57 protein-coding genes (2 of these 57 only partly in view) are annotated in these 54,849 nt (G+C 69.5%); 26 read left to right on the top strand and 31 right to left on the bottom strand.

All coding sequences use genetic code 11. The features are described from left to right. The 5 genes from sctD to ABFO07_RS19150 all read right to left on the bottom strand — a co-directional run. Positions 1–298 carry the 5' portion of a type III secretion system inner membrane ring subunit SctD gene (gene sctD, locus ABFO07_RS19170; protein ID WP_347469405.1) on the bottom strand. 1,043 nt of this gene lie to the left of the window's left edge, so only the first 298 of its 1,341 coding nucleotides appear in the window; the start codon lies at positions 296–298; its stop codon lies off the left edge, out of view. After that, on the bottom strand, positions 279–2,327 hold the full coding sequence (gene sctC, locus ABFO07_RS19165; RefSeq protein ID WP_347469404.1) for a type III secretion system outer membrane ring subunit SctC: 2,049 nt from the start codon (positions 2,325–2,327) through the stop codon (positions 279–281). Before sctC ends, sctD begins: the two co-directional genes overlap by 20 nt. Further along, on the bottom strand, positions 2,327–2,605 hold the full coding sequence (sctS, locus tag ABFO07_RS19160) for a type III secretion system export apparatus subunit SctS (protein WP_059563045.1): 279 nt from the start codon (positions 2,603–2,605) through the stop codon (positions 2,327–2,329). The genes sctC and sctS overlap by 1 nt, the downstream gene beginning before the upstream one ends. Then, on the bottom strand, positions 2,602–4,797 hold the full coding sequence (gene sctV, locus ABFO07_RS19155; protein WP_124481743.1) for a type III secretion system export apparatus subunit SctV: 2,196 nt from the start codon (positions 4,795–4,797) through the stop codon (positions 2,602–2,604). The genes sctS and sctV overlap by 4 nt, the downstream gene beginning before the upstream one ends. 210 nt (positions 4,798–5,007) lie before the next feature. Then, positions 5,008–5,841, bottom strand: coding sequence for an autoinducer binding domain-containing protein (locus ABFO07_RS19150; protein WP_059563047.1), 834 nt, complete (start codon positions 5,839–5,841; stop codon positions 5,008–5,010). Between the two features lie 286 nt (positions 5,842–6,127). Between ABFO07_RS19150 and ABFO07_RS19145 the strand changes: the two genes are divergently transcribed. Further along, positions 6,128–7,033: a helix-turn-helix transcriptional regulator gene (locus tag ABFO07_RS19145; RefSeq protein WP_060288756.1), complete on the top strand. Its 906-nt coding sequence runs from the start codon at positions 6,128–6,130 to the stop codon at positions 7,031–7,033. Positions 7,034–7,197: 164 nt separating this feature from the next. Here the strand turns inward: ABFO07_RS19145 and ABFO07_RS19140 are convergent, their stop codons facing one another. The 4 genes from ABFO07_RS19140 to ABFO07_RS19125 form a co-directional block, all read right to left on the bottom strand. Then, entirely contained in the window at positions 7,198–8,844 is a 1,647-nt protein-coding gene (locus tag ABFO07_RS19140) for an NRAMP family divalent metal transporter (RefSeq protein WP_059891920.1), read from the bottom strand. Positions 8,845–8,953: 109 nt separating this feature from the next. Further along, positions 8,954–9,091, bottom strand: a complete 138-nt coding sequence (locus ABFO07_RS19135) for a hypothetical protein (RefSeq protein ID WP_167361412.1) — start codon at positions 9,089–9,091, stop codon at positions 8,954–8,956. 707 nt (positions 9,092–9,798) lie between these two features. Next, positions 9,799–11,505 (bottom strand): alpha,alpha-trehalase TreA, encoded by a 1,707-nt coding sequence (gene treA / locus ABFO07_RS19130; protein ID WP_347469403.1) that lies wholly within the window; start codon positions 11,503–11,505, stop codon positions 9,799–9,801. A gap of 135 nt (positions 11,506–11,640) precedes the next feature. Further along, positions 11,641–12,270, bottom strand: coding sequence for a TetR/AcrR family transcriptional regulator (locus tag ABFO07_RS19125; protein ID WP_059891918.1), 630 nt, complete (start codon positions 12,268–12,270; stop codon positions 11,641–11,643). 251 nt (positions 12,271–12,521) lie between these two features. On the opposite strand from ABFO07_RS19125, the gene ABFO07_RS19120 reads away from it, so the two are divergent. After that, the gene (locus ABFO07_RS19120) at positions 12,522–13,910 is read left to right on the top strand and encodes an MFS transporter (protein ID WP_347469402.1); all 1,389 of its coding nucleotides are present in this window, start codon (positions 12,522–12,524) and stop codon (positions 13,908–13,910) included. A 351-nt stretch (positions 13,911–14,261) separates the two neighbouring features. Further along, positions 14,262–15,473 carry a winged helix-turn-helix domain-containing protein gene (locus ABFO07_RS19115; protein WP_347469401.1) on the top strand — a complete coding sequence of 404 codons (1,212 nt, stop codon included), beginning with the start codon at positions 14,262–14,264 and terminating at the stop codon, positions 15,471–15,473. Positions 15,474–15,521: 48 nt separating this feature from the next. Here the strand turns inward: ABFO07_RS19115 and ABFO07_RS19110 are convergent, their stop codons facing one another. Then, positions 15,522–16,730, bottom strand: a complete 1,209-nt coding sequence (locus ABFO07_RS19110; protein ID WP_059891917.1) for an acetate/propionate family kinase — start codon at positions 16,728–16,730, stop codon at positions 15,522–15,524. A gap of 13 nt (positions 16,731–16,743) precedes the next feature. Then, positions 16,744–17,733, bottom strand: coding sequence for a phosphate acetyltransferase (locus tag ABFO07_RS19105; protein WP_059923236.1), 990 nt, complete (start codon positions 17,731–17,733; stop codon positions 16,744–16,746). 198 nt (positions 17,734–17,931) lie between these two features. Here ABFO07_RS19105 and atpG point away from each other — a divergent pair, with 198 nt between their 5' ends. Together atpG and atpC are read left to right on the top strand one after the other, a co-directional pair. Continuing rightward, entirely contained in the window at positions 17,932–18,801 is an 870-nt protein-coding gene (gene atpG, locus ABFO07_RS19100; RefSeq protein WP_059805030.1) for an ATP synthase F1 subunit gamma, read from the top strand. A gap of 11 nt (positions 18,802–18,812) precedes the next feature. Further along, positions 18,813–19,274, top strand: a complete 462-nt coding sequence (gene atpC, locus ABFO07_RS19095; RefSeq protein WP_059804480.1) for an ATP synthase F1 subunit epsilon — start codon at positions 18,813–18,815, stop codon at positions 19,272–19,274. Positions 19,275–19,289: 15 nt separating this feature from the next. Here the strand turns inward: atpC and ABFO07_RS19090 are convergent, their stop codons facing one another. The 3 genes from ABFO07_RS19090 to ABFO07_RS19080 are packed head-to-tail and all read right to left on the bottom strand — an operon-like array spanning position 19,290 to position 20,801. Continuing rightward, the gene (locus ABFO07_RS19090; RefSeq protein ID WP_017328831.1) at positions 19,290–19,508 is read right to left on the bottom strand and encodes a DUF1653 domain-containing protein; all 219 of its coding nucleotides are present in this window, start codon (positions 19,506–19,508) and stop codon (positions 19,290–19,292) included. A gap of 58 nt (positions 19,509–19,566) precedes the next feature. Next, positions 19,567–20,010: a GNAT family N-acetyltransferase gene (locus ABFO07_RS19085; RefSeq protein WP_059906530.1), complete on the bottom strand. Its 444-nt coding sequence runs from the start codon at positions 20,008–20,010 to the stop codon at positions 19,567–19,569. Next, complete coding sequence (locus ABFO07_RS19080; RefSeq protein WP_124491148.1) at positions 19,983–20,801, bottom strand: Fic family protein; 819 nt, start codon at positions 20,799–20,801, stop codon at positions 19,983–19,985. The genes ABFO07_RS19085 and ABFO07_RS19080 overlap by 28 nt, the downstream gene beginning before the upstream one ends. Positions 20,802–21,018: 217 nt before the next feature. Here ABFO07_RS19080 and ABFO07_RS19075 point away from each other — a divergent pair, with 217 nt between their 5' ends. Together ABFO07_RS19075 and ABFO07_RS19070 are read left to right on the top strand one after the other, a co-directional pair. Next, on the top strand, positions 21,019–22,308 hold the full coding sequence (locus ABFO07_RS19075) for an MFS transporter (protein WP_059880108.1): 1,290 nt from the start codon (positions 21,019–21,021) through the stop codon (positions 22,306–22,308). A gap of 64 nt (positions 22,309–22,372) precedes the next feature. Beyond that, positions 22,373–23,161, top strand: a complete 789-nt coding sequence (locus ABFO07_RS19070) for a substrate-binding domain-containing protein (protein ID WP_059880111.1) — start codon at positions 22,373–22,375, stop codon at positions 23,159–23,161. 28 nt (positions 23,162–23,189) lie between these two features. Here ABFO07_RS19070 and ABFO07_RS19065 read toward each other — a convergent pair whose 3' ends face one another. After that, positions 23,190–23,933 (bottom strand): hypothetical protein, encoded by a 744-nt coding sequence (locus ABFO07_RS19065; RefSeq protein WP_347469400.1) that lies wholly within the window; start codon positions 23,931–23,933, stop codon positions 23,190–23,192. A gap of 288 nt (positions 23,934–24,221) precedes the next feature. Between ABFO07_RS19065 and ABFO07_RS19060 the strand changes: the two genes are divergently transcribed. After that, positions 24,222–24,350 (top strand): hypothetical protein, encoded by a 129-nt coding sequence (locus ABFO07_RS19060; protein ID WP_257785962.1) that lies wholly within the window; start codon positions 24,222–24,224, stop codon positions 24,348–24,350. 87 nt (positions 24,351–24,437) lie between these two features. Here ABFO07_RS19060 and dctA read toward each other — a convergent pair whose 3' ends face one another. The 3 genes from dctA to ABFO07_RS19045 form a co-directional block, all read right to left on the bottom strand. Continuing rightward, a complete protein-coding gene (gene dctA, locus ABFO07_RS19055; protein ID WP_059563063.1) occupies positions 24,438–25,718 on the bottom strand; it encodes a C4-dicarboxylate transporter DctA in 1,281 nt (426 codons plus the stop codon). After that, positions 25,715–26,647 (bottom strand): LysR family transcriptional regulator, encoded by a 933-nt coding sequence (locus ABFO07_RS19050; protein WP_059563064.1) that lies wholly within the window; start codon positions 26,645–26,647, stop codon positions 25,715–25,717. The genes dctA and ABFO07_RS19050 overlap by 4 nt, the downstream gene beginning before the upstream one ends. Positions 26,648–26,814: 167 nt before the next feature. Then, complete coding sequence (locus ABFO07_RS19045) at positions 26,815–27,762, bottom strand: aldo/keto reductase (RefSeq protein WP_060148370.1); 948 nt, start codon at positions 27,760–27,762, stop codon at positions 26,815–26,817. Positions 27,763–27,950: 188 nt separating this feature from the next. Between ABFO07_RS19045 and ABFO07_RS19040 the strand changes: the two genes are divergently transcribed. Together ABFO07_RS19040 and ABFO07_RS19035 are read left to right on the top strand one after the other, a co-directional pair. Further along, positions 27,951–28,574 carry an HAD hydrolase-like protein gene (locus ABFO07_RS19040; protein ID WP_059804444.1) on the top strand — a complete coding sequence of 208 codons (624 nt, stop codon included), beginning with the start codon at positions 27,951–27,953 and terminating at the stop codon, positions 28,572–28,574. Between the two features lie 220 nt (positions 28,575–28,794). Beyond that, on the top strand, positions 28,795–29,391 hold the full coding sequence (locus ABFO07_RS19035; protein ID WP_059563067.1) for a DUF4142 domain-containing protein: 597 nt from the start codon (positions 28,795–28,797) through the stop codon (positions 29,389–29,391). Positions 29,392–29,484: 93 nt separating this feature from the next. On the opposite strand, the gene ABFO07_RS19030 is transcribed toward ABFO07_RS19035, so the two are convergent. Together ABFO07_RS19030 and ABFO07_RS19025 are read right to left on the bottom strand one after the other, a co-directional pair. Beyond that, positions 29,485–30,084: a GNAT family N-acetyltransferase gene (locus tag ABFO07_RS19030; RefSeq protein ID WP_347469399.1), complete on the bottom strand. Its 600-nt coding sequence runs from the start codon at positions 30,082–30,084 to the stop codon at positions 29,485–29,487. Positions 30,085–30,146: 62 nt separating this feature from the next. Beyond that, positions 30,147–31,067, bottom strand: coding sequence for a LysR family transcriptional regulator (locus ABFO07_RS19025; RefSeq protein ID WP_347469398.1), 921 nt, complete (start codon positions 31,065–31,067; stop codon positions 30,147–30,149). Between the two features lie 103 nt (positions 31,068–31,170). Here ABFO07_RS19025 and lysA point away from each other — a divergent pair, with 103 nt between their 5' ends. Next, the gene (lysA, locus tag ABFO07_RS19020) at positions 31,171–32,409 is read left to right on the top strand and encodes a diaminopimelate decarboxylase (RefSeq protein WP_059563121.1); all 1,239 of its coding nucleotides are present in this window, start codon (positions 31,171–31,173) and stop codon (positions 32,407–32,409) included. Between the two features lie 52 nt (positions 32,410–32,461). Here lysA and ABFO07_RS19015 read toward each other — a convergent pair whose 3' ends face one another. After that, on the bottom strand, positions 32,462–32,908 hold the full coding sequence (locus ABFO07_RS19015) for a hypothetical protein (protein ID WP_059804432.1): 447 nt from the start codon (positions 32,906–32,908) through the stop codon (positions 32,462–32,464). A gap of 421 nt (positions 32,909–33,329) precedes the next feature. On the opposite strand from ABFO07_RS19015, the gene ABFO07_RS19010 reads away from it, so the two are divergent. The 3 genes from ABFO07_RS19010 to ABFO07_RS19000 are packed head-to-tail and all read left to right on the top strand — an operon-like array spanning position 33,330 to position 36,370. Continuing rightward, positions 33,330–34,436, top strand: a complete 1,107-nt coding sequence (locus tag ABFO07_RS19010; RefSeq protein WP_347469397.1) for a hypothetical protein — start codon at positions 33,330–33,332, stop codon at positions 34,434–34,436. A gap of 1 nt (position 34,437) precedes the next feature. Beyond that, a complete protein-coding gene (locus tag ABFO07_RS19005; RefSeq protein WP_059804426.1) occupies positions 34,438–35,493 on the top strand; it encodes a hypothetical protein in 1,056 nt (351 codons plus the stop codon). A gap of 4 nt (positions 35,494–35,497) precedes the next feature. Further along, entirely contained in the window at positions 35,498–36,370 is an 873-nt protein-coding gene (locus ABFO07_RS19000) for a DUF4239 domain-containing protein (protein ID WP_059804422.1), read from the top strand. Here the strand turns inward: ABFO07_RS19000 and ABFO07_RS18995 are convergent. Further along, positions 36,342–37,025 (bottom strand): response regulator transcription factor, encoded by a 684-nt coding sequence (locus ABFO07_RS18995; RefSeq protein ID WP_060015475.1) that lies wholly within the window; start codon positions 37,023–37,025, stop codon positions 36,342–36,344. The genes ABFO07_RS19000 and ABFO07_RS18995 overlap by 29 nt on opposite strands. Before the next feature lie 275 nt (positions 37,026–37,300). On the opposite strand from ABFO07_RS18995, the gene ABFO07_RS18990 reads away from it, so the two are divergent. The 8 genes from ABFO07_RS18990 to ABFO07_RS18955 all read left to right on the top strand — a co-directional run bounded on the left by ABFO07_RS18990 (position 37,301) and on the right by ABFO07_RS18955 (position 43,231). Further along, on the top strand, positions 37,301–37,990 hold the full coding sequence (locus ABFO07_RS18990; RefSeq protein WP_059563075.1) for a DUF2589 domain-containing protein: 690 nt from the start codon (positions 37,301–37,303) through the stop codon (positions 37,988–37,990). 16 nt (positions 37,991–38,006) lie between these two features. Next, the gene (locus tag ABFO07_RS18985) at positions 38,007–38,885 is read left to right on the top strand and encodes a DUF2589 domain-containing protein (RefSeq protein WP_230942261.1); all 879 of its coding nucleotides are present in this window, start codon (positions 38,007–38,009) and stop codon (positions 38,883–38,885) included. Beyond that, positions 38,869–39,315 (top strand): lysozyme, encoded by a 447-nt coding sequence (locus tag ABFO07_RS18980; RefSeq protein WP_059563078.1) that lies wholly within the window; start codon positions 38,869–38,871, stop codon positions 39,313–39,315. Before ABFO07_RS18985 ends, ABFO07_RS18980 begins: the two co-directional genes overlap by 17 nt. 151 nt (positions 39,316–39,466) lie before the next feature. Continuing rightward, positions 39,467–40,597 (top strand): extracellular catalytic domain type 2 short-chain-length polyhydroxyalkanoate depolymerase, encoded by a 1,131-nt coding sequence (locus ABFO07_RS18975; protein WP_060148364.1) that lies wholly within the window; start codon positions 39,467–39,469, stop codon positions 40,595–40,597. Between the two features lie 46 nt (positions 40,598–40,643). Then, the gene (locus tag ABFO07_RS18970; protein WP_059804411.1) at positions 40,644–41,186 is read left to right on the top strand and encodes a hypothetical protein; all 543 of its coding nucleotides are present in this window, start codon (positions 40,644–40,646) and stop codon (positions 41,184–41,186) included. Then, on the top strand, positions 41,183–41,803 hold the full coding sequence (locus tag ABFO07_RS18965) for a hypothetical protein (protein WP_060148362.1): 621 nt from the start codon (positions 41,183–41,185) through the stop codon (positions 41,801–41,803). Before ABFO07_RS18970 ends, ABFO07_RS18965 begins: the two co-directional genes overlap by 4 nt. Before the next feature lie 126 nt (positions 41,804–41,929). Continuing rightward, positions 41,930–42,547: a hypothetical protein gene (locus ABFO07_RS18960; protein WP_059563082.1), complete on the top strand. Its 618-nt coding sequence runs from the start codon at positions 41,930–41,932 to the stop codon at positions 42,545–42,547. Between the two features lie 66 nt (positions 42,548–42,613). Further along, positions 42,614–43,231 carry a hypothetical protein gene (locus ABFO07_RS18955; protein ID WP_059563083.1) on the top strand — a complete coding sequence of 206 codons (618 nt, stop codon included), beginning with the start codon at positions 42,614–42,616 and terminating at the stop codon, positions 43,229–43,231. 45 nt (positions 43,232–43,276) lie between these two features. Here the strand turns inward: ABFO07_RS18955 and ABFO07_RS18950 are convergent, their stop codons facing one another. Next, positions 43,277–44,164: a DMT family transporter gene (locus ABFO07_RS18950; RefSeq protein ID WP_059563084.1), complete on the bottom strand. Its 888-nt coding sequence runs from the start codon at positions 44,162–44,164 to the stop codon at positions 43,277–43,279. Between the two features lie 125 nt (positions 44,165–44,289). Between ABFO07_RS18950 and ABFO07_RS18945 the strand changes: the two genes are divergently transcribed. Beyond that, positions 44,290–45,762: a PLP-dependent aminotransferase family protein gene (locus tag ABFO07_RS18945; RefSeq protein ID WP_059804404.1), complete on the top strand. Its 1,473-nt coding sequence runs from the start codon at positions 44,290–44,292 to the stop codon at positions 45,760–45,762. Here the strand turns inward: ABFO07_RS18945 and ABFO07_RS18940 are convergent. The 3 genes from ABFO07_RS18940 to ABFO07_RS18930 form a co-directional block, all read right to left on the bottom strand. After that, positions 45,759–46,118, bottom strand: a complete 360-nt coding sequence (locus tag ABFO07_RS18940; protein ID WP_059804401.1) for a glyoxalase superfamily protein — start codon at positions 46,116–46,118, stop codon at positions 45,759–45,761. The two genes, ABFO07_RS18945 and ABFO07_RS18940, sit on opposite strands and share 4 nt — an antisense overlap. 83 nt (positions 46,119–46,201) lie before the next feature. Further along, positions 46,202–47,635, bottom strand: a complete 1,434-nt coding sequence (locus ABFO07_RS18935; RefSeq protein WP_347469396.1) for a nicotinate phosphoribosyltransferase — start codon at positions 47,633–47,635, stop codon at positions 46,202–46,204. A 72-nt stretch (positions 47,636–47,707) separates the two neighbouring features. Further along, positions 47,708–48,748 (bottom strand): bifunctional nicotinamide-nucleotide adenylyltransferase/Nudix hydroxylase, encoded by a 1,041-nt coding sequence (locus tag ABFO07_RS18930; RefSeq protein WP_347469395.1) that lies wholly within the window; start codon positions 48,746–48,748, stop codon positions 47,708–47,710. Between the two features lie 180 nt (positions 48,749–48,928). Between ABFO07_RS18930 and ABFO07_RS18925 the strand changes: the two genes are divergently transcribed. Continuing rightward, positions 48,929–49,381: a type II toxin-antitoxin system RatA family toxin gene (locus tag ABFO07_RS18925; RefSeq protein ID WP_059804393.1), complete on the top strand. Its 453-nt coding sequence runs from the start codon at positions 48,929–48,931 to the stop codon at positions 49,379–49,381. A gap of 8 nt (positions 49,382–49,389) precedes the next feature. On the opposite strand, the gene speD is transcribed toward ABFO07_RS18925, so the two are convergent. From speD to ABFO07_RS18900, 5 genes are read right to left on the bottom strand one after another with little or no spacing between them, the layout of a single operon-like run. Further along, positions 49,390–49,767: an adenosylmethionine decarboxylase gene (gene speD, locus ABFO07_RS18920; protein ID WP_059891902.1), complete on the bottom strand. Its 378-nt coding sequence runs from the start codon at positions 49,765–49,767 to the stop codon at positions 49,390–49,392. Next, a complete protein-coding gene (locus ABFO07_RS18915) occupies positions 49,764–49,907 on the bottom strand; it encodes a hypothetical protein (protein ID WP_167361413.1) in 144 nt (47 codons plus the stop codon). The genes speD and ABFO07_RS18915 overlap by 4 nt, the downstream gene beginning before the upstream one ends. Beyond that, positions 49,904–51,415, bottom strand: a complete 1,512-nt coding sequence (locus ABFO07_RS18910; protein WP_059906543.1) for a DUF4178 domain-containing protein — start codon at positions 51,413–51,415, stop codon at positions 49,904–49,906. Before ABFO07_RS18910 ends, ABFO07_RS18915 begins: the two co-directional genes overlap by 4 nt. Before the next feature lie 9 nt (positions 51,416–51,424). Next, complete coding sequence (locus ABFO07_RS18905) at positions 51,425–52,459, bottom strand: SPFH domain-containing protein (RefSeq protein ID WP_059563122.1); 1,035 nt, start codon at positions 52,457–52,459, stop codon at positions 51,425–51,427. 26 nt (positions 52,460–52,485) lie between these two features. Next, the gene (locus ABFO07_RS18900) at positions 52,486–52,872 is read right to left on the bottom strand and encodes a DUF350 domain-containing protein (protein ID WP_059804383.1); all 387 of its coding nucleotides are present in this window, start codon (positions 52,870–52,872) and stop codon (positions 52,486–52,488) included. Between the two features lie 106 nt (positions 52,873–52,978). On the opposite strand from ABFO07_RS18900, the gene ABFO07_RS18895 reads away from it, so the two are divergent. Both ABFO07_RS18895 and ABFO07_RS18890 read left to right on the top strand, forming a co-directional pair. Beyond that, positions 52,979–54,493: a polyamine aminopropyltransferase gene (locus tag ABFO07_RS18895; RefSeq protein ID WP_059804380.1), complete on the top strand. Its 1,515-nt coding sequence runs from the start codon at positions 52,979–52,981 to the stop codon at positions 54,491–54,493. Further along, positions 54,493–54,849: the 5' end (the start) of an FAD-dependent oxidoreductase gene (locus ABFO07_RS18890; protein WP_347469394.1), read on the top strand. 1,260 nt of this gene lie beyond the right edge of the window; the window shows 357 of its 1,617 coding nt (coding positions 1–357); it begins with the start codon at positions 54,493–54,495; the stop codon falls past the right edge of the window. Before ABFO07_RS18895 ends, ABFO07_RS18890 begins: the two co-directional genes overlap by 1 nt.

Below are 54,849 nucleotides of genomic sequence, written 5' to 3'. Positions count from 1 at the left end.
TGAACAGCACCGGCGCGCCGGCGTCGCCGCCGTGGTCCTGCACCGTCACCGCGAGCGCGCCGACCTGCAGGCACACCTGCTTCGCGCCGATCTCGCGATCGGGCAGGATCACCTCGCAATCGGCCGACGTGCCGATCCAGTTCGCGCCGCGCGCGAGCGACATCGTGCGGCCGTACATCGGCCCGCTCAGGAAGCACAGGTTCCACGGCGAGACGAGCGCGGGCGCGGCCGCGCCGCTGCCCGCGCCGCCGGGCGCCATGCCGTCGCCGCCGTGCGGTTCAGTGATGCTCGTCGACATGGGTGGATGCTCCTGCGGTCGTCGCCGTCGCGGGCTGCGCGGCCGCGTCCTTCGGCGGCGGCAGCGCGGGCGGGCCGAACTTCGTGCCGGGCAGCGGCTTCGGCGTCAGCGGCACCGCGACGTCGTTGTCGGGCGGCCGGTACATCGACAGCCCTTCGGGGCCCGCCGCCGCGCCGGCGCCCGGGTTCACCGGCGCGCCGTCCGGCGCGTACATCGACGCGGCCGTCACCACGCGCGGCGTCAGCAGGTAGAAGCGCTCCATGTGGTTGCCCGACTTGTCGGTGTACTTGAACAGGTTGCCGATCAGCGGAATATCCGACAGCCACGGCACGCCGCTCTTGTTCAGCCGCACCTCGTCGTCGTTGAAGCCCGCGATCAGCAGACTCTTGCCTTCGTCGATCATCGTCTTCGTGACGATGTTGCGCTGCTGGATCACCGGCACGTTCGACACCGACGCCCCCGGCACGATGTTGCCGTCCTGGATGTCGATCGACATCATCACGCTCTGCGGGTTGCCGGCCGCCGCGGCGGCGGCCCGCGCGGCCTCGTCGACGATCATCGGCGTGACCTTGATGCTGGTGCCCGTCGTCACGCTGTACAGCGACGAATCCTGGTAGCCCTGCACCTGCACGTAGAACTGCGTGAGGTTCTCGAGGATGGCCTCGGTGTTGTCGAGCGCGAGCACCTTCGGCTTCGAATGCAGCTGCGCCTGCCCCTTCTGCGCGAGCGCGTTCACGCGCGTCAGCAGGTAGTTGCGCAGCGAGCCGCCGATCGACGCCGTGAGCGCGATGCCGGTCGGCATGAACGCGCCGGTCTGGCCGGTCTCGCTCGTGCCGACGCCGAACGTGAGCGGCGGGTTGCCCGCGCCGTTGAACTGCGAGTTGCCCTTCAGCGGGCTCGCGCCGTTGCCGATCTGCACGTCGCCGTGCTTCGTGTGCAGCCGCCAGTCGATGCCGAGGCTGTCGAGCGAATCCTCGTTGATGTCGATGATCGTCACGTTGATCTCGACGATGCGCGGGCGCTCGTCGAGCTGGCTGATCAGCGACTGGTAGCGGTACATGTTCTCAGGCAGGTCGCGCACGATCACCGCGTTGATCGCGGGGTCGGCGACGATCTGCGGCAGCGTGTCGCCGCCGCCCGCGCTCGAGAACGGCGAGAACGCGCCCGCCGCGTCGCTGCTGCCGCCGCCGTACGCGCCCGAGCGCGGGCCGCCGGAGATGTCCGGGAAATCGAGGCGCGGCACCGCGATCGTCAGCCCCGAGCCGAGCTTCACCTGGCGCGCGGCCTGCCCGAGCGGCGCGCCCGCGGGCGTCAATCCCGCGCCGCCGCCGCCCTTGCCGAACAAGCGGTTCAGGATCGTCGCGACGCCCGGCACCGTGACTTCCTTGCCCGAGCGGTTGATCGTGAAGTCCGACGCCCAGCCGTACTTGAGGCGGAACGCGCGGATGTCCGCATGCTGGCCGTTCGCGGCCGGATCGCCGACGGTGCCGATCGCCTGCCGCACGAGCTCGACATAGCGGCGCGGCCCCGACACGTACACGCTGTTCGCGCGGTCGTTGATCACGAGCGTGAAGCGCTTGTCGGCGATCTGCATCGCCTGCAGCGCGCGGCCGACCTCGCCCGCCGCGTTCGGCGGGATCGGGATCATCTGCGTCTGCGACTGGTCGGCCGGATCGACGTACAGGAACGAGCCGTCGTAATACCAGGTGAGCCCGTAGGTCGAGCAGATCGTGTCGAGCGTCTGCTGCGGCGTGCCCGAGAAGCGGCCGCTGATCACGCCGTCGACCTTCGGGTCGACGACCGCCGTCACGTCCTGCGACGCGGCCAGCTCGCGGATGAAATCGGCGATCTTCTTGCCGTTCGCGACGATCGTGAACGGCTTGTTGCGCCAGCGCAGATCCGCGGCGCGCGCGGGCTGCGCGAGCGTCATGCCCAGCGACGCCGACAGCAGCGCCGTCGCGCACAGCGCAAGCGCGGCCCGTTGCAGGCTGCGGGGTTGGAACCAGACCGAGGCAACGCGTCGGCGCATCAAAGGACTCCTGTGGAAGAAACGAACATGCGTTCGAGCGCCTGCTGCGCGAAGCGCAGCACTTCGCCGCCGAGCCAGCCGGACAGCAGCACGAGCGCGACCATCACGGCGATCAGCCGCACCGCGATGCCGATGTTGGCGTCCTGCACCTGCGTGACCGCCTGCAGGATCGCGACGACGAGGCCCGTGACCGTCGCGATCGCGACGATCGGCAGCGACAGCAGCAGCACCAGCATCAGCGCCTGGCGGGTGAGATCGAGAATCGTCGAGGGGCTCATCGCGCGCCCCCCGGTGCACGCACGTCGGCGCCCGCGCCGAGCGTGCCGTCGTCCGGCGGGTTCTTGACCCAGCCGACCGTGTGCAGCTGCACGTCTTCCTCGATTTCCTGGTACGACAGCACCGCGAGATCGGGCAGCACCGGCTGCAGGATCGTCTTCACGTAGCGGCGCGCGCCGAGCGCGACCATCACCGCGAGCTGCGCCGCGCCGTGCGGGCCGCCGGCGCCGGCCGCCTGCGCCGCTTGCACGACCGCGCGCACCTGCTCGCCGATGTCCTGCTTCACCGCGCTCGACAGCGCGAGGAAATTGCCCTGCTTGGTGCGCATCACCGCGCTTTCGATGCGCTCCTGCAGGTTCTGCTCGAACAGCACGACGCGCAGCTGGCGCGTCTCGCCCGCGTGGCGATCGGTGATCATCCGGCGCAGGTCGACGCGCACGAGCTCGACCAGCGCGATCACGTCGTCGGGCTCGTTCGGCGCCCACGTGATGAGGCTCTCGAAGATCACGCGCAGGTTGCGGATCGGCACCTGCTCGGCGAGCAGCCGGCGCAGCACCTCGGTCACGCGCTGCAGCGGCACGAGCCGCGTCAGCTCGCCGACGAGCTCGGGGTGGTCGCGCCGCACCAGATGCACGAGCGCCTGGGTTTCCTGGATGCCGAGCAATTCGTCCGCATGCCGGCGCACGACCTGCTCGACGTGCGCGGCGAGCGCGGCTTCGCTCGCGAGCCACTTGCCGTCCGGCGCCGCGCCGTCGGGCTTGATCCACAGCGCGGTCGCGAACGGCCCGAACGCCTCGGCCGGCTGGCGCTCCGCGCGCTCCGGCAGCGGCGACGCGCCGTCCCACAGCAGCCAGCCCGGCTTCAGCGCGCCGTGCGCGGCGAGCACGTCCTGCAAATAGATCCGGTAGGTGCCGGCCGCCGCGCCTTCGTCGTCGTTCAGCGTGATGCGCGGGAACACCGTGCCGATGTCGGCATCGACGCGCGCCTTCGCGCTCGACAGCGCCGACTGCAGCTGCGCGAGGTTCAGGCTCGTGCGCAGGTCGTCGGCGAGCGACACCGCGATCAGCGACGTGACGCCCGCCGCGTGCGCCGCCTTCGCGGGCTGCCCGTCGTCGGCCGCGCCGATGCGCCCCGCGAGGTGGATCAGGTTGAAGCTCGGCGCGATCGTCTTGCGCTTGAGCTGCGTGAACGCGAACGCGCCGAGGCCGCCCGCGATCAGCGCGAACGACCACTTCGGGAAACCGGGCACCACCAGGAAACCGGCCAGCACGAGCGCGGCGATCAGCAGCGCGCGCGGGTGCGCGCCGAGCTGCTCGCCCAGCTGCTCGCCCAGCTGGCGCTGGCGCGCATCGCGCGTCGCAACCCGCGTCGTCACGATGCCCGCGGCGATCGACACGAGCAGCGACGGAATCTGCGAAGCCATCCCGTCGCCGACCGTCAGGATCGCGTAGCGTTGCAGCGCGTCGCCGATGCCCATCCCGTGCATCAGCGTGCCGACCGCGATCCCCGCGACGATGTTGATGAACGCGATCACGAGCCCCGCGATCGCGTCGCCCTTCACGAACTTCATCGCGCCGTCCATCGCGCCGTGCATCTGCGATTCCTGCTCGAGCTTCTCGCGGCGCTCGCGCGCGTCGTCGGCGCTGATGATGCCCGCGCGCAGGTCGGCGTCGATGCTCATCTGCTTGCCGGGCATCGCGTCGAGCGAGAAGCGCGCGCCGACTTCGGCCACCCGCTCCGATCCTTTTGCAATCACGATGAACTGCACGACCGCGATCACCAGGAACACCACGCCGCCCACCACCACGTTGTTGCCCACCACGAGGCGGCCGAACGCGTCGATCACGTGGCCCGCGTTCGCATGCAGCAGGATCAGCTTGCACGACGCGATGTTCAGCGCGAGCCGGAACAGCGTGGTGAACAGCAGCAGCGCGGGAAACGACGAGAAGCTGACCGCCGACGGCACGTAGGTCGACACCGTCAGCAGCACGACGCTCGCCGCGAGGTTCAGCGAGATCATCCCGTCGAGCGCGACCTGCGGCAGCGGCAGGATGAACAGCGCGACCACCGCGACGATGAACGCGGCGAGGAACAGATCGGCGCGCGGCGACGCGCCGAGGCGGCGCGCGGACACGCCGCGGCCGGCGGAAAACATCCGCTGCCAGTCGCGGGGAAGCGCCTTCGGTTCTGCCATCGTGTCGTCGCCCTCTCGGAATCGCGAACGGGCATGGGCGACCGCGCCCCCGCCGCGCGCGGTGCTTTTGAATGCGACGAGTGTAGCGACGGGATACGGGGGAAAAAGGCACCCGCCTCGTAGCACGGCGGGCGGTTTGTCAGGGGCGGACGAATCGGACTACGAAACCCCGGCGGCAGGCCGCACGACGCGCCGCCGGAACCGTTCCCGTCATGCGCGCAGGCGCCGCCCGGCGAGATACGCGAGCTGCGCGCGGTTCTGCACGTTGAAGAGTTTTTCGAGCGAGCGGATGTGATGGCCGACCTTGTGCAGCGACGTGCGCAGCGCGCTCGCGATCTCCTGGTCGGACAGCCCGTGCACGAGACGATCGAGCACCGCCTGCTGCTCCTGGCCGAGCGCGAAGCCGCGCGTGCGCGCGATGCGCGCCTCGAGGAACGGCAGCGCGACGCGGTGCACCGCGAGGCTGACCGACAGCGCGCCGCCGATCACGCGATCGTCGATCCAGTCGGTGTCGTGCGCCTCGGCGGTCAGGTTCACCGCCACCCGCAGGTCGAGCCGCGGCGCTGACAGGCTGAAGATCACGCCGCTGTTCATCGCATGCGCGCGCAGGTGGCCCGCGAGCGCGAGCACCTTGCGGTCGCCGCCGCGCTGCGCGGCCGCCTCGATCTCGTCGAGCCGCCATGCAACCGGAAAGCCGCTTTGCCGCACCTGCGCGAAACGCGGATCGGTTTCGTAGAGCATCTGCTCGATATACGGCTGCATGAACGTCGGCGGCGCGAGATCGCGCAACAGGTGCGCGCAGAGAATGCGCCGCCCGATCATTTCATATGCGCCATAACCGAGCGTGCTGAAACCGATTTGACGCAGACGTGCATGGCATTGCGCAAAGTCGAATGCGCCCGGGTCGGATTTACCGGATGCATATTGAATGGCGGTAAGAACCTCCCGGTTCGCCGCCTGGAAACTGCTCGAATACGCGGCGGCGACCGCCAGGTCGGCCTGCGAGAACCACTCGACGAGTGGCGTACCGTCAGCATGTGTCATGAGGAGCCCGCCCCTTTTCCCAATTAGGTCTATCCAGCAGCCCCGACACGACTTGGTCTTTTTTTTGTGATCTGGTTACGATCCGATTCACGCCTCTGCATGAAACTTTCAGCGCGATTAGTATTACGGCATATTACGCGCACACAGGCATTTTTGTACAATGCCCCCGCACTTCGTCAGGATGACGATCGGCGTACATAACACACGATGTTTCGATCGCTGCGCTGCGGGCCGCCGTTGACGAAACGGCGTCGCGGCGTTGCGCGTCGGTTCCGAGGGATGTCTCATGTCCGAAATTGCATTGCACGAAGAAGCAGTCGCCCCAGGCTTTCAATTTCCTTCCTGCGATCCGGCGTGCCGCGCCGACGCGCTGCGCGCGCGCCCGGTTCAGGTCGTCTGGTGCGATGACGTGAACCGCGGCGAGCCCGCGCAGCCGCACGCGCCGCGGCTCGGCGTCGCGGACACGCTCGGGCAGGCGCAGAGCACTGCCGAGCGCAATCGGATCGTCACGAGCCTGCTGCACCTCACCGGCTTCTCGACGTTCGCATACTTCGCGCTCGAATTCGCGCACGACCGCGTCGAGAGCCTCTATCTGCACGAAGCGTTCACGCCCGCGACCTACCGTGGCGACTACGTGCGGCACAACCATCACGACGTCGATCCGCGCACGCTCGGCGCGCGCGTGTGCAACATGCCGATCGTGTGGGACCTTCAGCAGTTGCGCCGGCAGCACCAGCAGCGCGACGACGGCGCGAGCGTGCCGGCCGCCGCGCTCGACGGTTTCCTGCAGACGATGCAGGACGACGGGATGTGCAGCGGGGTCATGTATTCGATGGCCGTGCCCGGCACGCGGCTGCATGCGTTCATGAGCTTCACCGCGCCGCGCCGCACGCGCGAATGGATCACGCCGGCCACCGTCGAGCAGGCGCTGTCGATCGGGCTGTCGGTGCACAAGTTCGCGTCGCCGCAACTGATCTCGACGTCGCGCGAGCGCTCGGTGAACGGCCTCACGCCGTTCGAGCAGGAACTGCTGCGCGGCATCGCCGAAGGCGCGTCGGACAAGGAAATCGGGCGGCGCCTCGACACCAGCGCGCACAACGTCGACTATCACCTGCGCAAGCTGCGCAAACGCTTCGGCGTCGCGAACCGGATCCAGCTCACCTACCTGACGTCGAAGCTCGAGCTGATCTGAACGGCCGGTGTGCCGGGCGCGCGCCGATGGTTGCGCCCGCATCCTTCCGGCATTGCGCAAGCGGAAATCGGTCGACGCCAAAAACAAGCGCGCATGCCAACCTCGACGGGCCGGCATGCGCGCACGAAAGCGGCGCCGTCAGCGGCGCCGCGCTGAGGAACCGTCTACCTGACCAGCATCATCTGCACGACCTTCACGATCACGAGGCCGACCGCGATCACGAGGTAGCCGCGCATCACGCCCATCCAGATCCGCGTCGCGAGCGTCATCTTCTGCGGTTCGAGCGTGTCGAGCGACGGCATGCGCCACGTGTCGCGCAGCGCGCGGTCGATGCCGGGGTCGATCACTTTCCCGTTGCGCCGCAACAGCACGGTGGCGAGATAGCCCGCGATCGCGAACACGGTGCCGCCGACCAGCACGTCGACGATCGCCGTGCCGCTGATGTCCGGATACAGCACCGACGCGGTCAGGATGATCGACAGCAGCACCAGCACCCAGATCACCGCGCCCGTAAAGATGTTGAGCTTCGTCGAGTTGACCCACGGCCCGAGCACCTGCCGGTCGTTGCAGAGCAGCAGCAGGAACACGGTCGCGCTCGGCAGCAGCACGCCCGCGAGCGTCTGCACCGCTTCCGTCAGCAGGCCGAGCGGGCTGCCCGGAATCAGCACGATCGCGGCGGCGGCGGCCACGATGCCGAAGTAGACGAGATAGAAGCCCTTCGCGTCCGACACGTTGCGGTGCAGCGAATGGCGGATCTTGAACACATCGCCGATCGCATACGCGGTCGACAGCGACACGGCCGCCGCGCCGATGATGCACGCGTCGAGCAGCGCGACCGCGAACAGCGTCGCGCTCGTGCGGCCCGCATACTTTTCCAGGCCGCCGATCACGCCGCCCGCGTCCGTGAAGTTGCCGAACTCGGGACGGCCGCCGAACAGCGCCGAGCTGAAGCCGATCATCGCCACCGCGCCGATCAGCACGAACACGATCCCGATCCACAGGTCGGCCTTCTCGTACTTCATGAAGCGCGGCGTGATGCGCTTGTCGATCACGTAGCTCTGCTGGAAGAACAGTTGCCACGGCGCCACCGTCGTGCCGACCACGCCGATCACGAGCAGCATCACGTCGGAGAGCTTCGCGTGCGCGGGCCAGTTCGGCACGAAGAAATCGCGCGACATCTGCGCGACCGGCGGATGGATCGTCACGAGCACCGGCACGAGCAGCAGGCTCATCACGCACAGCACGATCGCGAAGCGCTCGAAGCGCCGGAAATCGCCGGTGCTGACCGCCGCCATCGTCAGCGCGGCGGCCACGCACACGCCCGCGACCTTCGGCAGCCCGAAGAAGTCGAGCACGAACGTGATGCCGATGAACTCGGTGACGATCGTCAGCGCGTTGAGCAGGAACAGGTCGATCACGCTGAACGCGCCCCAGAACTTGCCGAAGCGCTCGAAGATCAGCCGCGCGTGGCCGACGCCCGTCACCGCGCCGAGGCGCAGCACCATTTCCTGGTTCACGTACAGCACCGGCACGAGCAGCAGCAGCGTCCACAGCAGCGTCGTGCCGTAGTTCTGGCCCGCTTGCGTGTAGGTGCCGAACGCGCCCGCGTCGTTGTCGCCGACCATCACGATCAGGCCCGGGCCGATGATCGCGAGCAGCGTGCGCACGCGCGCCCACCACGTGCCGCGCGCCGCGGTGTCGTGATGCGCGATCGTGCCGAACGCGCCGCGGATGTCGCCCTGGTGGGCTTCGTCGAGCACGGCGCCGCGTTCGACGGCGATCGGTGGAGAAACATTGGATGGCGTGGACATGGTGTGTTCCGTACGGCGAATGGTTATCGGTCAGGCGTGTGACCTTGGGATGGGCACGCGCGGCCGCGATGCGGCCGCGCCTGTGCATGCCGAGGCGCGCGCGGCGTGTTCAGTGAAACAGCGATTTCAGCTGGTTCAGCAGGCGGCCGAAGGACGGCCGATGGGTATCCAGCGACAGCATCGCGTCGTAGTTCGCGCGCGATTCCGTCACGCGCGGGAATTGCGACAGCAGAAGGCCGAAGTTCATGGTCTGGCTCCGTGCGGCGGCAGCAAAGGCGCTCGCCGCGTCGTGGGCGCGGGGCCAGTCCGGTGCCTGGGCGAGGTCAGGCTAGTCGGCCGGAGTGTCCCTGCGACCCGGGTTGAAAAGGGTCTGGCGGCATAAGGGGCAACTTGAGGGACAACTGTCACTGTCGTTCACGGCGGCTCCTGTTCAGTGTTCCGGACGAACACGGTTGACCACCGGCCGGCATGCGGGGCGTCGCGTGCGCAGTGCCTGCGAAAGGCGTGCGCGAACGCGGCCGCATGCCGGGCGGCGGCGAAACCAGACGACGCATGCGCGATGGCATCACGCGGGTCTGGCGCGAATCAGGGTGCACGTAGGGAGTTGCTGCGAAGCACTGCTGCGCGCACCGTTTGCCTCAGTGACAAACGGCGGCGTTGAAAAGGCGCGGACGTCGGTCGCTCAGGCGGAAAACTCGTTCGAAGGTCGACTACTGCAAGCGTCCAAGGCGTTCGCCCAAAGAGTGAAGATGGCCGATTCTATGAATCGCCCGAAACCGAAGTCAACCCTTGGAATCCCCGTTATCGGAAAAATATTTCCGGGTTTCGGGCGTTGAAAGATTCGCGCCCGGAAATAGGCGCCCGAACCTTTCAGCGGGAAGGCGTGCCTGCCCCGGCCGGTGCATCGACGCAACGGTCCGGGGAAGCAGACTGGCCGCTCGGCCGCCGCGTTCATCACTCGCCGTACAACCCGAGCAGCTTCAACGTCACGCCATTGGTCCAGCCGAAGCCGTCCTGCAGCGGGTACTCTCCCCCACCCCCGCCGCCCGCGCCGGCGCCCTCGACCACGTATTTCTCGACGAGCTTGCCCTCGGTCGCATACACATGCTTCACGCTCGCAAGGAAGCGCGTGCCGATGTCCTTCGCGAGCGCGGGCTCGCCGTAGCGGCGCAGCCCGTCCACCGCGATCCACTGCAGCGGCGCCCAGCCGTTCGGCGCGTCCCATTGCTGGCCGGTAGTCGCGGTGGTGGTCGCAAGGCCGCCCGGCTGCAGCAGCGCCGTGCGCACCTCGCGCGCGGTCGCCTTCGCGCGCTCCGGCCACGCGACGCCCGCGAACAGCGGATACAGCGCGGCCGCGGTAATCGCGTCGCGCGGCTGGCGCAACTGCCAGTCGTAGTCACCGTAGTAGCCGCGGCGATTCCACAGGTAATGGTTGATCGCTTTCGCCCGCTGCGCCGCGCGCGCGGAAAAATCGGCGACGCACGCGACGTCGCGAGCGATCGCGCAGCCCTTCACGATCGTCTTTTCGAGATGGAACATCAGGCTGTTCAGGTCGACCGGCACGATCGACGTCGTGCGGATGGTCGCGAGCGTCTTGCCGTCGCCGAGCCAGCGCGAGCTGTAGTCCCAGCCGCTTTCCGCGCCCGCGCGCAAGTCGCGCCACACCTCGCTCGCGGGACGGCCGGGCGCCGCCTGCGCGGTCTTCACGTCCTCCAGATACGACTCGTCGCGCGGCGTGTCGCTCGCATCCCAGTAGCGGTTCAGGATCGCGCCGTCGGGCAGCGCGACCACGTGGCGGGCCGCGCCGCCGCGCGGCGTCGTGCGCTCGCCCTCCATCCAGTACGCATGCTCGCGGCGCAGCGCGGGCAGGTACTTCTGGACCACCGCGTCGCCTTCGGCCTGCGCGGCGAGCGTCACCATGTACGCGAAGAACGGCGGCTGCGAGCGGCTCGCATAGTACGTGCGGTTGCCGTTCGGCACGTGGCCGAGCGTGCCGATCAGGTGCGCGAAGTTGTCGAGCATGGCGTCGACGAGATCCTCGCGGCCCGACACCTGCAGGCCGAGCATCGTGAAATACGTGTCCCAGTAATAGCCTTCGCGGAAGCGCCCGCCCGGCACCACGTACGGCTGCGGCAGCGGGATCAGCGAACTGTACGGCGGCACCGTCGCGCTCGAGCGCGTGAGCTTCGGCCACAGCCAGTCGATGTGCTCGCGCAGCGTCTGGTTCGGCGGCGGCGTGACGCCCTGGTCGACGGGCGGCGTGAAGTGCTGGCCCGCGAACGCCTGCAGCGAGAAGCCCGGCAGCGATCGCTGCTGTTGATACAGCTGGACGAGCGTGGCCGGATCGGTGTCCGGCGTCGCATCGACGAAGGTCTTCTGATCGGGATAGAGCTGCGCGGTCTGCACCGCGACGAACAGGTCGCCGTATAGCTGGCTCGGCGGCGGCAGGATCGTGCTCGAGGCGGATGTAGCGGGCGCGGTGGATTGAACGGCGGCCCGGCTTGCGGCCTGGTTCGCGCTGTCCGCCTGCGCGGCGCAGCCAGCGACGGCGAGATAGGCAACGGCCAGCGCGGCGGCCCAGCGCACGCGCCGCGCGGGCGGCGACGGGAACGATGCGACCGAAGCAGCGAATGCAGTTGATGCGGCACGACGTGACGTCATGACGTGTCCCCTCCTGTCGATGGTGAGTGGGTCGGCACGAGGTCTCGTTCGCGCGGTGCGCTCGTCTCGATGGCCGTCGATCGATGCGCGTCGTTATGTCCGCAAGTGGCCCGACTGTCGCACGAAACGCGCGCGTCAGGCAAGCGCGGCGTCGTGCGATTCGCGCAGATAGCCGCGCACCGCGCGCCACACGCGCGCGTCGAGCGCATCCGCATCGGTCTCGCCACGCGCGCCCGCCGCATCGACGAGGCCCTTGATCATCGCGAGCAGGTCGTGCGCGACGAGCGCCGGCGCCGCGAGCCGCGGCGCGTCGTCCCGGCCGAACGCGATCATCACCACGGCGTGAATGCGGCTCGTGACGCGCTGCGCCTGCTCGCCGAGCGGCAGCCGCGCCTCCTCGAAATCGATCAGCCGCGCGAGCGCAGGGCGGCGCAGCTGATGCGCGACCGCCGCGCGCACCAGCGCATGCAGGATCGCGTCGCACGTCGGCAGCGCCGCGGCGCGCGCGACGTCATCGAGCAGCACCGCGCTTTCGCGCGCGGACAGCATGGCGGTCAGCGCATCGCGATTCGGGAAGTACTGGTAGAGCGAGCCGATGCTGACGCCGGCCTGCGCGGCGACGGCATTCGTCGTATAGCCTTCGAAGCCGTCGCGTTCGAGAATTTGCGCGGCGGCTTCGACGATCGCATCGACGGTGGCCGTCGAGCGCCGCTGGCGCGGCGACTTGCGCGGTGCGATCGGTGTGCTGGCAGGCGTGCGGGGCATGGTGCGGCGGCGGGTTTCGAAAGCGAGTCGGCGCTCGTATTCTAGGAACGCGCTTTCCCCTTCGTCAAACGGGGCAATCGATGGCCGCGCAACCATCGGCGCCGCGCGCCGTTCTTCATGCGCGCCGAAGTCGTCTCCTTGCGCCGCCGCGCCGAAGGAACAACTGTTGCAACATGCGGAACAACCGTTGTCATACGTGACGCATCGGCAGCAAACGATGCATAATGGCGTCTTTACCGCGCGCCCAGCCCATGTCGCCCGTCTTCCTAGCACCGCTCATCGTTGCCTGTGCGTTGTTCATGGAGAGCGTCGACGCGAACATCATCGTCACTGCCCTGCCCGCGATGGCGCGCGATTTCGGGCACAGCCCCGTCACGCTGAACATCGCGATCACCGCGTATGTAGTCGGGCTCGGCGTGTTCATCCCGATCTGCGGCTGGCTCGCCGATCGCTTCAGCGCCCGCAGCGTGTTCCGCACCGCGATCGGCATCTTCGTCGTCGGCTCGCTGATGTGCGCCGCGTCCAACTCCCTCGGCCTGCTGACGTTCGCGCGCTTCGTGCAGGGCGTCGGCGGCGCGATGATGGTGCCGGTCGGGCGCATCATCATCTTCCGCGCGGTGCCGCGCGCCGATCTCGTGCGCGCGATGAACTACCTCGCGATCCCCGCGCTGTTCGGCCCGACGGTCGGCCCGCTGGTGGGCGGCTTCATCACGACGTACCTGCACTGGCGGATGATCTTCTTCATCAACGTGCCGATCGGCCTGTACGGCATCTACCTCGCCAGCAAGCACATCGCGAACACGCGCGAGCCCGACCCGGGCCCGCTCGACTGGTTCGGCTTCCTGCTGTCGGCGAGCGGCGCCGCGCTGCTGCTGATGGGCCTCACGCTGATCGACGGCGCACTGACCACGCGCGGCAACGCGCTCACCATGTGCGCGGCCGGCGGCGCGCTGCTCGCGCTCTACGTGCCGTACGCGCGCCGCAAGGAGCGGCCGGTGCTCGACCTCACGTTCCTGCGCATCCCGACCTTTCATGCAAGCGTCGTCGGCGGCTCGCTGTTCCGCATCGGCCTCGGCGCGGTGCCGTTCCTGCTGCCGCTCGCGCTGCAGGAAGGGCTCGGCATGTCCGCATTCCATTCGGGGCTGATCACCTGCGCGTCCGCGCTCGGCGGCGCGATGAGCCGCTCGACGGCCACCCATACGCTGCGCCGCTTCGGCTTTCGCACGGTGCTGATCTACAACGCGGCCTTCGCGGGGCTCGCGATCGCCGCGTACGGCGTGTTCCATCCGGGCATGGCGACCTGGGCGATCTGGCTGATCGTGCTGGTCGGCGGGATCTTCCCCGCGCTGCAGTTCACGAGCCTGAATTCGATCATCTACGCGGATATCTCCCCGCGCGACGCGGGCCGCGCGACGAGCCTCGGCAGCGTGGTCCAGCAGATGTCGCTCGGGCTCGGCGTCACCGTCGCGGGCCTCGTGCTGCACGTGTCGCACTGGGCGCAAGGGCACTCGCAGATGGTCTGGTCGGATTTCTGGCCCGCGTTCCTGGTGGTCGGGATGTGCTCGTTCGCCTCGATTCCGATCACGCGCAGGCTGCCGCCGGGCGCAGGCGACGATATCGCACGCGGCAGGCGCCAGTAGGAAACGAATCGGGGAAGGCGGGAAAACGACGGAAAGCGGCGGGAACGCCGCCACGAAAAAATCAGCGGACATCCACACGGGGCCGGTGCACAACCGCGTGGATGTCCGCTCAGGGCTCCGGGTCTCGCGTTGGGGGTTGAGATACCCGGATTCGCTTCGTGCGTGCCATGGACATATCGTGCGTCGGAAGCGGAATCGGCGCGCGCACTGCAGCGCGCTCTGGAATGCACTATAGGGAATCTCGAACGACGCGTCTGTCAACGATTGTCAGATGCGTTGCGGGAACGTATCGGGCGCACGCGCCGGATTCGCGCTAAAGTGGTGCCCGACCGCCATCCTCCACCGCCCCCGATGCTCACGCTCTCGCCCGCCGCCGCCCGCGCCTTGCATCTCGCCGCGCAGGGCCTGCTCGCGCCGCCGCGCCGCAAGGCGACCAAGGCCGACGTGCTCGACACGATCCGCCGCATGGCGCAGTTGCAGATCGATACGATCCACGTCGTCGCACGCAGCCCGTACCTCGTGCTGTACAGCCGGCTCGGCGCGTTCGCGCCGCAATGGCTCGACGAGCATCTCGCCGAGGCGCGGCTGTTCGAATACTGGTCGCACGAGGCGTGCTTCCTGCCGATCGAGCAGTTCGGCCTGATGCGCTACAAGATGCTCGATCCGTCCGGCATGGGCTGGAAATACGCGGCCGACTGGCACCGGCACCATCGCGCCGACATCGAACGGCTGCTCGCGCGCATCCGCGCGGACGGCCCGGTGCGCTCGGCGGATTTCGCGCGCGAGGACGGCGTGAAAGGCAACGGCTGGTGGGACCGCAAGCCGGAGAAGCGCCACCTCGAAGTGCTGTTCACGACCGGCGACCTGATGGTGGCCGAGCGCCGCAACTTCCAGCGCGTGTACGACGTGCGCGAGCGCGTGCTGCCCGGCTGGGACGACGCGCGCGACCTGCCGCCGCGCGAAGCGGTGCTGCCCGCGCTGCTCGACCATACGTGCCGCGCGCTCGGGATCGTGCGCGCCGACTGGGTCGCGGACTATTACCGGCTGCCGCGCCGCTCGTACCGCGCGGAACTCGATGCGCTCGCCGATGCGGGCGAGCTGATGCCGGTCGCGGTCGACGGCTGGGACGAGCCGGCCTACGTGCATCGCTCGCTCGAAGCGTTGCTGCCGGCCGCCGCGGCCGACACGCTGCGCTCGACGGTCACGACGCTGCTGTCGCCGTTCGATCCGGTGGTGTGGGACCGGCGGCGCGCGTCCACGCTGTTCGGCTTCGACTACACGATCGAGTGCTACACGCCCGCGCACAAGCGGCGCTACGGCTATTTCTGCCTGCCGGTGCTGCATCGCGGGCGGCTGGTCGGCCGGGTCGACGCGAAGGCGCATCGCGTGCTCGGCACCTTCGAGCTGAAGGCCGTGCACGTCGAGCCGGGCGTGCGGATCGGCGCGGGGCTCGCGAGCGACGTCGCGAAGGCGGTGAAGAAGCTCGCGGCGTGGCACGGCACGCCGACGGTCACGATCGGGGATGCGCCGCCCGCGCTCGCGCAGGCGATCGCCGAAGCATAAGGCCAGCGGCCGCCGCGCAACATCGTCGCGGCGGCGCTCACCGGTTTCTCACTCGACGGGATGCGGGGTGGGCACGGCGCAGGCATCCAGCACGCGGCGCGTATGCCGCGCGATCATCAGGTTCTCGTCGGTCGGGATCACGCGCACCGTGACGCGCGACGCCGCGCTCGAAATCACCGGCCGGCTGGCCGCGTTCGCCGCGTCGTCGAGTTCGACGCCGAGCCACGCCGCGCCGCGGCAGATGCGCTCGCGCACGCGCGGCGCGTGCTCGCCGATCCCGGCGGTGAACACCAGCGTATCGAGGCCGCCCAGCACGCCGGCCAGCGCGCCCAGCTCGCGCGCGGCGCGATATGCGAACAGGTCGATCGCGTGCGCGGCCGCGGGCGCGTCGCTCGCGAGCAGCGTGCGCATGTCGCTCGAGATGCCCGACACGCCGAGCAGCCCCGATTCCGCGTAGATCAGATGCTCGACCTCGTCGACGCTCAGCCCTTCGTGACGCATCAGGTACAGGATCGCGCCGGGGTCCAGCGCGCCCGTGCGCGTGCCCATCGGCAGGCCGTCGACGGCCGTGAAGCCCATCGTCGTCGCGACGCTGCGGCCCTGCTCGAGCGCGCACAGGCTCGCGCCGTTGCCGAGATGCGCGACGATCGTGCGGCGCTGCGTCCAGTCGCGGTCGAGCGCGGCGAGCGCCGTCGTGATGTATTCGTACGACAGCCCGTGAAACCCGTAGCGCACGATGCCCTGCGCGGTCAGCGCGCGCGGCAGCGCGAACTCGCGCTCGAGCGCCGGCAGCGTCGCATGAAACGCGGTATCGAAGCATGCGACCTGCGGCAGATCCGGCGCGACCGCGCTGACCGCGCGGATCGCGTCGACGTGGTGCGGCTGATGCAGCGGCGCGAGCGGCGACAGCGCGGCGATCGCATCGAGCACCTGCGCGTCGATCCGCACCGGCGCCGCGAAATGCGGCCCGCCGTGCACGACCCGATGGCCGACGCCGTCGAACGCCGCGTCGCGGCCGACATGCGCCGCGAACCACGCGTGCAGCGCGTCGATCGCGCCGTGATGGCCGGGCTGCGCGACCGGCCGGTCGGCCAGCGGCGCGCCGTGCGCATCCTCGACGACGAGGCGCGGCGCCGTGTGCAGGCTGTCCACCTGGCCGTGCACGCCCGCGACGAGCGAGCCGTCGTCGCGCGTGTCGTAGACGGAAAACTTGAGGCTCGACGAGCCCGCATTCAGGACGAGAACCGGATGTTGCATCGCGCCCTCCCGCTCAGGACATCGCCGGCGCGGGTGCGCCGGACGCGTGCATTGCATGCGCATGGAGCGCCGCGACGGCGCAGCTCGCCATCCGCGTGCGTTCGCTGTCGGCGCGGCTCGTCAGGATGATCGGCACGCGCGCGCCGAGCACGATGCCGGCCGCGTCCGCGTTGGCGAGGAAGGTCAGCTCCTTCGCGAGCATGTTGCCGGCCTCCAGGTCGGGCGCGAGCAGGATGTCGGCATCGCCCGCGACGTCGGAGCCGAGGTGCTTGAGCCGCGCGGCTTCCGGGCTGATCGCGTTGTCCAGCGCGAGCGGGCCGTCGAGCACGCCGCCCGTGATCTGGCCGCGTTCGGCCATCTTGCACAGCGCCGCCGCGTCGAGCGTCGACGGCAGCTTCGAGCTGACTGTCTCGACCGCCGACAGGATCGCGACCTTCGGCCGCTCGACGCCGAGCGCGTGGGCGAGATCGATCGCGTTCTGCACGATGTCGACCTTCTGCTCGAGCGTCGGCCGGATGTTGACGGCCGCGTCGGTGATGAACAGCGGCTTGCGGTAGGTCGGCACGTCCATGATGAACACGTGGCTCAGGCGCCGCTCGGTGCGGATGCCCGAATCGGCGCGCACGACTTCCGCGAGCAGTTCGTCGGTATGCAGGCTGCCCTTCATCAGCGCGTCGGCCTCGCCCGCGCGCACCAGTGCGACGGCCTGCGCCGCGGCCGCATGGCTGTGCGGCGCATCGACGAGCCGGTACGCGGACAGGTCGAGGCCGACCATCGCGGCGAGCGCCGTCATCCGCGCGACCGGGCCGACCAGCACCGGCACGATGAGGCCGGCGTGCGCCGCGTCGACGGCCGCGCGCAACGACACCTCGTCGCACGGGTGCGCGACCGCGACGGTCACGGGGCTGAGCGAGCGACAGCGCGCGATCAACGCGTCGTATTTCCGATGCGGGCGGGTATCAGTCGAACGGGTTGAATCGGTGGAATCGGTCGAATCGGTCATCGGGCACACCTCCGTGGTCACGTGAACGGATTCTGGTGCGATTCGTCGGACGGATGTTTGACGCGCATCAATCGGATCAGGTGAAGTCCCGATAGCATGGTTTCGACACAGCGGCATCACGGGCCGCCGCCGCGGCGCATCGCGCGCCGCCTCACAATCGCGCGTCGGCCCGCGCCGGCGCGCTCTCCGCGAGAAGTCATGCACATTCGCGAAATCCGCTCGAAGATCGCCAGCACGTCGTCGACGCGCAAGATCACTCGGGCCATGGAAATGATGGCGCGCACCAAGATGGCGAACGCGCAGAAGCGCGCCCGCGATTTCCGGCCGTATGCGGAGAAGGTCAAGGCGATGGCCGAGCGCGTGCTGCGCGACCGGCCCGATCACGCGTCGGCGCTGATGGCGCAACGCACGCCGGTGCGGCGGGTCGGCCTGATCGTCGTCAGCACGGATCGCGGGCTGTGCGGGCCGCTCAATGCGCGGCTCCTCGTGCAGTGCGTCGATGCGCTCGAACGCTGGGACCAGGCCGGCGTCGCGTGCGAGCTGAGCGTGATCGGCGCACGCGGCGTCGCGCCGCTCGCGCGCTATGGCGCGAACATCACCGCACGCGCCGCCAGCCTCGCCGCCGCGCCGCACTTCGACACGATGCTCGGCGCGCTGCTCGTGCCGCTGTCGGCGTTCGTTGCCGGCGAGCTCGACGAGGTGCACGTCGCGTACAACCGGCTGACGAGCCCGCTCGCCTACGAGCCGCGCATCGACCCGGTGCTGCCCGTCACGGGCCTCGACGGCGCCGCGCCCGCGGGCGCCGCCGCGACGTCGGACTACCTGTACGAGCCGGCGCCGAAGCCGGCGGTGGATACGCTGCTGCTGCGCTACGTCGAGGCGATGCTCTACCAGGCCGTCGTCGAGAACTACGCGTGCGAGCAATGCGCGCGCATGTTCAGCATGCAGACCGCGACCGAGAACGCCGATCGCGTGCTGCACGGCCTGCGGCACCTGTATCAGAAGACGCGGCAGGCGCAGATCACCACCGAGCTGTGCGAGATCGTCGCCGGCGCGGCGGCCGTCTGACGGAGGCGCACGTGGAATCCACGATGAAGCTCGACATCCTGAGCGTCGAACAGGTGCTGTATTCCGGCGACGCGCATTTCGTCAGCGCGCCCGGCGAAAGCGGCGAACTCGGCATCTATCCGCGGCACGCGCCGCTGCTCACGCGGCTGCGGCCCGGCGTGGTGACGCTCGTCGACGCGCCGGGCGGCGCGCATCGCAGGATCCTGGTGGCGGGCGGCGTGCTGGAAGTGAGCCGAGAAGGCGTGACGCTGATCGCGGATCACGCGCTGCGCACGCCGGAACTCGACGTGCTGCGCGCGCGCGAGGCGCGGCACGCGGCGGACGACTGGCGCCGCCGCTACACGCCGGAACACCGGCGTGCGTTCGATTTCGCGTCGGCGCGCGCGGAACTGATGGACGAGATCCGGCGCTTCTTCGCGCTGGCGATGCGGCAGCAGGCAGCGGCCGGCCAGACGGGAGGCGCGGGATCCTGACGCCGTGACGGCCGCTCAGTCGCGCAGCTTGCGGAAGCGCGGCGTGCCGTCCTCGAGGTTCTCGTTGAACATCGCTTCCGGCCGCACCCACAGCCCGCGCGCATGCGGCCACAGGTGCTCGTACACGACGAGCGATTCCTCGGTTTCGGAGTGCCGGGCGACGCCGACGAAGCGGTACAGGCCGCCCTTGTAATGGCGGTGGGTCGCGAGCTGTTCGGCTTCCTGTTCGGTCATGACGTGCTTCCTTCAGTGATTCAGTGATTCGGGAAGCGCGTATTGTATGCGCACCGCGTCAGCGCTTCGTGTAGATGTCCGGGCGGCGGATTTCCATGATCCGCTCGGGGTTCTCCGACAGCCCGAAACCGACCGGCCGGTACAGCGCGTGCGCGTCGGCGGTCACCAGCATGATGCGGCGCAGCCCCTGCACCATCTCCTGCGCGAACACGTGGTCGATCAGCGCGCGGCCGTAGCCGTGGCCGCGCTCGGCCGGGAACACGAATACGTCGCACAGGTACGCGAACGTCGCGTGATCGGTCACGAGCCGCGCGAATCCCACCTGCCGGTCGCCCAGGTACGCGCCGAAGCACAGCGAGCCGGCGAGCGAGCGGTCGAACACGTCGCGCGGAATGCCCTTGGACCAATACGCGTCGAGATGCAGGAAGTCGTAGATCGCGTCGACGTCGAGTTCGCGCGGGTCGGTCGAAAATCTCAGCGTGGCGGGAGCGGCAGCGGGCACGTCGGTTCTCCGTCGGGGAGGTTGGGAAAGGGGTCGGCCCGGCGCGGCCCGAGCAGGTCGAGAGTCAGGCGCAGCGCGCGCTGCACGGCTTGTGCGACCACGCGCGTGATGTCGCCGAAGTCGCCGCGCATGCACGCGCCGTCCAGCGCATCATAGTACGCGCGGCGATCCTTCGTACGAATGGCCGCGGGCGGGTAGCCGGCCTTCATCAGCTCGAGGCCGAGCAGCAGCCGCGCGGTGCGGCCGTTGCCGTCGACGAACGGATGGATTCCGACGAAGCGCGTGTGCAGCTGCGCCGCCCGCTCGATCGGGTGCAGCGCGGCGGCGGCGCCGTACCAGTCGATCAGCGCCGACATGGCGGCCGGCACGTCCAGGAAGTCGGGCGGGTGCGTGGCCGCGCCCGCGATCGCGACGTTCTCCTGGCGGTACGGCCGCACTTCGCCTTGCCCCTTCAGCACCAGCCGGTGAAGGTTGCGGATCTGCCGCTCGCAAAGCGGCTCGCGCTGCGCGACGATGTCCTCGGCATAGCGGATCGCATCGCCAAGACGCGCCGCATCCGCCGGCGCGCGCGCGGACATCGCGGCCGTCAGGAGGCTTTCGAGCACGACCTGGGTCTCGCTTGGCGCCGGCGCATCGTCGCCGCTCGTGCTCGCATTCACGCCACCGGCCCGTACCGACATCAGCTTCGCGCGCAACGACAGGCACACCTCTCGCGACAGCGGGCGCGCGGCATCGAGCGCCGCCTTGTCGGCATCGATCGACGCGAGGAGCGTGGCGGGCAAGCGGGACATCGGGCTTTCCGGAATCGCACGGGATGAGGGCCAGTATAGATCCGGGACGCATCGCGGCCGAGCGGCGTTCCCCGCGCATCCGGCGCGTGTGATTGATAACGTACGCGCATCAATCCTTCGAAAAAAAGCACTTATCGCGAGCGCCATTCGGGACGACCATGTGTGCTCGCTCCGGCCCGTCCGGACGCCGCCCAATGAAATTCCGGAGACAACCCAGATGTCACATCCCGTGGCCCCCCCTGCCCCTTCCAAGGCCGCGGCCGTATTCCGCGTCACCGCCGGCAACTTCCTCGAGCAGTTCGACTTCTTCCTGTTCGGCTTCTACGCGACGCAGATCGCGTCGGTGTTCTTTCCGTCGACGAGCGAGTTCGCGTCGCTGATGATGACCTTCGCGGTGTTCGGCGCGGGCTTCCTGATGCGCCCGCTCGGCGCGATCGTGCTCGGCGCGTACATCGACGAGGTCGGCCGCCGCAAGGGCCTGATCGTCACGCTGTCGATCATGGCGAGCGGCACGATCCTGATCGCGTTCGTGCCCGGCTACGCATCGATCGGCCTGCTCGCGCCGGCCGCCGTGCTCGTCGGCCGCCTGCTGCAGGGCTTCTCGGCCGGCGCGGAGCTGGGCGGCGTGTCCGTCTATCTCGCGGAAATGGCGACGCCCGGCAAAAAGGGCTTCTACACGAGCTGGCAGTCGGCCAGCCAGCAGGTGTCGATCATCGTCGCGGCCGCGCTCGGCTTCGCGCTGAACGCGTGGCTGAGCGCCGCGCAGATCGCCGCATGGGGCTGGCGCGTGCCGTTCTTCGTCGGCTGCATGATCGTGCCGGCGATCTTCATGCTGCGCCGCAGTCTGCAGGAAACCGAAGAATATACGCAGCGCCGGCATCGCCCGTCGACGCGCGAGGTGTTCGCGACGCTCGCGCGCAACTGGAGCGTCGTGCTCGGCGGGATGCTGCTCGTCGCGATGACGACCACGAGCTTCTACCTGATCACCGTCTATGCGCCGACCTTCGGCAAGACCGTGCTGCACCTGAGCACCGCGGACAGCCTGCTCGTCACGCTGTGCGTGGCCGTGTCGAACTTCATCTGGCTGCCGATCGGCGGCACGCTGTCCGACCGCTTCGGCCGCCGCCCGGTGCTGCTCGCGATGACCGCGCTGAACGTGCTGACCGCCTACCCCGCGCTGTCGCTGCTGGCGCACGCGCCGAGCTTCGCCAACATGCTGCTCGTGCTGCTGTGGCTGTCGTTCATGTACGGCCTCTACAACGGCGCAATGGTGGCCGCGCTGACCGAGGTGATGCCCGTCGAGGTGCGCGTCGCCGGATTCTCGCTCGCGTACAGCCTCGCGACCGCGGTGTTCGGCGGCTTCACGCCCGCAATCTCGACCGCGCTGATCCACTCGACCGGCGACAAGGCCGCGCCCGGCTACTGGATGGGCTTCGCCGCCGCATGCGCGTTCGGTGCGACGGTGCTGCTGTACAGCCGCCGCCGCGACACGCTGCGCACCGCCTGACGTTCGTTCCCCGCGGCGCGCACCGCGCGCGCCGTGCCTGCCACTGTTCACGGATTCCCGCACGATGCATGTACGACCGCTCGTTAGCCAAGCGGCACGCTGGCTCGCCGCCGCGACGCTCGCCGCCGCCCTCCCCGCCCACGCAGACGAACTGCGCGTGATGATCTCCGGCGGCTTCACCGCCGCCTACCAGCAGCTCGGCCCCGGCTTCACCGCCGCGACCGGCGACACGCTCGACACGATTCGCGGCCCGTCGATGGGCCAGTCGAAGGAAGCGATTCCGAACCGCCTCGCGCGCGGCGAGAAGGCCGACGCGGTGATCATGGTCGGCTACGCGCTCGACCAGCTGATCCGGGAAGGCAAGGTGATCCCCGCATCGCGTGTCGAGCTCGCCGATTCGCGGATCGGCATGGTCGTGCGCGCGGGCGCGCCGAAACCGGACATCGGCACGGTCGACGGGCTGAAGGACGCGCTGCTGCGCGCGAAGTCGGTCGCTTACTCCGACAGCGCGAGCGGCGTGTACATCGAGAAGGAGATGTTCCGCAAGCTCGGCGTCGAAGCGCAGGTGAAGCCGAAGGCGTCGATGGTGCCGCGAATTCCGGTTGCGTCGGTGGTCGCGAACGGCGACTACGAGATCGGCTTCCAGCAGGTCGCCGAGCTGCTGCCGGTGCCGGGCGTCACGTACGTCGGCAAGGTGCCCGAGTCGGTGCAGTCGGTCACGCGCTTCGCGGGCGGCATCCCGGTCGGCGCGGAGCATCCGGACGACGCGAAGAAACTGCTCGACTATCTCGCGTCGCCGCAGGCGCAGCCGGTCGTGCGGGCCACGGGGCTCGATTCCGTAACGGCGAACTGACGCATCGGCAGCGGCGCGGCTCCCCTCGTCAGTTCGCGCGCCGCTGCTCGGCGGATGCTTGATGCGCATTGCCGCCGGCGATCCGGTTTCGCAACTGGCCGCCGGCGAACGCCGTCGCGATCAGCGACAGATAGCCGATGACGAGATAGTGGCGCCAGCCGTCCAGCGCGGCGCGGTGCGCAACCAGCACCGCGTCGGGCGCCCGAACCGCGCGGTGCGCCGGCGCGATCCCGCGCGCCATCTGCACGAAACCGGCCGCCGACAATATCGGCAACAGCACGACCACGGCCATCAGCGCCCGCTTCGCGCGCCGCAGCGGCGCATGGCGGCGCAGATGGAACCACAGGCCAAGGCAGCCGTGCACCCATCCCGGCGCGAGCAATGCGATCTGCAACCCTTGCGTGCCGCTCGTGAGCAGTGAAACGATCACGCGTTCGTAAGTCGGCTCGAAGCCGAACAGCGTCGTGGCGACGCGCGTGCCCACCACATGACGTATCAGCAGCAGCGGCAGGCTGAGCCCGGCCCACAGGCGAAGCCATTCGGCGCGAGGCAGCGCCCAATGCCGCCGGCTGTAGATGGTGCGGATCGCCAGCGCGAAATGCAGGCCGGCCGCGCCGTACAGCAGCACGGTTCCGGGCGCGCTGCGCCAGAGCGCGATCGCGAGGGTCAGGCCGCGCTCCGCGATGTCGATGGACCAGATGCCGAGCGCGTGGTTGACCAGATGAATCGACACATATAGCCACAGCACGATGCCGGAACCGAGCTGCAGCATTCGCGCGGCCTGTCGGTGCCCGCCATGCTCCGGTGCCTGTGTGCCGGCGCCGCGCCGGGTCGAAGGCGCCCCTGCCTGCCTCTGCTCGTCGTCCATCTGCCCCTCCCCGCGCGTGCCACGCATGAACGCCATACCGGCGGGCGGGCCGATTTATTCCGGCGATGCGGGATCTCCCGCGCAGGAATAAGCGGCGCGCGTTCCGGGTATACCGTCGTGTGAGCACGCCGAATGGCGACGAAAGCGCTTCGCTTCCCGCACATCGGGGCCAACGGCAAAAAGGAGACCGCCATGTCCAATGTTCTATCCCGCTGGATCCTGATCGGCTGCGACGCCTACGACGAGTATGTGTTCGTGCCGTGGCTCGATCGATCCGTGTACCAGCGAACGGTGGCATTGCGTCGCGTCTGCCTCGCCTAAGTGAGAGCGCGACGACGCATGCAGGCCGACGTGACCCGCTCGGGTTTTCCGCAGTCCTCCTGATGAATCGGCTTGCGCCGGCGCTTCTTAGTCGGAACCGACCGACGCCTGCCGCCGAGGATCGAGCATCGCGCGCAGCCGCGCGCGATCGCAGCCCCGCTGCCAGATCGACACGACGACCACCGCGCACGCGTTGCTGATCACGCTCGTCAGCGCCCGCGCCTCCGACATGAAGCGGTCGATGCCGACCAGCAGCGCGACGCCCGCGACCGGCAGGTCGGGCACCACGGTCAGCGTCGCGATCAACGCGACGAGCCCGCTGCCCGACACGCCGGCCGCGCCCTTCGACGTGATCAGCATCACCGCGAGCAGGGTCGCGACTTGCGCGGCCGACAGCGGCACGTCGCACGCCTGCGCGATGAACGTCGCGGCGAGCGTCAGGTAGATCGCGGTGCCGTCGAGGTTGAACGAATACCCGGCCGGCAGCACGAGCCCGACCACGCCCTTGTCGCAGCCGAGCGCCTCGAGCTTGACGAGCAGGCGCGGCAGCACCGGTTCCGTCGACGACGTCGCGAGCACGATCAGCAGCTCCTCGCGCAGGTAGCGCAGCAGCCGCCACAGCGAGAAGCCGTGCAGGCGCGCGAGCGGCGCGAGCACCAGCATCACGAACAGCGCGCACGCCAGATACATCGCGACGATCAGCCGGCCGAGCGAGCCGAGCGAATCGATGCCGAAGCGCCCGACCGCGAACGCGATCGCGCCGAACGCGCCGAGCGGCGCGAGCCGCATCACGAGCGCGAGCACGCGGAACAGCACGCGTGCGATGCCTTCGACGAACGCATGCACGACGCCGTCGCGCCGCTCGGTCGCGGCCAGCGCGAAACCGAACAGCAGCCCGACCAGCAGCACCGGCAGCACGTCGCCGCCGGCGAACGCGCCGACGAGCGTATCGGGAATGATCTGCAGCAGGAACGATGCAACGCCCGTAGCCGGCGCACGCGCCGTGAGCGACGCGAGCGCCGATGCGTCGAGCTGCCGGGCCACGACATGCAGGCCGTCGCCCGGCCGCGCCGCATACGCGATCGCGAGCCCCGCCGCGAGCGCGGCCGCGGTCAGCGCGTAGAACAGCGCAAGCGCCTTGACGATCGTGCGGCCGATGCGCGCGCCGTCGCTCGCCGCGTTGATGCCCGTCACGATCGTGCAGAACACGATCGGCGCGACCATCATCCGCACGAGCGCGATGAACGCGTCGCCGAGCGGCTTCAGCGCCACCCCCGCCTGCGGATACGCATGCCCGAGCGCGACGCCGAGCGCCATCGCGATCAGCACCTGCACGTACAGCAGCCTGAGCGGCCGCAGCAGCGTCACGCGCGCACCCCTGCCGCGCGCGTGCGCGGCGCGGCGGGCTTGCGGCTCTCGAGCACGTACTGGAGAAATTCCTGCGCGGCCGGCGTCAGCGTGCGGCCGCGCCGCCGCACGATGCCGACGCGCCGCGTGACCACCGGCTCGACGAGCGGCACGCTCGTCAGGATCGGATGCGTCGGCAGCGGCATCGCCATCGACGGCACCGCCGCGACGCCGAGCCCCGCCTCGACGAGGCCGAGCATCGTCGTCACATGGCGCGTCTCGCACACGCTCGGCGTGTGCGGCGCGACGCCCGCCAGCGCCTGGTCGAGCAGCAGCCGGTTGCCGGACGTCTTGTCGACCGACACGTGCTCGTATTCATACAGCTCGCGCCACGTCACGCGCTTCTTCGCGGCGAGCGGATGGTCGCGCCGGCACGCGGCGACGAAGCGCTCCTGCAGCAACGTCCGGAACTCGACGCCGGGCTCCTGGCTGCCCATGAAGCTCACGCCGAAGTCGGCCTCGCCGCTCATCACCGCGTCGAGCACCTCGTTCGCGCTCGCGTCGATCAGCTTGATGCGGATCTTCGGGTAACGCGCGCGGTAGCGCGCGATCACGTTCGGCAGGAAGTAATACGCGACCGACGGCACGCACGCGATCGTCACGTGGCCGAGCCGGCTCGACGACACGTCGCGGATGCCGAGCAGCGCGGCGTCGAGATCGTCGAGCAGTTGCTCGGCGCTCGGCGCGAACGTGCGCCCGACCGTCGTCAGCGTGACGCGGCGCGTCGTGCGCTCGAACAGCCGCACGCCCAGCGCTTCCTCGAGCTTCTCGATGCGCCGGCTCAACGCCGGCTGCGAAATGTTGATGGCGTCCGCCGCCTTGCGGAAGCTGCCGAGCTGCACCACGGCCCGGAAAGCCTGCAAGTCGGTGAGATCGAAGTTGATGCCCACGCGCTGCCCGTATGCTGGTGTGAATGCCGATCGTGCCGATTGCGACGATCGGTGCGGCTATTCTGGGGCCTGTGCGCGGGCGCTGCAATTGCCGGCGGTGGATCGCGCGCGTTCGTCGCGATCCACCGCCGCGCAAACTTACAGATTTATTACAGCGATGCCGTCAGTCAGTACGCGCTGGCCTCGTCGAGGCGCTTCACGTCGTCGGCATCGAGCGCGAGCCGGATCGCCGCGCCGAGGTCGTGCAGCTGCGCGAGCGACGTCGCGCTCGCGATCGGCGCGGTGACGCTCGGGCGCGCGATCTGCCACGCGAGCGCCACGGCCGTCGGCGTCGCGCCGTGTTTGTCGGCGACCGCGTCGAGCGCGTCGAGGATGCGCAGCCCGCGCGCGTCGAGATAGCGCGCGACGCGCTCGCCGCGCGTGCTCTTGCCGAGGTCCGCGTTCGACCGGTACTTGCCGGACAGGAAACCGCTCGCCAGCGAGTAGTAAGTGACGACGCCGAGCTTCAGCTCGGTGGCGACCGGCTCGATGTCGCGTTCGTACTCGGCGCGATCGTACAGGTTGTATTCGGGCTGCACGACCTGGTACGCGGGCAGGCCGTCGCGGCGGCTGATCCCGGCCGCCTCGCGCAGGCGCGCGCCGCTGTAGTTCGATGCGCCGACGATCCGCACCTTGCCCGCATCGATCAGCGCCTGATACGCGCCGAGCGTTTCCTCGAGCGGCGCGCTGTCGGGCAGGTCGCTGTGCGAGAAATACAGGTCGATGTAATCGGTCTGCAGGCGGCGCAGCGATTCGTCGGCCGCCTTCAGGATCGTGTCGCGCGACAGGCCCGCGCGCACCTCGAGCAGGCCGACCTTGGTCGCGATCACGACGTCGTCGCGCCGCCCGCGGCGCTTCAGCCATTTGCCGATGATGGTTTCCGACTCGCCGCCGCGATTGCCGGGCGCCCATGCCGAATAGACGTCGGCCGTGTCGATGAAGTTGATGCCGTGGTCGGCGAGCGCGTCGAGCAGCGAGAACGAGGTCGCCTCGTCGGCCGTCCAGCCGAACACGTTGCCGCCGAACACGATCGGCGAGACCTGGATGGACGAGGTGCCGAGCGAACGCAAAGACATGGTGAGCCTCCTTGGGAACGTGTCGTGAAACGGCGCGCCGCGCGCCGAGCGGTCATGCTAGTTGACGCGCGGCGCGCACGCCAAGCGATTTGCCGCCATAACGTATTCACGATTCGTGCATAGCACGGCGCACGCGAGCGGCGCGCCCCGCGCAGCGCTTACAATCGCGCCACACTCGCCCGACGCCCATGACCTACCGACTCATCGCATTCGATTTCGACGGCACGCTGGCCGATTCGCTCGACTGTTTCGTCGCGGCGCTATCGGAAGCGTCGCGCTTGCATGGCTTCCGCCGCGTCGACGACGCACTGCTCGCCGAGCTGCGCGGCCTGTCCGCGCGCGACATCATCCGTGCGCTCGAGGTGCCCGCGTGGAAAGTGCCGCGCGTCACGCGCGACATGCGCCGCCTGATGCAGCAGCGCATCGCGCAGGTGACGCTGTTCCCGGGCGTCGCCGACACGTTCGCCGCGCTCGCGGCGCGCGGCGTGCGCATTGCGATCGCGACGTCGAACACCGAAGCGGTCGTGCGCGACCGGCTCGGCGCGCAGGCCGGCCGCCACGTCGCGCACTTCGCATGCGGCATCCCGCTGTTCGGCAAGTCGCGCCGCCTGCGCACGCTCGCGCGCGACGCAGGCCTGCGCGCGACGGACATGCTGTACGTCGGCGACGAGATCCGCGACGCGGAAGCGGCGCGCCGCGCGCACGTCGCATTCCAGGGCGTCGCGTGGGGCTACACCGCGCCCGGCACGCTGCAGATGCATTGCGCGACGCCGCTGCTGACCCGGCTCGACGCGCTGCTCGATCTCGTGTGACGCGCGCGTCCATTCGTCTTACCAACCGTTACAGAAGCGACAGCACGGTTTCACCTGCGGGCAAACCCCTTCCCTAGAATCAATCGGGCCGGTTACCCCTGCGACCGACGCCGCGGCAGAGCGGCGGTCGACACCGGCCCGGGCACGCGCCCGGACTCTCGCACAGCAACGGATCACGCTATCCGTCCCTCAACTCGAGCCCCGATTGAAAGGAGGTCCCATGAACCGTTTTCCTACTGCTTCGCGCCTTGCCCTGTCTGCCGCCGGTCTTCTCCTGGTCGCCGTGACGGCGACCGCACAAACTGCGCAAACCGCGCAACCGTCCCAACCGGCACAGCCGACCCAGGCCGCACCGTCGGCCGCCGCGCCGCGTCTGCATGAAGCCGACCAGAGCTTCATCACGGACGGCACGAAAACCGTGTCGACACAAAAGGACGCGGCAAGAATTGCCGACTCGCGCACGTCGGACAGCCAGGTCAAGGCGTTCGCGCAACGCGTGATCGCCGACAACGAGAAGATCATCCAGGCGATGCGCGCCGCGGGCCCGCGCGGCATCGACGTGCCGCACAACAACCCGGACACCGCCGTGCTCGACAGCATCAAGACGCTGCGCGGCGCGGAGTTCGACAAGGCGTACATCGAGCAGGTCGCGCTCGCGGGCCAGCAGAAGACGCTGTCGGTGTTCCAGGCCGAGATCGCGTCGGGCCGCGACACGAAGCTGAAGGAGGTCGCGCGCCAGGCGCTGCCGATCCTGCAGGCGCACTATGCGGACGCGCAGAAGCTCGCGCAGCGTCATCACCTCGCATCGGCGCAGTAACGCCGTCATCGCGTGCCGCGCGTCGCGCGGCCGTTGTCCCGCTCCCGCCGCCGGCCCGCTCTCCCGGCGGCGGCCTTCCCCTTCGGCGAGCCGCTATCGCGCGAGCTTTTCCGCGAGCCTCGCCCGCACCTCGGGCCACTCGTCGTCGATGATGCTGAAGCGCACCGAATTGCGCTTGCGGCCATCCGGCATGATCCGCTCGTGACGCACGATGCCCTCCTGCTTCGCGCCGAGCCGCAGGATCGCCGCGCGCGACGTCTCGTTGAGTTCGTCCGTCGTGAACTGCACGCGCACGCAGCGCAGCGTGTCGAACGCATACGCGAGCAACAGAAGCTTCGCGTCGGTGTTCACGCGCGAACGCTGCACCGACGCGCTCAGCCACGTATGGCCGATTTCGAGCTTGCGGTTCGTCAGGTCGATCTTCCAGAAGCGCGTGCTGCCGACGATGCGCCCCGTTGCGCGCTCGACGATCGCGAACGGCATCACGGTGCCGGCCGCGCGGCCCTGCAACGCGGTTGCGAGATACGCGTCGATCGTCGCGGGGCCCGGCACGACCGTGACCTTCAGGTTCCACAGCTCGCCGTCGGCGGCGGCCGCCAGCAGCGCGGGCGCATGCGATGCCTGCAGCGGCCGCAGTTCGACGTGCTCGCCGACGAGCGTCGGCTGTTCGGGCAGGACGGGCGAAGCGGTCATGATGGCGGCGGGCGGCAGCGGAACGAAGCCTCCATCATACGGCCCGCAATCCGCCCCGCGCGTCAGCCGAGATGCGCGGCGAGCCGGCGGCGGATCGCCTTCGCCTCGCCGCGCAGCGCGCCGGCAAACGCGTCGACCAGCAGGTTCTTCGGCCGGTGCTCGGGCACGATGATGCTGACCCGGTAGGGGAACGAGCGTGTGAGCGGCCGGATATGCAGGTCGCGCCCGACGAAATCGAGCGCGGTCAGCGGATTGACGATCGCCGCGCCGAGTCCCTGCCGCACGAACGCGCACACCGACACCGCCGACGGCGTCTCGACGACCGAGCGCGGCGCGACGCCAAGCTGCGCGAACGCCTCGTCGATCAGGATCCGGTACGGGTCGTTCAGCGACAGGCCGATGAACGGGCGGTCGGCGAGATCCTCGAGATCGAGCGCGGCCTTCGCGAGCAGCGGATGGCCGTCCGGCAGCACGCACACCTCGTCGGCCTCGAGCAGCGGCGTGAGCACGGTGCCGGCCGGTGCGACGTCGTGCTCGGTCAGGCCGAGGTCGTAGCGCTGCGCGGTCAGCCATTCCTCGAGCACCGGCGATTCCTGCGTCGCGACCGACACGCTGACGCCCGCATGCGCCGCATGGAAGCGCCGGCACGCGCCGGGCAGGATCGCGTGCGAGAACGCCGGCAGCGCGATCACCGACAACTGCCCGTCGCGGAATTCGCGCAGCCGCGCGGCGGTCGCCGCGACACGTTCCAGCCCCACATACGCGAGCCGCACGTCGTCGAACAGCGTCAGCGCGGCCATCGTCGGCCGCAGCCGGCCGTGCGCACGCTCGAACAGCGCGAAGCCGACGACCTGCTCCATCCGCGCCAGCTCGCGGCTGATCGTCGGCTGCGACGTGTAGAGCATCTCGGCCGCGCGGGTCGCGCTGCCGGTGACCATCAGCGCGCGGAAGACTTCGATGTGGCGATGCGTGAGCGCAGCCATATATATCAGGAATGAATTGAATGTCGATAAACCGGCATTTTACTGGATGGCCGTTTGCGCGCATCATCCGCACTATCCGTTCATTCGATTCGACCCGCTCACCATGTCTCTCGATTCCCGCCAGCTCGCGACGCTCGCGCAGCAACACGGCACCCCGCTGTGGGTGTACGACGCCGACGTCATTCGCGACCGCATCGCGCAGTTGCGCCAGTTCGACGTGATCCGCTACGCGCAGAAGGCGTGCTCGAACGTCCATATCCTGAAGCTGATGCGCGACGAGGGCGTGCTCGTCGATGCCGTGTCGCTCGGCGAGATCGAGCGCAGCCTCGCGGCCGGGTTCCGGCCGGACGGCGACCCGGAAGGCGTCGTGTTCACCGCGGACCTCGTCGACCGGCCGACGCTCGCGGCGGTGCTCAAGCATGGCGTGACCGTCAACGCGGGCTCGCTCGACATGCTCGCGCGGGTGGGCGAAGCGGCGCCCGGCCACCGCGTGTGGCTGCGCATCAACCCCGGCTTCGGCCACGGGCACAGCAACAAGACCAACACCGGCGGCCCGCAGAGCAAGCACGGCATCTGGATCGACGACGTGCCGCAGGCGATCGAGATCGTGCGGCGCCACGGGCTCCAGCTGGTCGGCATCCACATGCATATCGGCTCGGGGGTCGACTACGGCCACCTGTCGCAGGTGTGCGACGCGATGGTCGACCTCGTCACGTCGCTCGGCCACGACATCGAGGCGATCTCGGCGGGCGGCGGCCTGTCGATCCCGTACCGCGACGGCGAGCCGCGCGTCGACGTCGATCACTACTTCAGCCAGTGGGACGCCGCGCGCAAGCGGATCGAGCAGCATCTCGGCCATGCGGTGCGCATCGAGATCGAACCGGGCCGCTTCCTCGTCGCCGAATCGGGCACGCTCGTCGCCGAGGTGCAGGCGATCAACCGCCGGCCGAAGCACGACTTCGTGCTGATCGACGCGGGCTTCAACGACCTGATGCGCCCGGCGATGTACGGCAGCTATCACGGCGTCAGCGTGCACACGCCCGACGGCGCGACGCCCGACGGCCGGCCGCTCGCGCACGTCGCGATCGCGGGCCCGCTGTGCGAATCCGGCGACGTGTTCACGCAGGACGCGGGCGGCGTGGTCACGCACCGCCACCTGCCGCAGCCGCAGATCGGCGACCTGCTGTTCGTGCACGACGCGGGCGCGTACGGTTCGTCGATGTCCTCGAACTACAACAGCCGGCCGCTCGCGCCGGAGGTGCTCGTCGATCGCGGCACGCCGCGCCTGATCCGCCGCCGGCAGACGGTCGCCGAGCTGCTCGCGCTGGAATTGCAGGCGTAAGACCGTCGCACACGGCGGTGCGACGCCGCACGACGCCGCGCCGTACCGCCCGTTAGCCGAACGCGCGCCGCTCGGCTTCCGGCCGGCTCAGCGTTTCGCTCAGCTTCACCGTCAGGTGCGAATATGCGCGCGGGTTGAACTTGATCCGCACCGGCGGCCGCTCGTTCGCGTGGCTGAGCCAGTCGTAGTCCTCGCACAGGTCCGACGTGATCCGGCTTCCCTGCCACAGGGCCGGCACCGCGCGCGCGGCCAGCGTGTCGAGATCGCTGTCGCACCATACCTCCCAGATGTCGACGCCTTCCTGCGGCTGTACGGCCGTCGCCGCGCCGTAGCCGTCGCGATACAGCGCCTGCGGTTTCGCCAGGTCGGCGATCACGTAGAAGCCGTAGCCGAGTTCGCCGCCCGCCGCCGGATCCCAGCCGGCCGTCTTCTGCCGCAGCCCCGCCGACAACGACGCGCGATGCCCCGATCGCGTCGCGTGATAGCCGATCAGTCTCATCGATCGCACTCCTCTCCGTTCGGTTCGTTTCGTTCGACGCGCTTGCCGCGCGCAGCTGCCTTCCACGATAGCGGCGCATCCGGCGCCGCGCGATAGGGCATCCGTCCCGCCGCGCACCGGGCCGAACGGCCCGTGAACGTGGCGCGCCATCGTGCTCCATCATGCGTCGCCCCCGCTGCGACATCCCGTTCACGCCCCCCCGTCACGGGCGTTTCGTCACGCCCGGTTCCATGACGACTGCCGCATTGTCCGCGCGATGCGCGCCACGCAAAGTGGCGCCACGGATTCGCGCGCACCGCGCGCCCCGGATGTCCGCGCGCCACCCGTCGCGCCGGTTGGCGCGCCCCGCATCGGCGGCCGCGCCGCATCCGGAATCCGCCCTTTCCGCGCGATGCGCGCCCCCATCGAAGGAACCGTCGTCATGAAACAGTTCGTCCGCGTCATCTCCGTGCGCTACGACTGCGCGGCCAAGCCCGCGCGTCATCCGCACGAACCGCTCGAGACCTACGTCACGCGCTTGCAGAACCATCTGCTCGAGCATCTGCACGAAGCCGTCTCGCTCGCGCTGTACGCCGTCCAGGCCGAACACGACGAGGCGGACGCGCGCCGCCTGCCCGTCACGTTCGTCACCGCGCCGGAGTTCTACTGGAACGTGCCGTGGCACGCGCTGCGCGACCGGCGCGACGTCCATGAACTCCCCGCACTGCAGATCGGCCCCGTGTGCGACGCGATCGCGGAAGTCGCCGAGCAATTCCCGGCCTGGCACTTCGGGCACATCGTGTTCCTGCCCGGCACCGCGGCGATGCTGTTCGAGGTGCCGCGCCCGCCCGGCACGGCGCAGGCCGCGCAGCACGGCGCGCTGTTCGAATCGCTGAACTACGTATACGCCACGACCAACTTCCTGCCGCCGTTCGACGCGGGCGACGATGCGGGGCTGCGGCGCGCGGCCGTATGGCCGAAGCATCACACGTCGCGCATCGACTACGGCCTGCAGACGAGCGAGCGCGCGGACGCCGGTTCGCGGACCTTCCAGCTCGCGGACGGCAGCCCCGTCGAGGTGCTGCAGGAAAGCGCCGTCGCGCCGCACGGCACGACCGCCCCGCATGCGCCCGGCGCCGGCCGCTACGGCGCGCGCATGGCCGAAGGGTTCGACAACCGCCACGACGGCGTGCCGCCGTTCGGCATCGACATCTGCCGCGACTACCTGCTGTGGCGCAACGCGCCGTCGCCGCGCGACGCGAAAGCGCCGCATCTCGCCGAGCCGCGCTACGTGATCGACTTCGTGCCGTCGTACGGCGTGAACATCAGCGACGCCGCGTTCCCCGTGCCGCCTTCGCTGCAATACATCGTGCACAACGACGGGCGCGCCGCCCGGCAGGTCGTGGTGTTCGAGGTCGATCGCACGCGGCCGAGGTGGAACCGCGTCGCGCCGGCGCGCTGCATGCGGCATCTGGGCGCGGCGGCCGGCGAGCAGGTCGCGATCCACGAATTCACGGTCGACGTGCCAGGCCAGGGCGGAGCGCAATGAAATGGACACGACACGCTTCACGCGCTGGCGCGACAACCGGCATCGCGCGACGCCGGCGCCGGCCCCCGCGCCGCGCGCGGCGGACGGGCTCGCAACTCAGCTCTGCGAAGAATGCGAAGCCATGGCCCGCTACGCGCTGCATCACGGGCTGCCCGTCGAGCCGGACACCGTCGCGCAACTCGCGGCGCTGACGGCCGGCAGCGGCGCGCCGGCCGCCACGCCGCTCATGCCGGCCCAGCAGCACCTGCTCGCGACGCTCCACCGCAAGCTCGCCGCGCTCGTCGCGCCGGCCACGCCGCAGGCGGTCACGCTGCTCGACCTGCACCGCCGCAGCGCGCATCCGCTCGCGTGGCTCGGCCCGGTGCCGCTGGTCCGGCTGCTGACCGTGTCGGCCATCGGCTTCCTGCTCGCCGTGATCGCGACGAGCCTGTCGCCGCACGTGTCGAGCGAGAACATCGATCGCGGCTTCCTGCAATCCGACGGCGCGCAGCTGCTGTGGAACACGCTGTTCCTGCTGTGCTGCGCGGGGCTCGGCGCATCGTTCGCGACGCTGTTCCAGGCGCACCGCTACATCGCCGCGTCGACGTACGACCCGAAATACGACGCGTCGTACGGCGCGCGGCTGATTCTCGGCGTGATCGCCGGGCTGATCCTCGTCGAGATGCTGCCGGCCCAGCTGTTCGCGCAAGGCAGCATGCACAGCTTCGGCCGCCCGGCGCTCGCGATGCTCGGCGGCTTCTCGGCGACGGCCGTGCACCGCGTGCTGCAGCGTCTCGTCGACACGCTCGAGACCCTCGTGCAAGGCGATCGCTCGGGCGACGTCGACGCAACGCTCGCCGCGACCCGCGCGCGCACCGCCAGCGAGCGCGTGCAGTGGCAGGGCGAGCTCGCGGCCAGCCTGCTCGACCTGCAGCAATCGCTCGATACGTCCGCCTCCGCCGACGCGATCCGCGCCCGCCTCACCCAGTTCACGCGCGCGATGCTCGCGGCCGACCCGTCGCTCGCGCGGCACGGCGCCCCGCTTCCCCCCTCTCCCCCCAACGACCACCAGGAGTAACGCCATGCTGTTCCTGTACAACATCCCCGCCGCCGCGATGGGCGCACTGATCGTGGCCGCGACGCTCGCGGCCGCGCTGCTCGGCTATGCCGTGTTCCGGCGCATCATGCCCGGCCGCCTCGACGCCGAGCAGCGCGGCATGATCATCGCGATGATGTCGGCCGTCACGACCATCAACTCGCTGCTCGTCGCGTTCTCGGCGGTGTCCGTCTGGACGTCGTACCAGGCCGCGGCCGATACCGTCGCGTCCGAAGCCGCGTGCGCGACCGAGCTGGCGCACGATCTCGCGGCGTTCCGCGGCGCCGGCACCGGCGCCGATGCCGCGCGCCAGGCGCTCGCCACCTATCTCGCACGCGTTGCCGACGACGAGTGGCCGCAGATGCAGCAGCACGCCCGCGCCGCGCCGAGCGCGGAAGCCGCGTTCGACCGGATGTTCGCGGCAATCAACCACGTCGCGCCCGCGGACGAGCGCGAACGCGTGCTGCTGTCGGAAGTGATGGCGCGCGCCAACGAGATGGTCAAGTACCGGCAAAGCCGCCTGCAAAGCCTCGATTCCGCGATGCCGACGACGCTGTGGGCCGTGATGCTGCTGTCGAGCAGCCTGTCGCTGGTGTTGCTGTATGCGCTGCCCGGCACGCGCTTCAACATCGGGCTCGTGTCGATCTGGGCCGTGACGCTCGGGCTCGCGTTCTTCTTCGTGATGGCGGTCGACCGCCCGTTCGCCGGCGAAGTGAGCGTGAGCGCCGAACCGATCCGGCACGCGCTCGTTGCGCTGCGGGCCGAGCTGGCCGCCCCGGGGAACGCGCCGTCCGCTGCCGCGTCCGCCGCGCCGGGCCCCGCCCCGCGCGTCACCCCGGCGGATTGCAGGCGGACGTGAAGGTGCAGCCGGACGGCTCGGCCGGCACATGGCGCGCCAGCCATAACGCGGCCTCCGTCCGGTTGCTCACGCCGATCTGCCGGAACAGCGCATACAGGTGATTCTTGATCGTCCCCTCCGCGACGTTCAGCACGCGGCAGATCTGCTTGTTCGACTTGCCTTCCGCCAGCAGCCGCAGCACGTCGCGCTGGCGCGGCGTCAGCCGCTCGAACGCGCGGTCGTCGCCGGCCGGCAGGCCGAACGGTCGTGCGTGCCCCGCCCCGCCGTCGCCCGCCGGCACGTAAATTGCGCCGGACGCGATCCGGTCGAGCGCATCCGCGAAGTCGTCCGCGCTCGCATGGCGGTCGATGATGCCCGCCGCGCCGGCCAGCAGCGCGTCGGCGATCGAGCGCCGGCACACCCCGGCGACCACGCACAGCCACGGCGTCGCGCCGAACGCCTCGTGCAGCACGTTCGGCCAGCTCGTCGACGCGGCATGGTCGTCGCACTCGATCGTGATGGCGCCGACCGTGTCCGGCAGCAGCGCGTCGCGCAGCCGATGAACGTCCTCCGGGCGCTGGGCAGCCCACACATGCCAGCTCATGTCGCGTTTATACAATACGCCAGCCACGCCTGCCACGAATAACGGCGGGCTATCGATCATCAAGACGTTCATTTCGGCGGTTTCCTCGATAGCGGAATGCTCGGATTAGGTTTTTTTTCTCCACTTCCGCTGGCTTTTTTACCGCTGTTTCTTTCGCCGCGCACTAGGCTCGTCGATCCGGGAAGAATGTCCTAATACCGCCCCGTTCAGCCATTTCTTCCGGCCCCAAGCAGCCGGCCCAGGCCGCCGGACGTGACCGACGTCATCTTCCATGATTCCCTTCGATTCCCTAACTTGAATAACGGCAGCGAATTTCCGCTGCCATCAACAGGCGGAGGAGTTTATTCATGGACGCTAATTTCATTGGTTCGGTGATTAACGCTTTACCGATGGATCAAATGATCGCCGGCCCATTAAACGCGATGATCAACGCGCAAACGCAGGCCGCGAAGAGTTATACGGATTTTCTGATGCAGGTCTGCATCCAGGGCGGCAAGGCGGTGGCCGTGCAGTTCGACTACGACGAAACGCTGGTGGACGAGAGCGGCGTCTCGAAGGGGGTCGTGCAGAAGACCATGCGGATCCCGCTGCTCGCCGCGGTCGTCCACCCGATCATCGCGATCGAGGAAGGCACGATCGACTTCGAGATGGAGATCACGCAGTCGGAAAAGGCGTCGTCGTCGACCGAGGGCAGCGGGGAGTTCAAGGCCAAGATCGGCTGGGGGCCCGTCAGCGTCAGCCTGTCCGGCCGCGTGTCGCACAAGTCGGAGCAGACGCGCAGCACCGACACGCGCGCGAAGTATTCGATCCACACGCAGATCAAGCGCCAGCAGCCGCCCGAAGCGCTGATGCGCGTGATCGACTTCCTGACCGACGCGGCGACCAAGCCGGCCGTCACCGCGGACAAGGCGAAGGAAGTGAAGCCGCTGCCCGCGACGCCGACCGACGGCACGCTGGTCGGCGAGACGTCGGGCAGCGGCGCGGGCGCCGCCGGCGCGGCGGGCGGCACGCCTGCGCAAGCCGGCACGCACCCGTAAGCGCCCGGGGCCGGCCATGATCAGGCTATTCAAACGGCGACGCGGCCCGGCCGCGCCCGACGACCCGCCGGCCGCCGCCGGCACGCCGCACGGGAGCACCGGTGCGCCGGGGGATGCGGGCGGGCCGGCGGAGCGACCGGTTCAGCCCGCGCCGCCCGCGCCACCGCATACCAGCGCCGCGCCGGGCGAGCCGGCGGGCGGGACGGCCGATGCGTCGGCCCCGCCGCCCGCGCCGAGCGCCGCCGATGCATCACCGGGCGGTCCGGCCGGCGCCGCGCCCGGCCCCGCCGCCGCGCCGCCGTCCGATGCGCCGCCCCCCGCGCCCCCTGCCGGCACGCCGCCCGGCGCGCCGGCGAACGCCGACCGCCCGCCGCCGCGCGGTATCGCGCTCGACGAGATCGCACGCGGCATGCAGCACGCCGCGGCGGCCGCGAACCAGCTGCTCGCGCACCAGTACACGGCGATGCTCGACCAGTTCTTCGACGAGCGCGACGACGGCCTGCTCGCGCCGCGCGAAGTGCAGGTCGCGCTCGACGCCGAACACACGATGCCGGTGCCGCTCGTCGCGCTCGCGACGCCGCGCGGCCTCGCGCTCGAGCGGATGGTCGTGCACCTGACGGTGCGCGGCGATTTCACCGAGGCGCTGCCGGCCGGCGGCCTCGCCGGCGACGACCAGCGCGGGCGCTTCTACGTGACGCTCGCGCCGCGCTCGTCGAGGAAGGACGCGCAAGGCAACCCGGGGCAGCGCGACACCGAGCACATCGATATCGAAATGCAGTTCGCGGCGCTCGCGCCGCCCGAAGCGATCATGCGCGTGATCGACGAATACACGCACCGCCTGGTGCCGCGCGCACGGCACGGCAACGAGGAGCACCACGATGGCGAACCAGCCTGAACGCACCGGCACGCAAGGCATCGAGCTGATCAAGCATTTCGAGGGCCTGCGGCTCGCCCGGTATCTCGATGCGGTCGGCAAGCCGACGATCGGCTACGGCCACCTGATCCTGCCGCACGAGCAATTCACCCGCCCGCTCACGCAGGCCGAAGCCGACGCGCTGCTGAGACGCGACCTGCGCGGCGCCGAGCTGAACCTGCGCAAGCTCGTGCGCGTGCCGATCACCCAGCAGCAGTTCGACGCGCTGATGTCGTTCGTCTTCAATCTCGGCGCGGGCCGGCTGCGATCGTCGACGCTGCTGCGTTACCTGAACGCCGGCGCGAGCGCCCGCGCGGCCGACCAGTTCCTGGTGTGGAACAAGGCTGGCGGCCGGCCGCTGGCGGGCCTCACGAAGCGGCGCCAGGCCGAGCGCGCGCTGTTTCTTTCGTGAGCGCCGCGCGCGGCGCAGGACGAACGTCACGGGCCGCCGACCCTGCCGTTCGCGCCATTCACCGCGCCGCGCGCCGCGCCTAAGCTGAAGCCGTCGCCTCACTCAAGCGCAACACGCGCCACCCCGACGAATCTCACGACAGGAGTCCAACATGAATGTCTTTCCGCCGTTCGATCACGCGAAGCCGCGCCGTTTCACCGTGCCGCGCGCGGCCCGCGCGTCACTTGCCGCAGTTGCAGCCGCAGTTGCAGCCGCGCTTGCCGTCGCCGCGGCCGCCACGCCGCAACCCGCGCTCGCCGCCGGCGCCGCGCCGCTGCCCGCGTATGCGGCCGACCTGCAGCGCACGTCGGTGTCGGGCCTGTCGTCCGGCGGCTTCATGGCCGCGCAGTTCGACGTCGCGTATTCGAGCCGGCTGATCGGCGCGGGCATCATCGCCGGCGGCCCGTTCTACTGTGCGGGCGCGAGCGAGCTGATCGCGCCGGCCGTCGCCGCGACCACGCTGTGCATGCAGCCGGTCGGCTCGGCGCCGTCCGCCGCCGACGCGCTGCGCGCCGCGCGCACGTTCGCGCAACGCGACGAGATCGACGATCCGGCGAACCTGCGCCGCCAGCGCGTCTACGTGTTCAGCGGCGCGAAGGATACGGTCGTGTCGACGCGCGTCGTCGACCAGACCGCACGCTTCTACGAACTCGCGCAGGTGCCGCCCGCGAACCTCAAGTACCGGCGCCATCCGGACGCCGGCCACGCGTTCGTCACGGATCGCCCCGGCGACGCCGCGTGCAGCGCGAACGCGAGCCCGTACATCGACAACTGCGGCTTCGAGCAGGCGCACGACATCGTGCGCTGGATCTACGCGACGCCCGACCGGCCGCTCAACCCGCCCGCCGCGCAGGCCGGCGGCACGCTGCTCGCGTTCGACCAGCGCGCGTTCGATCCGCAGCAGCGCGCGTCGCTCGGCGATACGGGCTACGTGTACGTGCCCGCCGAATGCGAGCGCGCGTCGTGCGCGGTGCATGTCGTATTCCACGGCTGCGTGCAGAACGTCGCGACGGTCGGCGAACGGATGATCCGCGGCGTCGGCTACAACGAGATCGCCGACACGAACCGGCTGATCGTGCTCTATCCGCAGGTCGCGAAGTCGGGCGTGAACCCGCTCGGCTGCTGGGATTTCTGGGGCTATACGAACGCCGAGCCGACGCAGCCCGGCTTCTATCGCCGCGACGCGCCGCAGATGGCCGCCGTGATGCAGATGGTGCAGCGCCTCGGCGCGCCGCGCCAATGAGCGGCGCGCCGCCGCTTCGACGACTCTCACACGACAAGGACACGCCATGCTCTCCACCCTCATCGCCCAATGGGAAAGCGCGAACCTCAACGCGCTCCAGCTTTACGGCAAGGTCGTCGCGCAGACGACCGGCGCCGGCGGCACGCCGCACGGCCCCGCGTGGCGCGCATTCGCGCACACCGCGCTGCTGACCGGGCACCGCTATCTCGACGCGTGCCAGGCCGCCGCCGACACGCTGTGGCGCGACCAGATCGCGCAGCTCGGGCTGCGCGGCTCGGCTGCGGCCGTCAAGGAACTCGCCGCGCTGAACGCCGATCTCGCGACGCGCTTCACGCAGAGCCATCTGCAGCACGCGGGCGCGCTGGCCGACGCCGCCGCGCAGTGCCTCGACGATCTGGGCCGCACGCGCGGCCCCGGCGACGCCGCGATGGCGTTCGGCCGCTTCGCGGGCGACCTGCACGCGCAGGCCCGCGCACACGCGCTGCACGTGTCGTCGCTGGCAACGGGCGTCGCGCCGGCGCTCGCGCAATGGGCCGACCGCAACCTGCGCGACGACGCCGGCGGCGACGCGACGGAGCAGCCGTCATGAACATCCGGCTGCGGTTCGTGAACCGCTCGAACGATTGCGGCAACAGCGAGGTGGTGCTGTTCCAGCGCGACGTGGTGCCCGATCTCGACGCCTTTGCGATCGCGTGGAAGGTCATCCGTTTCTGCGGCCGCGACTGCTTTCATCCGTTCGCCTACTCGACCGACATCGACATCGCGCTCGGCGACGAGCACGGCAACTTCTCGCCGCGCGTCGCCGCGCCGCCGGGCGCGCACTTCACGATCGACGCGCTGCCGAACGGGCGCGGCCGGCTCGAGCCGGACCCGGCCGGCAGCGAAGGCGGCGACATCGAGGTCGTGAACCGGCTCGCGCGCGGCGCGGTGAACGTCAACGCGTTCAGCGAAGGCCGGCTGCTCGCCGCGAAGCACGCGGTCGCGCCGGGGCAGAAGGCGGTGTTCCGGTTCACGCCGACGCTGTGGATCGGCGTCGCGTCGCAGGTGCAGGAAGGCCATGCGCTGAACGCCGCGGTGCTGTCGAGCGCCAGCACGCTGCTGCCGCTCGCGGGCCTCGCCGCCGCGGACATCGTGATGACGGGCGGCGGCACCGGCGCCGACGCGCAGCCGTTCGGCTTCGCGCTCGAGCAGGTCGTGCGGCTGTAGCGCCCGAAACGGCTTCATGTTCGATTTTTCCGGTTCGACGGGCTGGCGCCAGCGCCAGGCCCGTGGACCGGCAGGCAGGTGCGCGGCAAACCGATTGCCGCTTTCTTCAACTCAAGGAGCAACGACGTGGATATCCAGCTGAACCTGATCAACCGTTCCAACGATGCCAACAACTCGAGCATCGTGATCTTCCAGAAGAACGTCGCGACCGATTTCGACGAACTCGCGATCGCATGGAAGGTGATCCGCAACTGCGGACAAGGCGACAACCATCCGTTCAAATTCCCGATGACGATGAGCGTGAGCGCGAGCGACAGCTACGGCAACTATATGCCGCAGCAGAACGCGACCAACGGCCAGGTGTTCCAGGTCGTGCGCTCCAGCTCGGGCGACGTGCTGCAGCTCGGCGGCGACCCGGGCGCGAGCAGCGAGGTGCAGGTGCGCAACGACCTGCCGGCCGGCGCCGTGAATGCGACGATCTACAAGGACGGCAGCGCGCTTGCGCGCAAGACGTCGATCGCGCCGGGCCAGAAGGCCGTGTTCCAGTTCAAGCCGACGCTGTGGATCGGCGTCGCGTCGCAGATCGAACAGGGTGCGCTGCTGAACTCGGCGGTGATCTCCGACATCAACGCGGAACTGTCGCTGCTCGGCATCGCGAGCGCCGACATCGTGATGACGGGCGGCGGCCCGGGCCCGCGCTCGCTGCCGTTCACGTTCCGCCTCGAAAACGTCGTGATGGCGTAACGCCCGATGCGTGCCGGCGGGCTTCGCCCGCCGCCCTTCAATCAGTCCTACGAAACAAGGCGAATCATGGACATCAAGCTCAACTTCATCAACCTGTCGAACGACGTCAACAACAGCCAGGTGGTGATCTTCCAGAAAAACGTGTCGACCGATTTCGACGAGCTGTCGATCGCGTGGAAGGTCATCACCAACTGCGGTCGCGGCGACAACCATCCGTTCGTGTTCCCGCTGAAGACGACCGTCTCCGCGAGCGATGCCGACGGCAACTACATGCCGCAGAAGCGCGCCGACAACGGCCAGTTGTTCAGCGTGTCGCGCACGACGTCCGGCAACGTGCTCGCGCTGTCCGGCGCGGCGTCGACGTCGCGCGAGATCCAGCTGCGCAACGACCTGCGCCAGGGCGCGATCACCGCGTCGGTGTTCAAGGACAGCCGCCTGCTCGCGCGCAAGACCGGCATCGTGCCGGGCCAGAAGGCCGTGTTCGAGTTCAAGCCGACGCTGTGGATCGGCACCGCGTCGCAGATCGAACAGGGCGCGGTGATGAACTCGGCGGTGATCTCCGACATCAACACCGAGCTGTCCCTGCTCGGCATCGCGAGCGCCGACATCGTGATGACGGGCGGCGGCGGCGGCACGAGCGCGACGCCGTACCAGTTCAAGCTTGCGAACATCGTGATGGGCTGACGGTGCGGCTCGGGCGGCGGTGCCGTGCGCCGTCGCCCGACTGCGTCACCCGGCCCTGCGCACGGGCACCCCTCGCGAAAAATACTTCGCGCCCGCCACGCACCCGACGACGATCGCCGTCACCGCGATCATCGACGCCGGCACCGGCTCGTGCAGCAGCCCGGCGGCCAGCACGAGCCCGAAGAACGGCTGCAGCAGCTGCAGCTGGCCGACGCCCGCGATGCCGCCGAGCGCGAGCCCGCGATACCAGAACACGAAGCCGATCAGCATGCTGAACAGCGACACGTACGCGAGCCCCCACAGCGCGCCGGCGTCGATGCCGTCGAACGTCGCGGGCCGCGTGACCCACGCGAGCGGCAGCATCACCGGCAGCGACAGCACAAGCGCCCACGAGATCACCTGCCAGCCGCCGAGCTGCCGCGACAGGCGCGCGCCTTCCGCATAGCCGAGCCCGCACGCGACGATCGACGCGAACATCAGCGCATCGCCGACCGGCGACGCCTCGCCGCCGTTGCGCAGCGCGAACGCCGCCACCGCGGCGCTGCCGACCAGCGAGAAGATCCAGAACGGCAGCCGCGGCCGCTCGCCGCCGCGCCACACGCCGAACAGCGCGGTCGCGAGCGGCAGCAGCCCGACGAACACGATCGCATGGGCCGACGTCACGTGCCGCAGCGCAAGCGCCGTCAACAGCGGAAAACCGACCACGACGCCGAGCGCGACGATCGCCAGCGATACGGTTTCGCCGCGCGTCGGCCGCGGCTGCTTCAACGCGACGAGCAGCAGCAGGCCGAGCGCGCCGGCGATCGACGCGCGCGCGAAGGTCAGGAACATCGGGTCGAGCCCCTGCACGGCGACGCGCGTCGCCGGCAGCGAGCCGCTGAAGATGATCACGCCCAGCATGCCGCTGAGCCAGCCGTCGGTGGACTTTTGCACGGGAATTCCTGATCGAGGATGAATCCCCGATGATCCGCCGCGCGGAAAAAGCGCGTAAGCTACAGCACAATACAATTGCACCAAACTGTACTGGACAAATTTCCGTACAGTTTACGAACCGCGCCATGACCCGCCTCGCCCAGGAACCCGCTTCGCCTCCCCCGCCGCGCACGCGCGTGGAAACCGTGATGGACACGCTGCGCGCGCGGATCGCGAGCCGCGCGCTGATGCCCGGCGCGCGCGTGCCGTCGATCCGGATGATGGCCGATGCGCTGCACGTGTCGAAATCGACCGTCGTCGACGCATACGAGCGGCTCGCCGGCGAAGGCGTGCTCGTCGCGCGGCGCGGCTCGGGCTTCTACGTATCGGGCCACGCGCCGCCGTTCGCGCTCGCCGATCTCGCGCCGCGCCTCGACCGCGAGCTCGACCCGCTGTGGCTCACGCGCCAGTCGCTCGAATCCGGCGCGGCCGCGGCGAAACCCGGCTGCGGCTGGCTGCCGCCGTCGTGGCTGCCCGACGACAGCCTGCGGCGCGCGCTGCGCGCGGCATCGCGCGACGAAGCGGATGCGCTCACCGACTACTCGACGCCGCTCGGCCTGCCCGCGCTGCGCCAGCAGCTCGCGTGGCGGCTCGCGCAGCACGGCATTCATGCGGAGCCCGCGCAGATCGTGCTGACCGACAGCGGCACGCATGCGCTCGATCTCGTGTGCCGCATGCTGCTCGAACCGGGCGACACGGTGATGCTCGACGATCCGTGCTACTTCAACTTCCAGGCGCTGCTGCGCGCGCACCGCGCGCGCATCGTCAGCGTGCCGTACACGCCGGCCGGCCCCGATCTCGCGCGCTTCGAGCAGACGCTGGCCGAGCACCGGCCGCGCCTGTACATCACCAACGCGGCGCTGCACAACCCGACCGGCGCGACGCTCACGCCGCCCGTCGCGCACCGGCTGCTGACGCTGGCCGCCGAGCACGGGCTGCTGATCGTCGAGGACGACATCTTCGCGGATTTCGAGCGCGTGCCCGCGCCGCGTCTCGCGGCGTTCGACGGGCTGTCGCGCGTGGTGTCGATCGGCAGCTTCTCGAAGACGCTGTCGGCCGCGATACGCTGCGGCTACATCGCCGCGCGCGCGGAATGGATCGAGCCGATCGTCGACCTGAAGCTCGCGACGTCGTTCGGCAACGCGCCGCTCGGGGCGAACGTCGTGCACCGGCTGCTCGTCGACGGCACCTACCGGCGGCATCTGGACAGCCTGCGCACGCGGCTCGCCGACGCGATGGGCGAGACGGTCCGGCGGCTCACGCGCACCGGGCTCGGCATCTGGACCGAGCCGCGCGGCGGCCTGTTCGTCTGGGCGGAACTGCCCGACGGGCTCGACGCCGCGCGCGTCGCGCGCCACGCGCTCGCCGACGGCGTCGTGTTCGCACCGGGCAACGTGTTCAGCGCATCGCACGGCGCGACGTCGTTCCTGCGTTTCAACGTCTCGCGCTGCAAGGGGCCGGCGGTGTTCGACGCGCTGGCGCGGGCGATGGATGCGGCGCGGCGCGACGAACGCGCGGGGGCGGCGCTGGAAGCGAACGAACGCGCGCCGGCGCGCTAGGACATCTCGCAGAAACGCAGCCGGTTGCCGAACGGATCGGTGATCTGCATCTGCCGGCCCCAGTCGAGCGCATCGACGCCGGGCCGCGCGTACGCATAGTTCTTCTCGATCAGCTCGTGATGCAGCACATCGATGTCCTCGACCGGGATGAAGGTCACCGCGCCGGGCGTGCTGTCGCCGTGATGCTCGCTCAGGTGCAGCACCACCGCATCGCGCCTGACCTGCGCATAGAGCGGCAGCCCCGGTTCGAAGCGATGCTCCCAGTCGAGCGTGAAGCCGAGATAGTCGAGATAGAAGCAGTACGCCTTCTCGATCGAGAAAATGCGCAGGATGGGAATGGCGTTGATCAGCGGCATCGTTCGGGGCCTCGCGGTGGGATGGGCCGCGGCCGGGCCGGCGGCCGCGGCGCGCGTGCCATCATACCGCGCCGCGCTTCACGTCACGCTTCGTGCGCGTGCGCGCGCGCCCGCACGTCCGCGAGCGACACGTCCACCAGCAGGCGCCCGGTATCGAACACCGTCTCGAGCGCCTCCTCCCAGTCGCCCTCGATCGCGCGATCGTCCCACGCGAGCGGCAGCGTCGCGGTGCGCCATTCACCGGTGCGGCGGTTGCGCAGCAGCGTCAGGCGCCCCTTCTTCGAGCGCTTGCCCGCATCGGTGACGGGATCCTTGCAGACGTCGTGCCACACGCCGCCGCGCCGGATCGCCGAGCACTTCATCGCGAAACGCTGCGTGTCGCGGTTCACCTGCTGCAGCAGCGCGCCGCCCATCCCGAACACGACGTTGCCGGCCGCATAGCCCGCATCGTCGAGCGCGGACAGGATCGCCGCGATCGACGTGGCGTCCACGCCGTCGCCCTGGATCACGCGCACATGATTCAGCACGCGCCGGCCCTTGCCGTTGAGCGTCGCGCCGAACGACGCGTCGAGCGCACGTACGGTCTGCAGCACGATCGTCACCGGGTCGCCGGAGTCCGGGCGCACGACGAGCGTCGCGCCCGAGTCGATCACCGCCTGCTTCAGCTCGCCGCCCCATATTTCGAGCGCGGCGAACAGATCGTAGGAGTCCGACACGACCGATACGATCGCGCCCGGCAGCCCGAAGCGGCGCAGCACGTTGCGATACGCGTCGGCCTCGCCTTCGCGGCCCCACGACGTGATCGTGCTGTGCTCGGCCGCCGGCACCGAATACGCGGCCATCGGCTCCCGGTAGAAGCGGTTGGCGGCGAGCACGCCGAGCACCGTATCCGATCCCATGAAGCTCACGAGGTGCGCGGCGCCGCCGATCGCCGCCGATTCCGCGCTCGACACGCCGCGCGCGCCGAAGTCGTGCAGCTTGAACGGCAGTTGCGTCACATCGTCGTCGGTCTTCTCGAGGAAGCCGCGAATCGTCTGCCGCAGGTGCCAGCTCTGCGTCGCGACCGTCACCGGATACCACACGCGCAGCAGCATCGTCTCGAGGTACGACGCGAGCCAGAACACCTGAGGGTCGTCGCATTCGACGGTCATCAGCACGTTGTGTGTCGGCACCACCGCACCTTCCGGCACCGCGCGGATCTTCACCGGCAGGTAGCCGTCGTAGCGCTCGACGATATGGCGCCACCCCGCTTCGTTGAACGGCTCGCCGTGCACCGCGAAGAATTCGCGCGCGTCGTCGATCATCGCGTGCGTGATCGGCTTGCAGAGGTACTCCTTCAGCAGCATCTGCAGGCCGAAGAACAGCGTGCGGTCGTAGCGGCCGCCGCGCGATTCGACGTACGAGAACATCGCAGTCGCGTCGGCCGGATATTGCAGGAAATGGGACGCCTTGTACGAATCCGTGTTGAGGATCGGGTTGGCGAGAACCGCGGCAAAGCCGCCGAGATCGTTTTGCATGGCTAGAGCTCCTCTAGGCCGTTGGGAAACCGTCGCGTCTGTCGCGACGGTGGAATGCGGGGAATCAGCGGATCACAGCTTCCCCAGGAAGTGATACGCGATGTCGAAGTGATCCTCGAACATCACGCAGCGCATCTGCGCGAATTCGTTGAGCGGCACCCAGCGCGCCTTGTCGGCGTCGTCGCTGCCCTTCACGCGCGGCAGTTCGCCGGTCGGGAAATTGAACAGGCACGCGTGCGTGATCGTGCGGCCACGCAGCGAGCGGGTCGGATGGTCGAACACCTGGCGATCCTTCAGCGAGCCGCGCAGCACGGGTTCCGGCAGCTTCAGGCCGGTTTCCTCGCGCAGTTCGCGAATGCACGCGGTATCGAGGCGCTCGTCCTGGTTCACGAAACCGCCCGGCAGCGCCCACAGCCCGCGGCCCGGCTCGCTGCGCCGGCGCACCAGCAGGATGTGGCCCGAGTGCACGACCACCGCATCGACGGTCACGAACGTGACCGGATACGGCGCCGCCGCCCACGCCTTGCGGTACGCGGCGATGAACTCGGCTTCCGCCTTCAGCTGCGCGAATTCGGGCTGCGTGCGAAAGCGCTCGAGCCAGCCGAACACGGGTTCGGGCACGGCCCACTGCACGAAGCTGTTGGTGCGTTCCGCGAAATACTGGTCGCGGATTTCGGTGGCGGAGATGTCTTCCGTCGCGTCGACGTCGAGCAGCGTCCACTGCGGGAACATCCGCAGGTAATACGACGACGCGTCCTTCTCGTGGCCGATCAGCCCGACCTTGCGCTGCGACACGTCGCCGAGCGCGGATGCAACCGCGTCCTGCACCCAGCGCACCCAGTCGCCGTCGTTGTAGGTCGAATCCTGCACCGGCGCGATCGTCACGCGGTCGCGCTCCGACGCGTCGAGCAGCGAGGCCAGCATCTGGCGGCGCTCGTCGAACGAAAACGGATCCTTGATGGTGCGGGGCTTGTCGGTCGACCCGATCAGCACGCAAACGCGCTCGGCCTGGCTCAATGCCGACTTCAGCACGTTCAGGTGGCCACGGTGCGGGGGCTGGAAACGACCAATGAAAACAAGTGCGTCGAAACGCTTTGAGTGCTGCGTACTCATGAGGCTCCCTCAAGAGATGGATACGCTTCGGGTCTGTCCCGAAGGCATGGAACGAATCGTAGGCGTTTTTTTGAGATGGGTCAATCGAGCGCGTGCTCGACTTGACGTTGTCTGACGGAAATCGCGAGACTGGCGCGCTACACTCGACTTCATCCGGACCTGCGCGCACGCGCCCCTATCATGAGGATCTCAGTCAGCCGAATCATCGGCGTCGATCGCAGGCGCCTCTTCACGTGGTCGCAGGATTACGCGCGGCGGCTCGTGTGGGACAGCTTCCTGACCGACGCGTACCTGCTCGACGGCATGACGGCGGACGTCGGCATCGATGCGTTCTGCCGCAGCCGCACGGGCGCGACGATGGTGTCGCGCTACGTCTCGTACCAGCCGCCGCAGGTCGCGGCGATCGAGATGGTCGACGGCCCGCGGGTGCTCGCGCGATTCAGCGGGAGCTGGAATTTCACCGCACGCGCGCCGGCTTCCACCGAGGTGAAGTTCACGTACCACTTCCGCGCGCGGCCGTCATGGCTGCGCTGGCTCGTCGAGCCGCTGTTCGCCGCGTTCTATCTCGTGCAGACGCGCCGGCGCCTCGATTCGTTCAAGCGCTGGGCCGAAGCGGAGGCCGCGCCGCGTTGACGCGCCGCTCACGCGCCGCCGCGCGCCACCTGCTGCCTGACTTCCGCCCGCGCGCCGAGCGCGGCCGCGATCGCATCGACCGCATCGGCCGCGCGTGCCGCGCCGCACATGAACGCATCGACCGCCGCGAAACCGTGCTCGGGCCACGTATGGATCGTGATGTGCGATTCGGCGAGCAGCACGACGCCCGTCACGCCATGCTCGCCGCCGAAATGATGGAAGTGCGCGCCGATCACGCGCGCGCCCGCGCGCCGCGCCGCGTTCGTCAGCACCGCTTCGAGCCGCGCGGCGTCGCGCAGCAGCGCCGCATCGACGCCGCCGAGGTCGGCCAGCACGTGCGAGCCGAGTGTCGCGTGCGGCGGTGCGATACCGTCATGCGCGCTCATTTGTGCGACCCGTACGACGAGTAGCCGCTGCGGGCCGACGAACTGCCCCACCCGCTCGTGCCACCGCCGCCGCCCGACGGCGAGCAGCTGAACAGCGTCACGACGATCAGCGCGTAGATCCCGTACAGGATGTGCTTCACGACTCGCCTCCATCCTGTGCGAAACCCTTCCACACCCATTCGGGCAACCACAGCACGAGCAAGCCGATCAGCACGTACACCGTGCGGCTGTTGAACGCGAACAGCGCCTCGAAGTTGAGGAACACGAGCAGCGCGCTGAACAGCACCGGCAGCGGCGCGAAGCTGTGCGGACGCTTGTCTTTCGCTTCGGCGCCGGCAAGGGTCGCTGCCGCGGTCGCCGCCGCGCCGCCCGCCGCCAGCGCCGGCACGCCGAAGCGCTCGGCGAGCTTGCCGGCCGAGATCCGCTGCGCGCGCGACCAGACGATCTCGTTCGCGCTGCGCTCCATCGTCAGCTTGTCGTTCTGCCAGCCGTAGTCGACGATCGACGTGCGATCGCCCACCTGCACGCGCCAGTTGAACGCGCCGACCACGTACACGACCTCCGAGCCGTACGCGTCGCGCTTGCGGTAGGTCTTGCCGTCGTCGATCACTTCGGCATCCCCATGAATCGTCGGCCAGTGATCGAGCACGCCCACGCGCTCCCAGCGCCCTTCGCTCTGCACGAGCCACAGCAGGCCGCGCTTCGGATGCAGCAGCAGGTATTCGTCCCACGTCTCGTTGTCGCCCGGCACCTTGCAGCGCATCATGCCGATCACCGTGTACTTCGCGCCGTCGAACGTGCCGGCCGCGCCGAGTTCAAGCGCGCCCTTCACCGCGTCGAGCTCGCGCTGCTTCGCGAACACCGTCTGCTGGTCGGCCGTGCACTGCACGCCCGCATGACAGCTGCCGCACACGACGTAATCGGCGACGTTCGGCGCATACGACAGCGGCGCGCCGCAGCTCGGGCACGCGAACGGCTTCATCTCCGCGCCGCGCGGCTCGCGCGACTCGGTCTCGATGTCGCGCAGCCCGGTGAACGCGAGCGCGTCGAACGTCATCGCTTCGCCCGCATACACCACCGGCTTGCCGCCCGCCCCCGCATCGGAATAATCGAATGTCGCGAACGCATTGCCGGTGCGCAAGTCCGCGACGCGCGCCTGCCAGCCTTCGCCGACACGAAACGGCAGTTCCCCGTCGCCGCCCGTGCAGCGCGCGGTGCGCAGGTCCGACACGAGGTAGTCCTGGCCGCCGAAAGCGACCTGCATGCCCGGCTGCAACGCCTGGAACGCGGGCCAGGAGCCGAGCGCGTCGTCGGGCTGGCGCACCGTGACCGCATACTGGCCGGACGCGTCCGACAGCCAGCCGAACGTGCCGTCGTCGAACACGACGTACCACTCGCTCCACCCGCCCGCGTCGTAGCTCATCTGCAGCCGGCCGAGCACGGTGAACGCCAGCTTGCCGTAGCGGCCCGCGGTGCCGATCTGGAGCGGCGACGCATCGTCGAGCACCGCGGCGAGCTCGCCGATCCGCTCGACGTCCTCGCCGCGCTTGAGCAGCGTGCTGCGGCAGAACGCGCAGACGGCCATCACCGCCGCCGCCGAGCGGAACGTGACCGGCGCGCCGCACTGGGGGCACGAAGTACTGAACATGCGCAACGCTTATTGGGTAAGTTTCGCGAGAATCTCCGCTTTCGCGCGCGCGTATTCGTCGTCGGTCACGAGCCCCTTGTCGTGCAGTGCCTTCAGCTGTTCGAGGCGCTGCACGTAATCGGGCGCGGCCGCCGGTGGGGTCGGCTGCGCAGCGGCGGCCGTCGGCTGCGCGGCGGCTGGCTGCGCGCTGCCCGCGAGCTGGCCGGCCATCGCCTGCCCGATCGCCGCGCCGGCCGCGAGGCCCGCGCCGACGCCGGCGAGGCCGCCGGGGTTCTGCGCGGCGAGCGGAATCGCTTGCGCAGTCTGGTATTGCGTGACGCGGCCGAGATCGCCCGCCATGCCGGCGCCGATCCGCAGGTCGAGCGCCTTCTGCAGTTCGGCCGGCAACGACACGCTCTCGACCGCGAACGCGTCGAGCGCGAGGCCGTAGCGCGTGAAGATCGGCACGAGCGCCTCGGCCACCCGCTGCGACAGCAGCGACTGGTTCGCGGCCATGTCGACGAACGCGACGTCGGCGCCGCCGAACACGGTGCTCATCGCGGTCACGACGAGGTTGCGCAATTGCTGCTCGACGTCGTCGACCGTGTATTGCGCGCGCGTGCCGCTGATCTCTCGATGAAACGCGGTTGCGTCGACGATCCGGTACGAGTAGATGCCGAACGCGCGCAGCTGCACGAAGCCGAACTCGCGATCGCGGATCGTCACCGGCTGCGCGGTGCCCCAGCGCCGGCCGAGCTGCAGCCGCGTGCTGAAGAAATAGACATCCGACTTGAAAGGCGACTGAAAGAGTTTGTCCCAGTTGCGCAGGTACGTGAGGACCGGCAGCGTCTGGGTCGTCAGCGTATAGAGGCCGGGCTGGAACACGTCGGCGATCTTGCCTTCGTTGACGAACACCGCGACCTGCGACTCGCGCACGGTCAGCTTACCGCCGTACTGGATCTCCTGGTCTTCCATCGGATAGCGCCACGCGAGCACGCCGTCGGTGTCTTCCGTCCATTGCAGGACGTCGATGAATTGCTTGCGGATGAACGAACCGATACCCATCACAGTCTCCTCGGACGCGCGCGGCGTCAGGTCAGGCACGCGGCATTGATGATGCCGACGACGAGCGATGCCGTGCCCATCAGGCCGCCCATCGCGGCGTTGCGATCCTCGATCGCGTGATTCATGCCGGGCATCATGCGGGTCAGCCCTGCATAAGTCAGCACCTGCACGAGCATCGCGCCGACCGCCCACATCACGACCGCGCCGAGCGTCGAGTTGTGCGCGATGCTCGACGCGAGCGTGAGGCAGAAACCGACCAGCGCGCCGCCGAACGACAGCATCGCGGCGACGTTGCCGTCGCGGATCAGCGCCAGCTCGTCGAACGGGGTGACCTTCAGGTACACTGCCGCGAACGCCAGCAGCAGCACGAACGCCGACAGTAAATGAACCGCATAAGAAAAGGCACTATTCATTCTTTTCCCCGGATTGTGTGCTCGGTTCGCCGCCCCGCGGTTGGCCGCCCCTCGGAAATCCGCGCCAGTATATCCACATTGCCGACGCCGACACAACGGACGCACCATGCTGCATAGGCGCGCGCTCGTCCTGTCGATTCTCGTGCTCGCGTCGTGCGGGCTCGGCTACGAACTGATCAGCAGCGCGCTGTCGAGCTACCTGCTCGGCGATTCGATCCTGCAGTTCTCGTCGGTGATCGGCTGCTACCTGTTCGCGATGGGCGTCGGCTCGTGGCTCGCGAAGTTCGTCGACGACGACGACGTGCTCGACCGCTTCGTCGACATCGAGCTGCTCGTCGGCCTGCTCGGCGGCGTATCGGCCGCGCTGCTGTTCGCGGTGTTCGCCTGGCTCGCGGCACCGTTCCGCGCGGCGCTCTACGCGCTCGTGTTCGCGCTCGGCGTGCTGATCGGGATGGAGATCCCGCTCGTGATGCGCGCGTTCCAGCAGCGGCGCCAGGCGTTTCGCCACACCGTCAGCGAAGTGCTCAGCTTCGACTACCTCGGCTCGCTCGCCGTGTCGCTGATCTTCCCGCTCGTGCTCGCGCCGCGCCTGGGCCTGCTGCGCACGAGCTTCCTGTTCGGCATCCTGAACGCGCTGGTCGCACTGTGGACCACCCACCTGTTCCGCGGCGAGATCCGCCACGTGCGCGCGAAGCTGATGCGCGCGTCGCTCGTGCTCGGGCTGCTCGTCGCCGGCTTCGCGCTGTCGGGCCGCATCACGCACTGGGCCGAGCACGGCGTGTACGGCGACGAGACGATCTACTCGGAGACCACCCCGTACCAGCGGATCGTGCTGACGCAATGGCACGACGACATGCGGCTCTACCTGAACGGCAACCTGCAGTTCTCGTCGCGCGACGAGCACCGCTATCACGAGGCGCTGATCCATCCGGCGCTCGAGGCGCTGCCGTGGGCGAAGCGCGTGCTCGTGCTCGGCGGCGGCGACGGCCTCGCGGTGCGCGAGCTGCTGAAGCACCGGAACATCGAGCAGATCACGCTCGTCGATCTCGATCCGGCGATGACGAAGCTGTTCTCGACCTCCGCGCCGCTCGTGAAGCTGAACCAGAACGCGCTGAAGGACCCGCGCGTGCGCGTGATCAACGACGACGCGGTGCGCTGGCTCGAATCGAACGCCGACGTGTACGACGCGATCGTCGTCGACTTCCCCGATCCGACCAACTTCGGCCTCGGCCGCCTCTATTCGGTGCCGGTGTTCCGGCTGCTCGCGCGGCACCTGTCGGAAAACGGCTATACGGTGATTCAGTCGACGTCGCCGTACTTCGCGCCGCACGCATACTGGACGATCGTCGCGACGCTGCGCGAGGCGGGCCTCAACACCTGGCCGTACCACTGCTACGTGCCGTCGTTCGGCGACTGGGGCTTCGTGATCGCCGGCAAGCGCCGCGACTTCACGGTGCCCGCACGCTACTCGGTGCCGACGCGCTGGCTCGATGCGCACACCGCCGCCGGGATGTTCCACTTCCCGGCCGACATGCCCGCGCTGCCCATGTCGCCGAACGAACTCAACGACCAGCCGCTCGTGCGCCGCTTCGACGACGACTGGAAACACGTGCTGCGTTGATGGACCGCCGCACCTTCATCGTCGCGTCGGCGGCCGCCTCGCTCGCCGCGTGCGGCCGTCTCGGCTGGACCGAAACCACGCCGCGCATCGACTATCCGGGCATGCGCGAAGGCCATGCGCTGCGCGATCATGCGGCGCTGCCGCCGCCGTCCGGCACGCTCGACACCGACGTCGCGATTCTCGGCGCGGGCGCGGCCGGCCTGTCGTGCGCGTGGCAGCTCGCGCGCGCCGGCCACCGCAAGTTCGTCGTGCTCGCCGGCCCGGAATTCGGCGGCAACGCGGCGGGCGGCCGCTTCGGCGAGCTCGGCTATCCGAAGGGCGCGCACTACCTGCCGCTGCCGTCGCGCGAATCCGCG

The sequence above is a fragment of the Burkholderia stagnalis genome, from assembly GCF_039848545.1.
Classification (GTDB): Bacteria; Pseudomonadota; Gammaproteobacteria; order Burkholderiales; family Burkholderiaceae; genus Burkholderia; species Burkholderia stagnalis.
The sequence above is the reverse complement of the archived record's forward strand: the minus strand, read 5'-3'. Positions and strand labels throughout refer to the sequence as shown.

Bases quoted from the DNA above. Each gene is read 5' to 3' on its own strand.
- sctC (WP_347469404.1), bottom strand. From the start codon at position 2,327: ATGCGCCGACGCGTTGCCTCGGTCTGGTTCCAACCCCGCAGCCTGCAA.
- sctS (WP_059563045.1), bottom strand. From the start codon at position 2,605: ATGAGCCCCTCGACGATTCTCGATCTCACCCGCCAGGCGCTGATGCTG.
- sctV (WP_124481743.1), bottom strand. From the start codon at position 4,797: ATGGCAGAACCGAAGGCGCTTCCCCGCGACTGGCAGCGGATGTTTTCC.
- ABFO07_RS19150 (WP_059563047.1), bottom strand. From the start codon at position 5,841: ATGACACATGCTGACGGTACGCCACTCGTCGAGTGGTTCTCGCAGGCC.
- ABFO07_RS19145 (WP_060288756.1), top strand. From the start codon at position 6,128: ATGTCCGAAATTGCATTGCACGAAGAAGCAGTCGCCCCAGGCTTTCAA.
- ABFO07_RS19140 (WP_059891920.1), bottom strand. From the start codon at position 8,844: ATGTCCACGCCATCCAATGTTTCTCCACCGATCGCCGTCGAACGCGGC.
- ABFO07_RS19135 (WP_167361412.1), bottom strand. From the start codon at position 9,091: ATGAACTTCGGCCTTCTGCTGTCGCAATTCCCGCGCGTGACGGAATCG.
- treA (WP_347469403.1), bottom strand. From the start codon at position 11,505: ATGACGTCACGTCGTGCCGCATCAACTGCATTCGCTGCTTCGGTCGCA.
- ABFO07_RS19125 (WP_059891918.1), bottom strand. From the start codon at position 12,270: ATGCCCCGCACGCCTGCCAGCACACCGATCGCACCGCGCAAGTCGCCG.
- ABFO07_RS19120 (WP_347469402.1), top strand. From the start codon at position 12,522: ATGTCGCCCGTCTTCCTAGCACCGCTCATCGTTGCCTGTGCGTTGTTC.
- ABFO07_RS19115 (WP_347469401.1), top strand. From the start codon at position 14,262: ATGCTCACGCTCTCGCCCGCCGCCGCCCGCGCCTTGCATCTCGCCGCG.
- ABFO07_RS19110 (WP_059891917.1), bottom strand. From the start codon at position 16,730: ATGCAACATCCGGTTCTCGTCCTGAATGCGGGCTCGTCGAGCCTCAAG.
- ABFO07_RS19105 (WP_059923236.1), bottom strand. From the start codon at position 17,733: ATGACCGATTCGACCGATTCCACCGATTCAACCCGTTCGACTGATACC.
- atpG (WP_059805030.1), top strand. From the start codon at position 17,932: ATGCACATTCGCGAAATCCGCTCGAAGATCGCCAGCACGTCGTCGACG.
- ABFO07_RS19090 (WP_017328831.1), bottom strand. From the start codon at position 19,508: ATGACCGAACAGGAAGCCGAACAGCTCGCGACCCACCGCCATTACAAG.
- ABFO07_RS19080 (WP_124491148.1), bottom strand. From the start codon at position 20,801: ATGTCCCGCTTGCCCGCCACGCTCCTCGCGTCGATCGATGCCGACAAG.
- ABFO07_RS19075 (WP_059880108.1), top strand. From the start codon at position 21,019: ATGTCACATCCCGTGGCCCCCCCTGCCCCTTCCAAGGCCGCGGCCGTA.
- ABFO07_RS19070 (WP_059880111.1), top strand. From the start codon at position 22,373: ATGCATGTACGACCGCTCGTTAGCCAAGCGGCACGCTGGCTCGCCGCC.
- ABFO07_RS19065 (WP_347469400.1), bottom strand. From the start codon at position 23,933: ATGCTGCAGCTCGGTTCCGGCATCGTGCTGTGGCTATATGTGTCGATT.
- ABFO07_RS19060 (WP_257785962.1), top strand. From the start codon at position 24,222: ATGTCCAATGTTCTATCCCGCTGGATCCTGATCGGCTGCGACGCCTAC.
- ABFO07_RS19045 (WP_060148370.1), bottom strand. From the start codon at position 27,762: ATGTCTTTGCGTTCGCTCGGCACCTCGTCCATCCAGGTCTCGCCGATC.
- ABFO07_RS19040 (WP_059804444.1), top strand. From the start codon at position 27,951: ATGACCTACCGACTCATCGCATTCGATTTCGACGGCACGCTGGCCGAT.
- ABFO07_RS19035 (WP_059563067.1), top strand. From the start codon at position 28,795: ATGAACCGTTTTCCTACTGCTTCGCGCCTTGCCCTGTCTGCCGCCGGT.
- ABFO07_RS19030 (WP_347469399.1), bottom strand. From the start codon at position 30,084: ATGACCGCTTCGCCCGTCCTGCCCGAACAGCCGACGCTCGTCGGCGAG.
- ABFO07_RS19025 (WP_347469398.1), bottom strand. From the start codon at position 31,067: ATGGCTGCGCTCACGCATCGCCACATCGAAGTCTTCCGCGCGCTGATG.
- lysA (WP_059563121.1), top strand. From the start codon at position 31,171: ATGTCTCTCGATTCCCGCCAGCTCGCGACGCTCGCGCAGCAACACGGC.
- ABFO07_RS19015 (WP_059804432.1), bottom strand. From the start codon at position 32,908: ATGAGACTGATCGGCTATCACGCGACGCGATCGGGGCATCGCGCGTCG.
- ABFO07_RS19010 (WP_347469397.1), top strand. From the start codon at position 33,330: ATGAAACAGTTCGTCCGCGTCATCTCCGTGCGCTACGACTGCGCGGCC.
- ABFO07_RS19005 (WP_059804426.1), top strand. From the start codon at position 34,438: ATGGACACGACACGCTTCACGCGCTGGCGCGACAACCGGCATCGCGCG.
- ABFO07_RS19000 (WP_059804422.1), top strand. From the start codon at position 35,498: ATGCTGTTCCTGTACAACATCCCCGCCGCCGCGATGGGCGCACTGATC.
- ABFO07_RS18995 (WP_060015475.1), bottom strand. From the start codon at position 37,025: ATGAACGTCTTGATGATCGATAGCCCGCCGTTATTCGTGGCAGGCGTG.
- ABFO07_RS18990 (WP_059563075.1), top strand. From the start codon at position 37,301: ATGGACGCTAATTTCATTGGTTCGGTGATTAACGCTTTACCGATGGAT.
- ABFO07_RS18985 (WP_230942261.1), top strand. From the start codon at position 38,007: ATGATCAGGCTATTCAAACGGCGACGCGGCCCGGCCGCGCCCGACGAC.
- ABFO07_RS18980 (WP_059563078.1), top strand. From the start codon at position 38,869: ATGGCGAACCAGCCTGAACGCACCGGCACGCAAGGCATCGAGCTGATC.
- ABFO07_RS18975 (WP_060148364.1), top strand. From the start codon at position 39,467: ATGAATGTCTTTCCGCCGTTCGATCACGCGAAGCCGCGCCGTTTCACC.
- ABFO07_RS18970 (WP_059804411.1), top strand. From the start codon at position 40,644: ATGCTCTCCACCCTCATCGCCCAATGGGAAAGCGCGAACCTCAACGCG.
- ABFO07_RS18965 (WP_060148362.1), top strand. From the start codon at position 41,183: ATGAACATCCGGCTGCGGTTCGTGAACCGCTCGAACGATTGCGGCAAC.
- ABFO07_RS18955 (WP_059563083.1), top strand. From the start codon at position 42,614: ATGGACATCAAGCTCAACTTCATCAACCTGTCGAACGACGTCAACAAC.
- ABFO07_RS18945 (WP_059804404.1), top strand. From the start codon at position 44,290: ATGACCCGCCTCGCCCAGGAACCCGCTTCGCCTCCCCCGCCGCGCACG.
- ABFO07_RS18940 (WP_059804401.1), bottom strand. From the start codon at position 46,118: ATGCCGCTGATCAACGCCATTCCCATCCTGCGCATTTTCTCGATCGAG.
- ABFO07_RS18935 (WP_347469396.1), bottom strand. From the start codon at position 47,635: ATGCAAAACGATCTCGGCGGCTTTGCCGCGGTTCTCGCCAACCCGATC.
- ABFO07_RS18930 (WP_347469395.1), bottom strand. From the start codon at position 48,748: ATGAGTACGCAGCACTCAAAGCGTTTCGACGCACTTGTTTTCATTGGT.
- ABFO07_RS18925 (WP_059804393.1), top strand. From the start codon at position 48,929: ATGAGGATCTCAGTCAGCCGAATCATCGGCGTCGATCGCAGGCGCCTC.
- speD (WP_059891902.1), bottom strand. From the start codon at position 49,767: ATGAGCGCGCATGACGGTATCGCACCGCCGCACGCGACACTCGGCTCG.
- ABFO07_RS18910 (WP_059906543.1), bottom strand. From the start codon at position 51,415: ATGTTCAGTACTTCGTGCCCCCAGTGCGGCGCGCCGGTCACGTTCCGC.
- ABFO07_RS18905 (WP_059563122.1), bottom strand. From the start codon at position 52,459: ATGGGTATCGGTTCGTTCATCCGCAAGCAATTCATCGACGTCCTGCAA.
- ABFO07_RS18900 (WP_059804383.1), bottom strand. From the start codon at position 52,872: ATGAATAGTGCCTTTTCTTATGCGGTTCATTTACTGTCGGCGTTCGTG.
- ABFO07_RS18895 (WP_059804380.1), top strand. From the start codon at position 52,979: ATGCTGCATAGGCGCGCGCTCGTCCTGTCGATTCTCGTGCTCGCGTCG.